This is a genomic window from Pseudomonas sp. GW101-3H06 (genome assembly GCF_059424605.1).
In genome coordinates this window covers 340,926-397,876 of record NZ_JBWKZO010000001.1, presented here as the reverse complement: position 1 = coordinate 397,876, position 56,951 = coordinate 340,926, and the positions used below count along the sequence as shown (strand labels likewise).

At 59.6% G+C, this 56,951-nt stretch carries 52 protein-coding genes (2 of these 52 cut by a window edge); 32 read left to right on the top strand and 20 right to left on the bottom strand.

The window, feature by feature from the left end; genetic code table 11:
* The 5 genes from AC07ZE_RS01865 to AC07ZE_RS01845 form a co-directional block, all read left to right on the top strand.
* On the top strand, nt 1–806 hold the 3' portion of the coding sequence (locus AC07ZE_RS01865) for a S8 family peptidase (protein WP_207267744.1). Its footprint begins 259 nt before the window's first position; the window shows 806 of its 1,065 coding nt (coding positions 260–1,065); its start codon lies beyond the left edge, outside the window; its stop codon occupies nt 804–806.
* Between the two features lie 323 nt (nt 807–1,129).
* Nucleotides 1,130–1,420: a hypothetical protein gene (locus AC07ZE_RS01860; protein ID WP_207260475.1), complete on the top strand. Its 291-nt coding sequence runs from the start codon at nt 1,130–1,132 to the stop codon at nt 1,418–1,420.
* A 408-nt stretch (nt 1,421–1,828) separates the two neighbouring features.
* On the top strand, nt 1,829–2,128 hold the full coding sequence (locus AC07ZE_RS01855) for a hypothetical protein (RefSeq protein ID WP_207260473.1): 300 nt from the start codon (nt 1,829–1,831) through the stop codon (nt 2,126–2,128).
* A 240-nt stretch (nt 2,129–2,368) separates the two neighbouring features.
* Nucleotides 2,369–2,722, top strand: coding sequence for a DUF1493 family protein (locus AC07ZE_RS01850; RefSeq protein ID WP_207260471.1), 354 nt, complete (start codon nt 2,369–2,371; stop codon nt 2,720–2,722).
* 43 nt (nt 2,723–2,765) lie between these two features.
* Nucleotides 2,766–3,620 (top strand): DMT family transporter, encoded by an 855-nt coding sequence (locus tag AC07ZE_RS01845; RefSeq protein WP_207267743.1) that lies wholly within the window; start codon nt 2,766–2,768, stop codon nt 3,618–3,620.
* A gap of 59 nt (nt 3,621–3,679) precedes the next feature.
* On the opposite strand, the gene AC07ZE_RS01840 is transcribed toward AC07ZE_RS01845, so the two are convergent.
* The 3 genes from AC07ZE_RS01840 to AC07ZE_RS01830 form a co-directional block, all read right to left on the bottom strand.
* Nucleotides 3,680–5,221 carry a phosphoenolpyruvate carboxykinase gene (locus AC07ZE_RS01840; protein ID WP_207260462.1) on the bottom strand — a complete coding sequence of 514 codons (1,542 nt, stop codon included), beginning with the start codon at nt 5,219–5,221 and terminating at the stop codon, nt 3,680–3,682.
* Between the two features lie 179 nt (nt 5,222–5,400).
* Nucleotides 5,401–6,303 carry an Hsp33 family molecular chaperone HslO gene (gene hslO / locus AC07ZE_RS01835; RefSeq protein ID WP_207260454.1) on the bottom strand — a complete coding sequence of 301 codons (903 nt, stop codon included), beginning with the start codon at nt 6,301–6,303 and terminating at the stop codon, nt 5,401–5,403.
* A gap of 227 nt (nt 6,304–6,530) precedes the next feature.
* Complete coding sequence (locus tag AC07ZE_RS01830; protein WP_207260439.1) at nt 6,531–6,935, bottom strand: RNA-binding S4 domain-containing protein; 405 nt, start codon at nt 6,933–6,935, stop codon at nt 6,531–6,533.
* Between the two features lie 215 nt (nt 6,936–7,150).
* On the opposite strand from AC07ZE_RS01830, the gene rimB reads away from it, so the two are divergent.
* Nucleotides 7,151–7,630 carry a retropepsin-like aspartic endopeptidase RimB gene (gene rimB / locus AC07ZE_RS01825; RefSeq protein ID WP_095192378.1) on the top strand — a complete coding sequence of 160 codons (480 nt, stop codon included), beginning with the start codon at nt 7,151–7,153 and terminating at the stop codon, nt 7,628–7,630.
* A complete protein-coding gene (rimK, locus tag AC07ZE_RS01820; RefSeq protein ID WP_007972871.1) occupies nt 7,627–8,532 on the top strand; it encodes a 30S ribosomal protein S6--L-glutamate ligase in 906 nt (301 codons plus the stop codon). Before rimB ends, rimK begins: the two co-directional genes overlap by 4 nt.
* 127 nt (nt 8,533–8,659) lie before the next feature.
* Here rimK and AC07ZE_RS01815 read toward each other — a convergent pair whose 3' ends face one another.
* The gene (locus AC07ZE_RS01815; RefSeq protein ID WP_095192379.1) at nt 8,660–9,973 is read right to left on the bottom strand and encodes an ATP-binding protein; all 1,314 of its coding nucleotides are present in this window, start codon (nt 9,971–9,973) and stop codon (nt 8,660–8,662) included.
* A gap of 114 nt (nt 9,974–10,087) precedes the next feature.
* The gene (ompR, locus tag AC07ZE_RS01810; RefSeq protein WP_020795794.1) at nt 10,088–10,828 is read right to left on the bottom strand and encodes an osmolarity response regulator transcription factor OmpR; all 741 of its coding nucleotides are present in this window, start codon (nt 10,826–10,828) and stop codon (nt 10,088–10,090) included.
* Nucleotides 10,829–11,190: 362 nt separating this feature from the next.
* Here ompR and AC07ZE_RS01805 point away from each other — a divergent pair, with 362 nt between their 5' ends.
* The 7 genes from AC07ZE_RS01805 to tauD all read left to right on the top strand — a co-directional run bounded on the left by AC07ZE_RS01805 (nt 11,191) and on the right by tauD (nt 19,486).
* Nucleotides 11,191–13,515: a Tex family protein gene (locus AC07ZE_RS01805; protein WP_137805919.1), complete on the top strand. Its 2,325-nt coding sequence runs from the start codon at nt 11,191–11,193 to the stop codon at nt 13,513–13,515.
* The gene (locus AC07ZE_RS01800; RefSeq protein WP_095192381.1) at nt 13,515–13,898 is read left to right on the top strand and encodes a PaaI family thioesterase; all 384 of its coding nucleotides are present in this window, start codon (nt 13,515–13,517) and stop codon (nt 13,896–13,898) included. Before AC07ZE_RS01805 ends, AC07ZE_RS01800 begins: the two co-directional genes overlap by 1 nt.
* A gap of 247 nt (nt 13,899–14,145) precedes the next feature.
* On the top strand, nt 14,146–15,729 hold the full coding sequence (gene gshA / locus AC07ZE_RS01795; protein ID WP_207260437.1) for a glutamate--cysteine ligase: 1,584 nt from the start codon (nt 14,146–14,148) through the stop codon (nt 15,727–15,729).
* Nucleotides 15,730–15,973: 244 nt separating this feature from the next.
* On the top strand, nt 15,974–16,951 hold the full coding sequence (gene tauA / locus AC07ZE_RS01790; protein ID WP_095192383.1) for a taurine ABC transporter substrate-binding protein: 978 nt from the start codon (nt 15,974–15,976) through the stop codon (nt 16,949–16,951).
* Between the two features lie 16 nt (nt 16,952–16,967).
* Nucleotides 16,968–17,762: a taurine ABC transporter ATP-binding subunit gene (gene tauB, locus AC07ZE_RS01785; RefSeq protein WP_207260430.1), complete on the top strand. Its 795-nt coding sequence runs from the start codon at nt 16,968–16,970 to the stop codon at nt 17,760–17,762.
* Nucleotides 17,759–18,592 carry a taurine ABC transporter permease TauC gene (gene tauC / locus AC07ZE_RS01780; protein ID WP_207260428.1) on the top strand — a complete coding sequence of 278 codons (834 nt, stop codon included), beginning with the start codon at nt 17,759–17,761 and terminating at the stop codon, nt 18,590–18,592. Before tauB ends, tauC begins: the two co-directional genes overlap by 4 nt.
* Before the next feature lie 51 nt (nt 18,593–18,643).
* Entirely contained in the window at nt 18,644–19,486 is an 843-nt protein-coding gene (gene tauD / locus AC07ZE_RS01775) for a taurine dioxygenase (RefSeq protein WP_207260427.1), read from the top strand.
* Between the two features lie 143 nt (nt 19,487–19,629).
* On the opposite strand, the gene mgrA is transcribed toward tauD, so the two are convergent.
* Both mgrA and AC07ZE_RS01765 read right to left on the bottom strand, forming a co-directional pair.
* Nucleotides 19,630–20,667: an L-glyceraldehyde 3-phosphate reductase gene (mgrA, locus tag AC07ZE_RS01770; protein ID WP_207260421.1), complete on the bottom strand. Its 1,038-nt coding sequence runs from the start codon at nt 20,665–20,667 to the stop codon at nt 19,630–19,632.
* Nucleotides 20,668–20,823: 156 nt separating this feature from the next.
* A complete protein-coding gene (locus AC07ZE_RS01765; protein ID WP_207260416.1) occupies nt 20,824–21,714 on the bottom strand; it encodes a LysR family transcriptional regulator in 891 nt (296 codons plus the stop codon).
* Between the two features lie 115 nt (nt 21,715–21,829).
* Between AC07ZE_RS01765 and AC07ZE_RS01760 the strand changes: the two genes are divergently transcribed.
* Nucleotides 21,830–22,570 carry an SDR family oxidoreductase gene (locus tag AC07ZE_RS01760; protein ID WP_207260413.1) on the top strand — a complete coding sequence of 247 codons (741 nt, stop codon included), beginning with the start codon at nt 21,830–21,832 and terminating at the stop codon, nt 22,568–22,570.
* Nucleotides 22,571–22,659: 89 nt separating this feature from the next.
* Nucleotides 22,660–22,920 carry a hypothetical protein gene (locus AC07ZE_RS01755; RefSeq protein ID WP_207260411.1) on the top strand — a complete coding sequence of 87 codons (261 nt, stop codon included), beginning with the start codon at nt 22,660–22,662 and terminating at the stop codon, nt 22,918–22,920.
* A gap of 8 nt (nt 22,921–22,928) precedes the next feature.
* Here the strand turns inward: AC07ZE_RS01755 and betT are convergent, their stop codons facing one another.
* Entirely contained in the window at nt 22,929–24,884 is a 1,956-nt protein-coding gene (gene betT, locus AC07ZE_RS01750) for a choline BCCT transporter BetT (protein ID WP_207267742.1), read from the bottom strand.
* A gap of 400 nt (nt 24,885–25,284) precedes the next feature.
* Entirely contained in the window at nt 25,285–26,211 is a 927-nt protein-coding gene (epsC, locus tag AC07ZE_RS01745; protein WP_095192392.1) for a serine O-acetyltransferase EpsC, read from the bottom strand.
* Between the two features lie 190 nt (nt 26,212–26,401).
* Here epsC and AC07ZE_RS01740 point away from each other — a divergent pair, with 190 nt between their 5' ends.
* The 13 genes from AC07ZE_RS01740 to AC07ZE_RS01680 all read left to right on the top strand — a co-directional run bounded on the left by AC07ZE_RS01740 (nt 26,402) and on the right by AC07ZE_RS01680 (nt 39,508).
* On the top strand, nt 26,402–27,394 hold the full coding sequence (locus tag AC07ZE_RS01740) for a D-cysteine desulfhydrase (protein ID WP_207260409.1): 993 nt from the start codon (nt 26,402–26,404) through the stop codon (nt 27,392–27,394).
* Between the two features lie 322 nt (nt 27,395–27,716).
* On the top strand, nt 27,717–28,511 hold the full coding sequence (gene tcyJ / locus AC07ZE_RS01735; RefSeq protein WP_137805931.1) for a cystine ABC transporter substrate-binding protein: 795 nt from the start codon (nt 27,717–27,719) through the stop codon (nt 28,509–28,511).
* The gene (tcyL, locus tag AC07ZE_RS01730) at nt 28,511–29,176 is read left to right on the top strand and encodes a cystine ABC transporter permease (protein WP_170948607.1); all 666 of its coding nucleotides are present in this window, start codon (nt 28,511–28,513) and stop codon (nt 29,174–29,176) included. The genes tcyJ and tcyL overlap by 1 nt, the downstream gene beginning before the upstream one ends.
* A 4-nt stretch (nt 29,177–29,180) precedes the next feature.
* Entirely contained in the window at nt 29,181–29,936 is a 756-nt protein-coding gene (gene tcyN / locus AC07ZE_RS01725) for an L-cystine ABC transporter ATP-binding protein TcyN (protein WP_207260406.1), read from the top strand.
* A 460-nt stretch (nt 29,937–30,396) separates the two neighbouring features.
* The gene (locus tag AC07ZE_RS01720) at nt 30,397–31,167 is read left to right on the top strand and encodes a hypothetical protein (protein ID WP_207260404.1); all 771 of its coding nucleotides are present in this window, start codon (nt 30,397–30,399) and stop codon (nt 31,165–31,167) included.
* Between the two features lie 365 nt (nt 31,168–31,532).
* Entirely contained in the window at nt 31,533–32,774 is a 1,242-nt protein-coding gene (locus AC07ZE_RS01715; RefSeq protein WP_207260402.1) for an SfnB family sulfur acquisition oxidoreductase, read from the top strand.
* A 37-nt stretch (nt 32,775–32,811) separates the two neighbouring features.
* On the top strand, nt 32,812–34,005 hold the full coding sequence (locus tag AC07ZE_RS01710) for an SfnB family sulfur acquisition oxidoreductase (RefSeq protein ID WP_207260395.1): 1,194 nt from the start codon (nt 32,812–32,814) through the stop codon (nt 34,003–34,005).
* Nucleotides 34,005–35,363 carry an LLM class flavin-dependent oxidoreductase gene (locus tag AC07ZE_RS01705; RefSeq protein WP_207260387.1) on the top strand — a complete coding sequence of 453 codons (1,359 nt, stop codon included), beginning with the start codon at nt 34,005–34,007 and terminating at the stop codon, nt 35,361–35,363. Before AC07ZE_RS01710 ends, AC07ZE_RS01705 begins: the two co-directional genes overlap by 1 nt.
* Before the next feature lie 57 nt (nt 35,364–35,420).
* Nucleotides 35,421–36,230: a MetQ/NlpA family ABC transporter substrate-binding protein gene (locus AC07ZE_RS01700; protein WP_207260385.1), complete on the top strand. Its 810-nt coding sequence runs from the start codon at nt 35,421–35,423 to the stop codon at nt 36,228–36,230.
* A gap of 2 nt (nt 36,231–36,232) precedes the next feature.
* Entirely contained in the window at nt 36,233–37,354 is a 1,122-nt protein-coding gene (locus tag AC07ZE_RS01695; RefSeq protein ID WP_207260382.1) for a methionine ABC transporter ATP-binding protein, read from the top strand.
* Complete coding sequence (locus tag AC07ZE_RS01690) at nt 37,344–37,988, top strand: methionine ABC transporter permease (RefSeq protein ID WP_207260374.1); 645 nt, start codon at nt 37,344–37,346, stop codon at nt 37,986–37,988. Before AC07ZE_RS01695 ends, AC07ZE_RS01690 begins: the two co-directional genes overlap by 11 nt.
* A 344-nt stretch (nt 37,989–38,332) precedes the next feature.
* Nucleotides 38,333–38,686, top strand: a complete 354-nt coding sequence (locus AC07ZE_RS01685) for a DUF6124 family protein (RefSeq protein WP_207260373.1) — start codon at nt 38,333–38,335, stop codon at nt 38,684–38,686.
* Between the two features lie 195 nt (nt 38,687–38,881).
* The gene (locus AC07ZE_RS01680) at nt 38,882–39,508 is read left to right on the top strand and encodes a class I SAM-dependent methyltransferase (protein WP_207260372.1); all 627 of its coding nucleotides are present in this window, start codon (nt 38,882–38,884) and stop codon (nt 39,506–39,508) included.
* Nucleotides 39,509–39,627: 119 nt separating this feature from the next.
* Here AC07ZE_RS01680 and AC07ZE_RS01675 read toward each other — a convergent pair whose 3' ends face one another.
* The 5 genes from AC07ZE_RS01675 to AC07ZE_RS01655 all read right to left on the bottom strand — a co-directional run bounded on the left by AC07ZE_RS01675 (nt 39,628) and on the right by AC07ZE_RS01655 (nt 48,448).
* On the bottom strand, nt 39,628–41,883 hold the full coding sequence (locus AC07ZE_RS01675) for a glycoside hydrolase (RefSeq protein ID WP_207260371.1): 2,256 nt from the start codon (nt 41,881–41,883) through the stop codon (nt 39,628–39,630).
* A gap of 131 nt (nt 41,884–42,014) precedes the next feature.
* Entirely contained in the window at nt 42,015–45,068 is a 3,054-nt protein-coding gene (locus AC07ZE_RS01670) for an efflux RND transporter permease subunit (protein WP_207260370.1), read from the bottom strand.
* Complete coding sequence (locus tag AC07ZE_RS01665) at nt 45,065–46,132, bottom strand: efflux RND transporter periplasmic adaptor subunit (RefSeq protein ID WP_207260369.1); 1,068 nt, start codon at nt 46,130–46,132, stop codon at nt 45,065–45,067. Before AC07ZE_RS01665 ends, AC07ZE_RS01670 begins: the two co-directional genes overlap by 4 nt.
* Entirely contained in the window at nt 46,129–47,232 is a 1,104-nt protein-coding gene (locus AC07ZE_RS01660; protein ID WP_207260367.1) for an efflux RND transporter periplasmic adaptor subunit, read from the bottom strand. Before AC07ZE_RS01660 ends, AC07ZE_RS01665 begins: the two co-directional genes overlap by 4 nt.
* Before the next feature lie 124 nt (nt 47,233–47,356).
* Nucleotides 47,357–48,448, bottom strand: a complete 1,092-nt coding sequence (locus tag AC07ZE_RS01655) for an RHS repeat-associated core domain-containing protein (protein WP_207260360.1) — start codon at nt 48,446–48,448, stop codon at nt 47,357–47,359.
* Nucleotides 48,449–48,624: 176 nt separating this feature from the next.
* Here AC07ZE_RS01655 and AC07ZE_RS01650 point away from each other — a divergent pair, with 176 nt between their 5' ends.
* Nucleotides 48,625–49,785 carry an AAA family ATPase gene (locus tag AC07ZE_RS01650; protein WP_207260357.1) on the top strand — a complete coding sequence of 387 codons (1,161 nt, stop codon included), beginning with the start codon at nt 48,625–48,627 and terminating at the stop codon, nt 49,783–49,785.
* 374 nt (nt 49,786–50,159) lie between these two features.
* Here AC07ZE_RS01650 and AC07ZE_RS01645 read toward each other — a convergent pair whose 3' ends face one another.
* The 4 genes from AC07ZE_RS01645 to AC07ZE_RS01630 all read right to left on the bottom strand — a co-directional run bounded on the left by AC07ZE_RS01645 (nt 50,160) and on the right by AC07ZE_RS01630 (nt 54,289).
* A complete protein-coding gene (locus tag AC07ZE_RS01645) occupies nt 50,160–50,942 on the bottom strand; it encodes a MetQ/NlpA family ABC transporter substrate-binding protein (protein WP_207260355.1) in 783 nt (260 codons plus the stop codon).
* Between the two features lie 212 nt (nt 50,943–51,154).
* Nucleotides 51,155–52,081 carry a sigma 54-interacting transcriptional regulator gene (locus AC07ZE_RS01640; protein WP_207260353.1) on the bottom strand — a complete coding sequence of 309 codons (927 nt, stop codon included), beginning with the start codon at nt 52,079–52,081 and terminating at the stop codon, nt 51,155–51,157.
* A gap of 56 nt (nt 52,082–52,137) precedes the next feature.
* On the bottom strand, nt 52,138–52,719 hold the full coding sequence (locus AC07ZE_RS01635) for an alpha/beta hydrolase (protein WP_207260351.1): 582 nt from the start codon (nt 52,717–52,719) through the stop codon (nt 52,138–52,140).
* A gap of 496 nt (nt 52,720–53,215) precedes the next feature.
* On the bottom strand, nt 53,216–54,289 hold the full coding sequence (locus AC07ZE_RS01630) for a fatty acid desaturase (protein ID WP_207260349.1): 1,074 nt from the start codon (nt 54,287–54,289) through the stop codon (nt 53,216–53,218).
* A gap of 100 nt (nt 54,290–54,389) precedes the next feature.
* On the opposite strand from AC07ZE_RS01630, the gene AC07ZE_RS01625 reads away from it, so the two are divergent.
* Nucleotides 54,390–55,394: an AraC family transcriptional regulator gene (locus AC07ZE_RS01625; RefSeq protein ID WP_207260347.1), complete on the top strand. Its 1,005-nt coding sequence runs from the start codon at nt 54,390–54,392 to the stop codon at nt 55,392–55,394.
* 63 nt (nt 55,395–55,457) lie between these two features.
* On the opposite strand, the gene AC07ZE_RS01620 is transcribed toward AC07ZE_RS01625, so the two are convergent.
* Entirely contained in the window at nt 55,458–56,144 is a 687-nt protein-coding gene (locus AC07ZE_RS01620) for a Crp/Fnr family transcriptional regulator (protein ID WP_207260345.1), read from the bottom strand.
* An 84-nt stretch (nt 56,145–56,228) separates the two neighbouring features.
* Here AC07ZE_RS01620 and AC07ZE_RS01615 point away from each other — a divergent pair, with 84 nt between their 5' ends.
* Nucleotides 56,229–56,750: an Mpo1 family 2-hydroxy fatty acid dioxygenase gene (locus tag AC07ZE_RS01615; RefSeq protein WP_207260343.1), complete on the top strand. Its 522-nt coding sequence runs from the start codon at nt 56,229–56,231 to the stop codon at nt 56,748–56,750.
* A 108-nt stretch (nt 56,751–56,858) separates the two neighbouring features.
* Here AC07ZE_RS01615 and AC07ZE_RS01610 read toward each other — a convergent pair whose 3' ends face one another.
* Nucleotides 56,859–56,951, bottom strand: partial view of a sulfate/molybdate ABC transporter ATP-binding protein gene (locus AC07ZE_RS01610; protein ID WP_207260341.1) — the final stretch only. Its footprint extends 897 nt past the window's final position; 93 of the gene's 990 nt are visible here — the last part of the coding sequence; its start codon lies beyond the right edge, outside the window; it ends in the stop codon at nt 56,859–56,861.

The following is a 56,951-nucleotide window of genomic DNA, read 5'->3' as shown; positions in this document are numbered from 1 at the left end:
ACCCCGGATTCGACCATGTCGAGAACCGCCCCGGCACCCATGATCGACTCGGTCACGGCACACAAATGGCCGGTATTCTCGCCGCCAACAAAGATGAACAGGGCATGCATGGCATCGCGTTCAATGCTCAGCTGATCCCTTACCGTTTCGGCGACGATAACGAACCGTTCTTTTTCGATGATGAAATCGCCCTGTCCTGGCAGGACGGATTCGATAAAGGCGCCCGCATCCTGAGTAACTCCTGGGCCAACTCCATTCCAGCTACCGAGATCACTGAAGCGCGCTACAACCAGGTCATGCCGAAATCATTGGTGACCGCCCGAAAACTGGTCAAGGACGGCGCCGTGATGGTCTTTCCAACCGGTAATGAACTCAAGCGCGAACCGCTGGCGGAGCCGGGCTTGCCTGTCGCCCTGCCTGAGCTGGAGAAAGGCTGGATCGCTGTCGTCGCACTGAAAAATGATGGCAGCGCCATCAACGCCAAATCCAATTATTGCGGCGTGGCGGCGGCGTGGTGCATTGCCGTTCCGGGCGGGGACTCGGGTGCTGGCCAAGGCCTTTTGACCACAGACAAGGATGGCAAGTATGTGCAAACCGCGGGCACATCACCTGCGACGGCATTGGTCAGCGGAGCACTGGCCGCCCTGCAAAGCCGCTTCCCTCACCTCAATGCACAACAGATTCGTGAGCATTTGTTGTCGACGACCAATCGCACTGGCATCTACGCCAATAGCGAAGCTTATGGCCGGGGGCTGATGGACCTGGATGCAGCATCGCGCACGCCCCCCAAAGTCCAGGTTTACTAAATATGATCGCCGAGCCCGTCCCGCCGTACGGGCTCAAGCTTCAGCCTTACGAAAAACCTCACAGAGTCTTAGGCATCTCCTGCCGAGATTGGCCATGCAATACCTGATAACGCCGTAGGCATTTTTACCAATAGCGGCTTCATAACCAAAAACCAGCTTCAGTGCGTAGGCTCCTTCCTCAATCGGCGATAAAAGCCCTACGAAAGCCGTCCCCTACCGCCGTCTTGTCCCTCACTGATCGCCCCTTCTATAGTTTCCAGCGCGGCAGAAAGCAGTGTCTCGGCCTGCCGGAACAGTTGCCGAATTCGCACAGGACCACTTCGATGAACAACACTGATCCAATGACCGACCGCTATCGTCCGCTCAAATCCAGCTACAGCGAAACCGCAGTGCTGGTCATCGACACCGACGCCGATTCCTTGGAAATCCTCGACGCCGCCCACCAACGCATCCGCGCCGCCAGCGACTTGCTCGAAACCTTGTACTGCCTGTGCTTCAAACAGGCCGACGCCAGCGACATCCCCAACATCGTCAGTGCGCTGTACCTGCTGATCCAGGACGGCAACGACCTGCTCGACATCGCCCGTCAGCGCTTGCCCAAAACCACCCGCTGACCACATTCCCCTTGTGGGAGCGAGCCTGCTCGCGAAGAACGATAACGCGGTCTATCTGAAGCCCATCGCGATGAAGGAAAGTCTGTAGGGATCGCCCTATCAAAGCTTCGGCACGGTCCTACAAAACAAGACAACTTGTCGCCTATCGCTGTCCCGAGGCTAATACCTATAGTCGTGACTGTCGCTATCAGCGACTCGGGCTTGGTCACCCGATGGAACACACAAACGCGTCCGTTGTATGCTGCCGGCATCTCAAGTGTCTGTACGCTTTATGGTGGCTGTGTTTGGGACGCCTTAGGGCGTGCCGGTCTTGTGTGTTCTACCGGTTGACCAACCCGAACACAGTCCGCCTCCATCGCTTGGTCACGATGAAAGCGGTTTCATCTGAAGCATTTGAGAATACATAAAATGAACAAATGGAACCCGTTCACCAACGAACGTTACCTGCCACTCCAAACCAACCTCACCGACACTTCGCCCCTGATCATCGACACAGCAGCCAACCCCCAAGACATCCCCGAAGCCGCCCTCCAGCGCATCCGAGCCTCCAGCGACCTCCTCCAAACCTTGCACTGCCAAAGCTTCAAGGACGGTGACGTCGAAGACATTCCCCACATCACCCACGCGCTTTACCTCCTGACCCAGGACGGCTACGACCTACTCAAGGTTGCACAGCAACGCATGCTCAACTGGAAAGCCCCTGCCTGACATTGATGGATGATCGTTCCCATTCTCGCTTGGGAACGATCAGGTAACGAGACCGGCCTCTGATAAACGCAACGTATCGAAAGCCTTTACCGAACACTGGAGATGATCATGAGCAAGTTTTTTGATGAGCTAATGGAAAGCGTGCAAGATGTGGATGAGATTTTACGAGGCGAACGCCGGCCTTCCACTCATGACCGACGACCAACAAGCTCCACGCAAATCTCCTCTGGATACCCCACCATGAACCTCGCCCCAAACTTCCCCGATGACGCCACCATGCACCTGCTCATCCAGCTACTCCACGAAGAAATCGGCCTCCTCGAACGCAAAACCATCCATCTCACCACCTCGATCAATTTCGACCTCGGCTGCAACGGCGCCGACGCACAACACTTGATCGAAACCCTGGAAGACCAATTCCACATCGATTTCGTGGATTACGACAGTTATCGCTATTTCCAGCCCGAAGGCTACGATGTGTTCCTCAAGCGCAAAGCCAAGGGTCGCGGCGACAAGGAACCATTGACCATCGGCATGCTCTACCGGGCTATCAAGGCCCAACGCTGGGACACTCGGGAGCTTGAAGGTCTGTAACGTCCCCGGCGCTTAACAATAAGGACATTGCGTGGACGTACTGATGGGGTTGTTGGCCGCCTTGCTTTGGGGCGGCACGGATTTTCTGGTGGGTTTGAACGCCCGCGCAGTCGGTGTCAAACGCGCGGTTTACTTCGGTCAGGCACTGGGCTTTACCATCATGAGCCTGCTGCTGATCGCCTTTCCCGTATTCATTCTGCGGTCCATGGCCGCGCCTCTCGAAACCTGGCTGTTCGGGGTTGTGGCTGCGGTGCTGACCGTATCTGGCGCCCTTGCCTTATCCAAGGCCTTTGCGCTCGGTAAAGCGTCCATTGTGGCGCCGCTGGTGACGTCCTACGGCGTTGTAACCACGCTGTTGTCCTGGGCTGGCGGAGAACAGATCAGCCTGCTCCAGTTGTTGTGTATCGCCCTGTGCGTGATCGGCGTGGTCCTCTCCAGCATTCACTCCGACCCGAAAGTGCCACACACCACTCAAGCGAGCAGTTCCATTGCCTACGCACTGCTGGCGGCAGCGTTCTACGGCACCAGTTTCTGGCTACAAGGCCGCTTCGTCCTGCCGATACTCGGGCCGGTGACGATGCTGTGGCTGGCCTACCTGGTGGGCCTGATTGTGCTGGTGGTGATCGTCCTCAGGATCGATGATGGCCTGAAGATCCCGCCGCTGAAAAACTGCCTGACATTGACCGGCGCGAGCCTGATGAATCTCGGTGGCTTCTCGTCTTTTGCTTGGGGAGCGGTGGCCGGCTCGGTTTCGGTGGTGACGGTGATCAGCACGCTCTCAGGTGGGATCGCGGCGATTCTGGGGTACGTGTTTTTCAAGGAACGGCTGGCGAAGATTCAGGTGTTGGGGATTGTCCTGGTGCTGGTTGGCGCGTTTGTCTTGCACCTGAAGACCTGAAAAACGCACACAAAAAAGCCGCCCCGAAGGGCGGCTTTTTCATTGCGTCAAACCAACACTTACAGCTTAGGACCAGCAGCCTTGATCGCGTCGCTCACTTCGAACTTCTTGAAGTTCTCGATGAACAGGCCGGCCAGTGCTTTGGCGGCCTCGTCGTAGGCGGCTTTGTCGGCCCACGTGTTGCGTGGGTTCAACAGGCCAGTTTCAACGCCCGGTACGGCCAACGGCACGTCGAGGTTGATGGTGTCCAGGTGCTCGGTTTCGGTACCGATCAGCGCGCCGCTCTGGATCGCTGCGATCACGGCACGGGTGGTCGGGATGTTGAAGCGTTTGCCGACGCCGTAGCCGCCGCCGGTCCAGCCGGTGTTGACCAGGTAAACCTTGGAGCCGAAGCCACGGATGCGCTTGATCAGCAGTTCTGCGTATTCGCCAGCCGGACGCGGGAAGAACGGTGCGCCGAAGCAGGTGGAGAAGGTCGACTTGATGCCGCTGCCCGAACCCATTTCAGTCGAGCCCACCAGAGCGGTGTAGCCGGACAGGAAGTGGTAGGCCGCCTGTTCTTCGTTCAGGATCGACACTGGCGGCAGTACGCCGGTCAGGTCGCAGGTCAGGAAGATCACGGCGTTCGGCTCGCCACCGAGGTTTTTCTCGGAACGCTTGGCAACGTGTTCCAGCGGATAGGCGGCACGGCTGTTCTGGGTCAGGCTGACATCAGCGTAGTCGGCGTGCTTGGCGTCATCGATGACGACGTTTTCCAGGACTGCGCCGTGCTTGATGGCTTTCCAGATGACCGGCTCGTTCTTCTCGGACAAGTCGATGCACTTGGCGTAGCAGCCGCCTTCGATGTTGAAGACAACGCCTTCGCCCCAGCCGTGTTCGTCGTCACCGATCAGGTAACGGCTTTCGTCGGCGGACAGGGTGGTTTTGCCGGTGCCGGACAGACCGAAGAACAGGGTCACGTCGCCTTCTTCGCCGATGTTGGCGGCGCAGTGCATTGGCAGTACGTCAGCGGCCGGCAGCAGGAAGTTCTGCACCGAGAACATGGCTTTTTTCATTTCACCGGCGTAACGCATGCCGGCGATCAGCACTTTCTTCTGGGCGAAGTTGATGATGACGCAACCGTCGGAGTTGGTGCCGTCACGCTCAGGCACGCACTCGAAGTTGGCAACGTTAAGGACCTGCCACTCTTCACGACCTGCCGGGTTGTACTGGGCCGGGTTGATGAACAAGCAACGACCGAACAGGTTCTGCCAGGCGGTCTGGGTGGTCATCTTCACAGCCAGGTAGTGCTCGGAAGCGGCACCTACGTGGACGTGGGAAACGAAATGCTCTTGCGCGTTGTTGAAGGCCTCGACGCGAGCCCACAGGGCATCGAACTTGTCGGCCGGGAACTTGCGGTTGATCGGGCCCCAGGCGATGGCGGCCTGGGTGGTCGGCTCATCAACGATGAAACGATCGACCGGCGAACGGCCGGTACGGTGACCGGTGCGAACAACCAGTGCGCCGGTATCGGCAAGCTCGCCTTCACCGCGGTTCAGGGCTTCTTTAACCAGATCATCAACACTCAGATCGGTGTACACGGCGTTATTGGCTTGCGTCATGAGGTTCCCCGTCGGCCAGTGGCCGAGTGCTCCAAACGTTTTGTAGTAGAAAGTCGTGCACTACTACCGCGAAAAAAGTGGGCCGGATTATGCCAGAAAAGCCCAAAAAGTGTAGGGTCCTCCCGTCGTAACGGCGTTATTCCGGCACTAACCAGTGAATTTACCTGCGCTGAACCGTTTTAGTGACGGGTATCTGACGGTGAATCGACACCCGCGCCGGCGAACAATTGAGTGACATCGGCGGCATCAAACAGGTATTGCTGGTTGCAGAACTGGCAGTCAATTTCGATATTGCCACCGTGTTCAACCACCAGTTTTTGCGCGTCTTCCATACCCAGACTGACCAGCGCATTGGCTGAACGTTCGCGCGAGCAGCTGCAGCGGAAGCGCAGTTTTTGCACATCGAACAGACGCACTTGCTCTTCGTGATAGAGACGATGAAGCACGGTTTCGTTGTCCAGGCCCAACAGCTCATCGGCGGTCAAGGTGGTGGCCAGAGCGGTGAGGTGCTGCCAGCTGGCGGCACGCTCTTCTTCGTCTTTCAAGCGATCGGCGGGCAGCTGCTGCAGCAATAGGCCACGGGCGCGACGGCCATCGGCGCAGAGTTTGATGCGCGTACCGATCTGCTGCGACATGACGAAATAGTTGGTGAAACAGTCAGACAACGTTTCACCGTCCAGATCGACCACGCCCTGATAACGCTGGCCCTGTGTAGGGTCGATGGTCAATGTCAACGAGCCATCCGGCATCAAGTCGGCCAGAGTAGCATCGGGGGCGATCCGGTCCGCCTCGTAACGGGCCAGGCCACGGATGTCGCGCTCGCTGGAACACTCGATCATCAGCAACGGGATCGGGCCTTCGGAACGGGCCTGAAGGATCAGCAACCCGTCGAACTTCAAGGTGCCGACCAGCAACGCCGCCGCTGCCATCAGCTCGCCGAGCAGTTGTGCGACCGGCTCCGGATAGGCGTGTTTGGCGAGGACTTCAGCATAGCTGAGCTCCAGCGAAACCATCTCGCCACGGGTGTCGCTGTCATCGAAGATGAAGCGTTGGGTGAAGTCGTTATCCGGTAGGTCGGTCATAAGTCTGGGTATCTGAAGTGGAGACAAAAGTGGTTACAGAATTGGAATTTACGCCTGGCCATCGCGCCCTGCTGCCTGGTTATGGCTTACAGGTCGGCAGCTGCGTGCGCTTTACGACGAATGGCGCTGCCAATGGCTCATGTAGGGTAGGCGAATTACCCCATATGGCTACGCGCAAGCACAATTACAAGTGTTCGCCTGTTTGACTGATCGACGGACCCGATCATTCATTCGTTGCTGCTGCCATGAAACTTGAACAGATCCCGCCGTTGCTTTTTGCTCGGCTTGCCATCGGTGCTCACACCCAGAGCACCTGCCTTGCGCTGGGCCGCGGCATTCTCGCGCTTGGCGATGCTGGCTTCGGTTTCGGCGTACAGCGTCTGCGCTTCCGGGGCGCCACGGCGCACGATCGACAGCGCCTGAACCACCACCGTGCGCTCATCGAAGCCGGTGCGAATCACGAACTCATCGCCGATGCGTGGCTCCTTGCCCGGCTTGCAGCGCTCGCCACGGCAGTGCACCTTACCGCTTTCGATCGCCGCCTTGGCCAACGCGCGGGTTTTGTAAAAACGTGCGGCCCACAACCATTTATCGAGACGGACTTTGTCGTCCTCTTCGTTTTTTTGTGCCATGGGATTTCCTCGTTCTGAAATATTGGTGAACTGTACTACCGTTCTCTCGTACCAAGAATTACGTCGTCCCGGATTACAATGCTGACATTCCATAACCTCATTGCGAAGCTGGAAATCCCGGCCGTCGATATCTGTCGCCTTTTAACCATTATTCTGCGTGAATACCGCGAATTCGGCCGCCTGCGGCCACTGCGGTTTCTACCGGTTGAGCAATCTTGAAGACATTTGACCATTTGACCGTTGTCGGTCTGCGCGAGTGGGTGGCACTTCCTGATCTGGGAGTTGCCGGCCTTCGGGCAAAAATCGACACCGGCGCGAGTACCTCCAGCCTGCATGCTACCGACATCGAGACATTCGACCGCGACGGCGAGCAATGGGTGCGTTTCACGGCGCATCTGGGCACGGTGGTGCAGTTGCGTCACCGGCGCTGTGAAGCACCGCTGGTGACGATGAAAACCATTAAAAGCTCCAACGGTCACGCGCAGGTGCGGTACGTGATCAGCACCACCCTGGCCCTCGGTGATCGGGTCTGGCGGGTCCAGTTCACGCTGGCCTGCCGCAAGTCCATGCGTTATCGCCTGCTACTCGGTTCCAAAGCCCTGATCGACGGCCAGTTGGTCGTCAATCCGGGCATCAAGTATGTACAAGACAAGCCGGTGTTCCCGGTATCTACCCTCTCCACAGGTGTTGCATGAAGATCGCTGTGCTGTCGCGGAACCCGCGTCTGTATTCCACCCGTCGCCTGGTCGAAGCCGGTACCGAACGCGGCCATGAAATGGTGGTGGTCGATACCCTGCGCGCCTACATGAACATCGCCAGCCACAAGCCGCAGATCCATTACCGTGGCAAACCGCTGGAAGGTTTTGACGCCGTGATCCCGCGAATCGGTGCATCGGTCACGTTTTATGGCTGTGCGGTGTTGCGCCAGTTCGAAATGATGGGGGTTTTTCCACTCAACGAATCGGTGGCCATCGCCCGCTCCCGGGACAAACTGCGCTCGTTGCAACTGCTGTCACGCCGCGGAATCGGTTTGCCAGTCACCGGTTTTGCCCATTCGCCGGACGACATTCCTGACCTGATCGAAATGGTCAACGGCGCACCACTGGTGATCAAGGTGCTGGAAGGCACCCAAGGCATCGGCGTGGTCCTGTGCGAGACCGCCACGGCGGCAGAGTCGGTGATCGAGGCGTTCATGGGCCTCAAGCAAAACATCATGGTTCAGGAATACATCAAGGAGGCTGGCGGTGCCGACATTCGCTGCTTCGTGGTGGGCGACAAGGTGATTGCGGCGATGAAGCGCCAGGCCAAACCCGGTGAGTTTCGCTCCAACCTGCATCGCGGCGGTAGCGCAAGCCTGATCAAGATCACGCCGGAGGAGCGCATGACGGCATTGCGCGCGGCGAAGGTCATGGGCCTGGCGGTCGCGGGTGTGGATATCCTGCGTTCCAATCACGGGCCGCTGGTGATGGAGGTGAACTCGTCACCAGGACTGGAAGGAATCGAGACCACCACTGGGAAGAACGTGGCGGGGATCATCATTGAACATCTGGAAAAGAATGGCGGGCCGAATATGACCCGGACCAAGGGCAAGGGATAACCCAAGCCTTTGCGGTGGCAAGGAGGCCGCTTTCGCGAGCAAGCTCGCTCCCACAATAGATACATTTCAACTGTGGGAGCGAGCCTGCTCGCGAAGAGGCCACTAGCCCCCCTGAAGATTTCCGCCTTTAGACCGCATCCCGCGGCAACAACAACCCCAACGGCAAGCGCACCCGCGCTTCCAGCCCACCGCCGGTGCGGTTGCGCAGTTCAACATTGCCGCCGTGCATCGAAGCTATCCGCTTCACGATCGCCAACCCCAACCCGGTGCCCTTCCCGCCCCGGGCCCGATCACCCCGTGTGAACGGGTTGAAGATCGCTTCCAGCTCCGATGGATCGATCCCGGCACCACGGTCCATGACGCTCAGCACCACGTACGGCGCACTGGTATCCCCCGACACATACGCCGCCACTTCGACCCCGCTGCCCGCGTGATGCAAGGCATTGCCGATCAGGTTGTTCAATAGACGTTTCATTGACACCCTGCGCAATGGAAACGGCTGGATCGGCTCCAGGCGCAAGCGCACTTTCTCTTCGTTCTGGTTGTACGGTGCGGCGACTTCGCGAACCAGATCGCTCAGGTCCACCTCCTCCACCGATTCGTCGCGACCGTCGCGGATGAACGCGAGAAACTGGTCGAGAATCGCGTCCATGTCTTCGATGTCGCGGACCATGTCATCCGTGAGGTCGCTTCGGTCGCCCATCAGCTCCAGGGACAACCGCAAGCGGGTCAGCGGTGTGCGCAGGTCATGGGACACCCCGGCCAGCATCAGCTCACGCTCGCGACCGGCCTGCTCGACGTCTTCGGCCATCTGGTTGAAGGCGCGATAAACCTCGGTCATTTCACTCGGCGTATCGCTGATTGGAAGTCGCACGCTGCGACCCTGGCCGAGTTGGCGCGCAGCGTAGACCAGACGTTTCAGGGGTTGGTTGAGCTGACTGACGAAAATCCAAGCCGATGCAGTGGACAGCAAGCCAATGGCCAGGAACCATCCGAGTACATTCCAGATTTTCTGACCGCGCAACGGATGCGGATACAGCGGCACTTTCAGCCAGCCGTCGCCCAGGCTTGGCGCTCGAACCCATAATGCCGGTGGCGAGTGCATGCGCAATCGCACCTCGGTATCGGCACCCAGTTCAGCCTGCATCTGCCGCTGATAGATTTCGCTGTAAGGCCAGTGTTGCTCGCCTTCCGGCACGCCGGCACCCACCACCCGGATCAGGGTCGCGGCTTCGGCTATCTTGTCACGGTTGTTTTCATCGGCCGCCCAGTAGGCACGCAACGTCAGCGCGACACCGTGGCTGTATTGGCGGTCCACCAGCACGTCTTCGTTCATCAACAGATAGACCAGGGTCAGTGCCTTGGAAAACAGAACGACGATCAGCACCAGCCAAAGGGTGCGGGAAAAGAAACTCTGGGGGAACCAAACCGGGGTTTTCATAGTTAAGCGCTACACACTTGCAGGAACGAGCGATGCTCGCATATTGCGGGTCGCAAGTCTGCGGGCAAGGTCAGCCGACCGTTGCCCGCACGACCCGCTACTGCAAATCGCCGATCACTTGGTGGCGGCGCCATCCGGAACGAACACGTAACCCACGCCCCAGACAGTCTGGATGTAGCGCGGCTTGGACGGATCGGGCTCGATCATCCGGCGCAGACGGGAAATCTGTACGTCGATGGAACGCTCCAGCGCATCCCATTCGCGGCCACGGGCCAGGTTCATCAGCTTGTCGCGGGTCAGAGGCTGACGAGCGTTCATCACCAGGGCCTTGAGTACGGCGAACTCACCGGTGGTGAGCATGTGCACTTCTTCACCGCGCTTGAGTTCGCGGGTGGCCAGGGACAACTCGTAGTCACCGAAGGTCACGCTTTCGTCTTCGCTGCCTGGCGCGCCCGGCACCGGTGCAGACTGACGACGCAGGACGGCCTTGACGCGCGCCATCAGTTCGTCCGGGTTGAACGGCTTGGCCAGGTAATCGTCGGCGCCCAGTTCAAGGCCCTTGATGCGGCTCAGCTCGTCGCCCTTGGCGGTCAGCATGATGATTGGAATCTGATTGTTCGCGCCGCGCAGGCGGCGGCAGGCGGTCAGGCCGTCTTCGCCGGGCAGCATCAGGTCGAGAACGACCAGGTTGAACACTTCGCGTGCCAGCAGGCGGTCCATTTGCTCGGTGTTCGGTACGGCGCGGGCGCGATAGCCCTTGCTGACGAAAAAACGCTCCAGCAGGCTGCTGAGCCCCGGATCGTCGTCAACAATAAGAATTTTTTCGCCTTCAGCAATGTTTGCAGTGCTGCTCATTGGATGCTCCTTTGATCTCGGCGCGCATTATGGCGTAGCTGCCGTTATACGCACCGTGTGCATTGTTAGCAGATTTTTCCTTCCCCGCCAGGAATCCAGGCATTTTGCCTACAGCCTGCGATACCCCCCGAAGGGCAGAACGCTGGTTATAATGCGCGGCCTTTTGTGTCAGGCAACGTCTGATCGTTACGCCGGGCGGCCGCTTTTTATTTTTATGGCGCCGGCAGTAATTGTTCGATTTCACGGGTCAACGGGATACCTTTTGATCCAGGTAGCGGCGCAGGCCAGGCCGCTCAACCAGACTCGCCAGGCCGTTATCCCTGCGCCTGCGAGCCTGCTTTCACAATTTGTCAGGTGGTTTTATGGACAGCATCAACAGCCGCATTGCCGAAGAACTCGGCGTACGCCCACAACAGGTCGAAGCGGCCGTCGCGCTACTCGATGAAGGCTCTACCGTTCCCTTCATCGCCCGTTACCGGAAAGAAGTGACCGGCAGCCTCGATGACACCCAGCTACGTCATCTGGAAGAGCGTCTGCGCTACCTGCGAGAACTCGACGAACGGCGCATCAGCATCCTGGCCAGCATCCAGGAGCAAGGCAAGCTGACCCCGCAACTCGAACGCGACATCAAGCTCGCCGACACCAAGACCCGCCTCGAGGACTTGTACCTGCCGTACAAGCAGAAGCGCCGCACCAAGGGCCAGATCGCCCTGGAAGCCGGCCTCGGCGACTTGGCTGACGGTCTGTTCAACGACCCGAGTCTGACACCGGAGGTCGAAGCCGCACGTTTCGTCGACACTGAAAAAGGCGTGGCCGATGTGAAGGCCGCCCTCGAAGGGGCCAAGTACATCCTGATGGAGCGTTTTGCTGAAGACGCGGGCCTGCTGGACAAGCTGCGCAACTATCTCAAGCAGGAAGCCACTCTCAGTGCCCGCGTGATCGCCGGCAAGGAAGAGGAAGGCGCCAAGTTCCGCGATTACTTCGAACACGACGAACCGCTCAAAAGCATGCCATCGCACCGAGCCCTGGCAATTTTCCGTGGTCGCAACGAAGGCATTCTCAGTTCCGCATTGAAAGTGGGTGATGAGCTTCCAGGCACCATGCACCCGTGCGAAGGCATGATCGGCCAGCAATTCGGTATCCAGAACCAGAACCGTCCGGCCGATAAATGGCTGGGCGAAGTAGTGCGCTGGACCTGGAAGGTCAAGCTCTACACCCACCTGGAAACCGACCTGCTGGGCGAGCTGCGCGACGGCGCGGAGACCGAAGCGATCAACGTTTTTGCCCACAACCTGCACGACTTGCTGCTGTCGGCCCCGGCCGGCCCGCGCGCCACCCTGGGCCTCGACCCGGGCCTGCGCACCGGCTGCAAGGTGGCCGTGGTCGATTCCACCGGCAAATTACTGGATCACGCCACGGTTTACCCGCACGTACCGCACAACAAATGGGACCAGACCATCGCTATTCTCGCGGCCCTGTGCGCCAAGCACTCGGTGGACCTGATCGCCATCGGCAACGGCACCGCCAGCCGCGAAACCGACAAGCTGGCCGCCGAACTGATCAAAAAATACCCAGCCATGAAGATGACCAAGGTCATGGTTTCCGAAGCCGGTGCATCGGTTTATTCGGCGTCGGAACTGGCCTCGAAGGAATTCCCGGACCTCGACGTGTCGATCCGCGGCGCCGTGTCCATTGCCCGTCGCCTGCAGGACCCACTGGCCGAGCTGGTAAAAATCGATCCGAAATCCATCGGTGTCGGCCAGTACCAGCACGACGTGTCGCAGTTGAAACTGGCGCGCGGCCTGGATGCCGTGGTCGAAGACTGTGTGAACGCCGTCGGCGTGGACGTGAACACCGCATCCGTGGCGCTGCTGGCACGGATTTCCGGCCTCAACGCGACCCTTGCGCAGAACATCGTCAGCCACCGCGACGAGCATGGCGCGTTCAAAACCCGCGCAGCGTTGAAGAAAGTGGCGCGGCTGGGCGAGAAAACCTTCGAACAGGCGGCTGGCTTCCTGCGCGTCATGAACGGCGAAAACCCGCTGGATTCGTCCGCCGTGCACCCGGAAGCCTACCCGCTGGTGCAGCGCATCGCCGCAGAAACCGACCGCGACATCCGCTCGCTGATCGGCGATGCCGCGTTCCTCAAGCGCCTGGACCCGAAAAAATACACCGACGAGACCTTCGGCCTGCCGACCGTCACCGACATCCTGCAAGAACTGGAAAAACCAGGGCGCGATCCGCGTCCGGAGTTCAAGACTGCCGAGTTCCAGGAAGGCGTCGAAGATCTCAAGGATCTGGAACTGGGCATGATCCTCGAAGGCGTGGTGACCAACGTGACCAACTTCGGCGCATTTGTCGACATCGGCGTGCATCAGGACGGTTTGGTGCACATCTCTGCACTTTCGGAGAAGTTCATCAAGGATCCGCGTGAAGCGGTCAAGGCCGGCGACGTGGTGAAAGTGAAGGTCATGGAAGTCGACATCCCGCGTAAGCGCGTGGGCCTGTCGATGCGCATGAGCGACACCCCGGGCGAGAAAATCGACGGTGCCCGTGGCGCACGTCCAGGCTCGGCGCCACGCCAATCCCAGAACAGCGCACCACGCAAGGAAACCCCGGCGGCGGCCCCGGCCAACAACGCCATGGCTTCGCTGTTCGCCAACGCCAAGCAGTTGAAGAAACGCTGATGGACATCCCGGCCGGGCTGACCGAAAGCGCGTTTTTCAGGCTCCTGGGCTGTCGTCTGCACAGCCTGGAAACCGGGGTGGCGCAAGTCGCCCTGGGGCTTGAACCGCAGTTGCGCAATCGTGGCGGCAAGCTGCACGGTGGGGCCCTGTTCAGTCTGGTGGACATTGCCATGGGGCTGGCCTGTTCCAGCACCCACGGCTTTGACCAGCAGAGCGCGACCATCGAGTGCAAGATCAACTACATCCGCGCCGTCGCCGACGGCGAGGTGATGTGTACGGCGCGGGTGATCCACCCGGGCCGCCGCACGCTGGTGGTCGAAGCCGACGTGATGCAAGGCGACAAACTGGTCGCAAAAGCGCAAGGCACGTTCGCTGTCCTGTAGCTAGCCGTCATCGATTTGAGGTAATTTCGACGCATTGAATCCTGTGGGAGCGAGCCTGCTCGCGAAGGCGGTAGGTCAGACGACAACCTGGTCGGCTGACAGTCCCTCTTCGCGAGCAGGCTCGCTCCCATGGGGGATTGTGCTGATCAGTCCAAAAACCAGGCGAAAACGCCAGTTTCAACTTCACCCTTGTAGACCGTCTTACCCACCCCCATATTGGGGCGACTGACGCGTGAAGGAATCCAACTTGAGCGAACTTCTCAACCGCCGCCTGGCCCTGCTCGGCGAGCGCGCTAACCTCTCTCTGCTCGAACAGTGCCTTCACGGCATCGAACGTGAATGCCTGCGCGTGACCGGCGAAGGTCGCCTGGCGCAAACGCCGCACCCGGAAGCCTTGGGTTCCGCGCTGACCAATGAACAGATCACCACCGACTACTCCGAGTCGCTGCTGGAGTTCATCACCCCGGCCCTGCCCGATCCTGCCGATACGCTGGCGAGCCTGGACAGCATTCACCGTTTTGCCTACAGCAAGCTCGGCAACGAGTACCTGTGGAGTCCATCGATGCCGTGCCCGTTGCCGGCCGAGGAAGATATCCCGATCGCCTATTACGGCACCTCCAACATCGGTCAGCTCAAGTACGTGTACCGCAAGGGCCTGGCCCTGCGCTACGGCAAGACCATGCAGTGCATCGCGGGGATCCATTACAACTTTTCCCTGCCGGAAAAACTCTGGCCGCTGCTCAAGGCGGCTGAGGGTGTTGTCGGCACCGACCGCGACTTCCAGTCGTCGTCCTACATCGCCCTGATCCGCAACTTCCGCCGCTACAGCTGGCTGCTGATGTACCTGTTCGGTGCGTCGCCGGCCCTGGACGCCGGTTTCCTGCGTGGTCGTTCGCACCAGTTGGAACAGCTGGATCCGGATACCCTGTATCTGCCGTACGCCACCAGCCTGCGCATGAGCGACCTGGGTTACCAGAGCAACGCCCAGGCTGGCCTGACCCCATGCTACAACGACCTGGTCAGCTACACCGACAGCCTGCGCAAAGCGGTGGCCACGCCGTATGCACCGTATGTCGAGGTCGGCACGCACAAGGACGGTGAGTGGGTTCAGCTCAACACCAACATCCTGCAGATCGAAAACGAGTACTACTCCAACATCCGTCCGAAACGCGTGACCTATTCCGGTGAGCGTCCGATCCAGGCACTGATGGCCCGCGGCATCCAGTACGTCGAAGTACGTTGCCTGGACATCAACCCGTTCCTGCCGATGGGCATCGACATCACCGAATCACGTTTCCTCGACGCCTTCCTGCTGTACTGCGCCCTGAACGATAGCCCGCTGCTGACCAGCACCAGCTGTGGCAACGCGACGTCGAATTTCCTCAGCGTGGTCAAGGAAGGCCGGCGTCCGGGCCTGCAACTGCAACGCGACGGCCACCCGGTGGACCTGAAAGAGTGGGCTGGCGAACTGCTGGAAAACATCGCACCGCTGGCCGCGCTGCTCGACCAGAGCCATGGCGGCGATGCCCACAGCAAGGCGCTGGATGCCCAGTTGGCCAAGGTCCAGGACCCGTCCCTGACGCCATCGGCCCAGGTGCTGGCGGCGATGGCCGAGCACAAGGAAAGCTTTGCCCAGTTCTCGTTGCGCCAAAGCCAGGCTCATGCGGAGTATTTCCGTAGCGAACCACTGTCCAGCGAAGACCAGGCGAAGTTTGAAGAGCGCGCACGTTCATCGCTCGCTGAGCAAGTTGAGCTGGAGCAGAACGAGGTGGGCGATTTCGATGTGTTTGTCGGGTCGTATCAGGCGAGCATTCTGGCGATCAGCAACTAACCTGAAAACGCGCCCCCCCTGTGGGAGCGGGCTTGCTCGGGAAGACGGTGCACCAGTCAACATTGATGTCGGCTGACAGTCCCTCTTCGCGAGCAAGCCCGCTCCCACAGGGATAGCGATTTACACTCCTGCTTAGAATTTTCCGCTCATAAGCTCATTCGAAAAAGTTATTTATTTTCGAATTCTTATATCATTTAGTCTCCTTTTCACACCGACTCTCGGTCGCCTGACAAGGAGCTTTCCCATGAAACTGACTTTCCCTCTTCGCTTGCTGGCGGCCGCATCTTTGGCTGCGGCGAGTTTGTTTGCCCAGGCGGCTGACGTCACCGTCGCCTACCAGACCACCGTTGACCCGGCGAAAGTCGCACAGGCTGACGGTGCTTACGAAAAAGCCACCAAGGCCGACATCAGCTGGCGAAAATTCGATAACGGTGCCGACATCATCGCCGCCATCGCCTCCGGCGACGTGCAGATCGGCTACCTCGGTTCCAGCCCGCTGACCGCGGCCATCACCCGCAAAGTCCCGGTGGAAACCTTCCTCATCGCCACCCAGATCGGCGCCGCCGAAGCCCTGGTGGCCCGCGACGGTTCCGGGATCAAGACTCCACAAGACCTGATCGGCAAGAAAATCGCCGTACCATTCGTTTCCACCGGTCACTACAGCCTGCTGGCCGCGTTGAAGCACTGGAACATCGACCCGTCGAAAGTCACCGTCCTCAACCTTGCCCCGCCGGCCATCATCGCGGCATGGAAACGCGGCGATATCGACGCCACCTACGTGTGGGATCCGGCACTCGGCGTAGCGAAAGAAAACGGCAAAGTGCTGATCACCTCCGGTGAACTGGCCAAGTTCGGCGCGCCAACCTTCGATGCCTGGATCGTGCGCAAGGACTTCGCCGAGAAGCACCCGGAAATCGTCACTGCTTTCGCCAAAGTGACCCTGGATGCCTACGCCGATTACCGCAAGGACCCGCAAGCCTGGCTCGCCAACCAAAGCAACGTCGACAAGCTGGTGAAACTCTCCGGCGCCAAGGCCAGCGACATTCCTCTGCTGCTGCAAGGCAACGTCTACCCACTGGCGGCCGATCAAGTGACCAGCCTCGGCGCACCGACCACTAAAGCCATTACCGATACGGCCGTGTTCCTCAAGGAGCAGGGCAAGGTTGAGGCGGTACTGCCGGACTACGCGCCATACGTCAGCGCCAAGTTCATCACCAACTGATCGGGAGTTAACCGCGATGGCCTTGCTACAGCTGGAGCGCATCAGCGCACAGTACCCAGGCAGCCCTACACCTGTGCTGGCGGATATTTCCCTGACCCTGGGGCCCCAGCAGTTGCTGGTCGCCCTCGGCCCGTCCGGCAGTGGCAAGACATCGCTGTTGAATCTGATTGCCGGTTTTGTCGAACCCAGCGCCGGACGTATCACCCTCGATGGCGTGCCAGTCAACGGTCCGAGCGCCGAACGCGGCGTGGTGTTTCAGGATGATGCCCTGCTGCCCTGGCAGGACGTGCTGGCCAATGTGGGTTTCGGCCTGGAACTGGCTGGCATCGCTCGGGACAAACGCGAAATCCGAGCCCGGGAAATGCTCGCGTTGGTGGACCTTTCCGGTTTTGAAAACCGCCGCATATGGCAGCTTTCAGGCGGCCAGAAACAACGCGTCGGCCTGGCCCGCGCGCTCGCCGCCGACCCGCGTGTGCTGCTGATGGACGAGCCTTTCGGCGCCCTCGACGCCTTTACCCGCGAACAGATGCAGGAACTGCTGTTGCAAGTCTGGCGCCGCACTGCAAAACCGGTCTTCCTGATTACCCACGACATTGAAGAAGCAGTGTTCCTCGCCACCGACCTGATTTTGCTGGCACCCAATCCCGGGCAAGTCGTTGAGCGTCTTAGCCTGGATTTCGGTCAGCGTTACGCCGCCGGTGAATCGGCCCGCTCGATCAAATCCGACCCGCGCTTTATCGAAACCCGCGAACACGTACTCGCCAAAGTGTTCTCCCAACGCAGTGCCATCCAGCGTCAGGAGCACGCATGAGCAGCTACGAAATCCCTGCCGCCGCGGTAAAAAACGGCACCACCGTGATTGCGCCCCGTCGCAGCTTAAGCACTCGCTGGATCAGCCTGCTGACGCTGGTGGTGCTCATTGTCATCTGGTGGGGCGTAACGGCGAGCGGTTTGATCGAACCGCTGTTCCTGCCGCCACCTTCCGCCGTGCTGCAAAAAGGCTGGCTACTGGTGACCAGCGGTTACATGGATTCGACCCTGTGGCAGCACTTGGGCGCGAGCCTCGGCCGAATTGGGCTGGGCCTTGGCTTTGCGGTACTCACTGCCGTGCCGGTCGGGATTGCCATCGGTGCCAACCGTATCGCCCGTGGCGTACTGGATCCGCTGATCGAGTTCTACCGCCCTATTCCGCCGTTGGCTTATCTGCCGTTGATCGTGATCTGGTGCGGCATCGGTGAACTGTCGAAAGTCCTGCTGATTTACCTGGCGATTTTCGCGCCGATCGCCATCGCGACCGCTACGGGCGTACGTACCGTCGACCCGGCCAAATTGCGCGCCGCGCAGTCGCTGGGCGCAACACGGTCGCAGTTGATTCGCCATGTGATTCTGCCGAGTGCGCTACCGGACATTTTGACCGGGGTGCGAATCGGCCTGGGCGTGGGCTGGTCGACGCTGGTCGCCGCCGAGCTGATCGCTGCCACCAGCGGTTTGGGCTTCATGGTGCAATCCGCCGCGCAGTTCCTGGTCACCGATGTGGTGGTGTTGGGGATTTTGGTGATCGCGCTGATCGCCTTCGCCATGGAAATGGGTTTGCGCGCCCTGCAACGCAAACTCGTGCCGTGGCATGGCCAGGCCCACTGATTTTCTTTCCTGCTCCCACAAAAGCTCGATACCTGATTTGAAGAGAAGACTATGAGTAATCTGACCATCGTCCCCTTAAGCTTCGCCCTCGGCGCGCAAATCAGCGGCGTCGATATCAGCCAGCCGCTGAACCTGGAGCAGCGCGACGCCATCGAGCAAGCGCTGCTCAAGCATCAGGTTCTGTTCTTCCGCGACCAGCCCATCACGCCGCAGCAACAGGCACGTTTCGCCGCCCATTTCGGCGACCTGCACATTCACCCGATCTACCCGAACGTCCCGGAGCAACCGGAGGTGCTGATCCTCGATACCGCTGTGACCGACGTGCGCGACAATGCGATCTGGCACACCGACGTGACCTTCCTGCCGACCCCGGCCATGGGCGCGGTACTCAGCGCCAAGCTGCTGCCGGCGTTTGGCGGCGATACCCTCTGGGCCAGTGGTATAGCTGCCTACGAAGCCTTGTCCGCACCGATGAAAACCCTGCTCGCAGGGTTGACCGCCACCCACGATTTTACCCGTTCGTTCCCGCTGGAACGCTACGGCAACACGCCTGAGGCACTGGCCCAATGGGAAGAAACACGACGCAAGAATCCGCCGCTGTCGCACCCGGTGATCCGCACGCACCCGGTGAGCGGGCGCCGTTCGCTGTTCGTCAATGAAGGCTTCACCTCAAAGATCAACGAATTGTCGGAGACCGAAAGCGAAGCGATTCTGAAGTTCCTGTTCGCCCACGCCACCCGACCGGAATTCACCATTCGCTGGCGCTGGCAGCAAGACGACATCGCGTTCTGGGACAACCGCGTGACCCAGCATTACGCGGTGGATGATTACCGGCCGGCACGGCGGGTGATGCAGCGGGCGACGGTGTTGGGGGATGTTCCGTTCTTTCGCTGAACCCTGAAGTGCTTTAGTGGCCTTGAAGGCCCTTCGCGAGCAGGCTCGCTCCCACAGGGTTTGTGTCAACACAGATCCACAGTGGGAGCGAGCCTGCTCGCGAATAGGCCGGAACAGGCACCGCAAAATCCGGCGCCCAACACTTACTCAGCCGTCGAAGGCTTCTCCCAAAGATTGATCCCACCCTCCTGGGCAAACCGATCAATCTCTGCCAACTCCTCTGCGCTAAAGCTCAAATTCTTCAACGCCCCGACGTTCTCGATGATCTGCTCCGGCCGGCTCGCGCCGATCAGCGCCGAGGTCACACGCGGATCACGCAGGGTCCAGGCCAGCGCCAGTTGCGCCAGGCTCTGACCACGACGCTTGGCAATTTCGTTCAACGCCCGCACATGAGCAATGTTGGCTTCGGACAGATGAGCAGCCTGCAACGAACCACCCCCCGGACGATTCACCCGCGCATCCGCCGGCACGCCGTTGAGGTACTTGTCCGTCAGCAATCCCTGCGCCAACGGCGTGAAGGCAATCACACCGGTGCCGAGTTCATCAGTGGTGTCCAACAGGTCTTTTTCCACCCAGCGATTGAGCAGGTTGTACGCTGGCTGATGGATCAGCAACGGCACTTTCCATTCTTTGAGCAACGCGGCCATTTCCCGGGTTTTCACCCCGGAATACGACGAAATGCCGATGTACAGCGCCTTGCCCTGTTGCACCGCAGCGGCCAGTGCGCTGGCGGTTTCTTCCAGCGGAGTATCTGGATCGAAACGGTGGGAGTAGAAGATGTCGACATAATCCAGACCCAAGCGTTGCAGGCTCTGGTCGAGGCTGGCAAGCACGTACTTGCGCGAACCGCCGCCCTGACCGTAAGGGCCGGGCCACATGTCCCAACCGGCCTTGCTGGAGATGATCAGCTCATCGCGATACTGCTTGAAGTCTTCACGCAGCAGCCGGCCAAAGTTGATTTCGGCGCTGCCGTACGGCGGGCCGTAGTTGTTGGCCAGGTCGAAATGGTTGATGCCCAGGTCGAACGCCGTACGCAACAGCGCACGCTGGGTGTCGATCGGCGTGCTGTCGCCAAAGTTGTGCCACAGGCCAAGGGACAATGCGGGCAGCACCAGCCCGCTGCGGCCCACGCGGCGGTAAGGGATGGAGTCATAACGGTTTTCGGCAGCGGTGTAAGTCATCGAATCCTCTCTTGTCGGTCTTGAATCTGGTCTCGACTGCTTCGCCAGTCGCCCAGCATACGCCCAGATAAACGCTAAAAAACCGTGGACTCGACTAATTGCTGAAACGTTTCACAGATTTCATCTTCGACGCATGACAAACGCAAAAAAAAACCTTTATCTCGCCCCCGCAAACACCTCCCCCAACCAATCCACAAACACCCGGACCCGAGGCGACATATGTCGGTTGTGCGGATAGAGCACCGAGACCGGCATCGGTGGCGGTGGTGTGTCGATGAGGATTTCCTTGATCAGCCCTTGGGCGATTTGCGTTTCCATACGGTAGTGCGGGCATTGGATCAGGCCGAGGCCGGCGATGGCCGAAGCGGCGTAGATTTCTGCGCCAGACACCGACACCGCGCCTTCGATAGTCACTTCCCTGAGCTGGCCATCGACCATGAATTCGAAGGGGAACTGCTTGGCGGTGGTGCGGGAAACGTAGTTGACGGCGCGGTGATTTTTCAGGTCGTCGAGGCTTTTCGGTTCGCCATACTTACGCAGGTAGGCGGGACTGGCGCAGGTGATCTGGCGCAAGCTGGCAACACGTTTGCCGATCAGGGCGGAGTCGCTCAGAGTGCCGGCTCGCAGCACGCAGTCGACGCCTTCGCCGATCAGATCAACCAGGCGGTCGGCTTCGCTGATGGACAGTTCGATGTCCGGGTAACGCGCCATGAATTGCGGCAAGGCCGGGATCACGAAATGCCTGGCCAAGGTGCCATGCAAATCCACGCGCAATCGTCCCTTTGGTGCCACGCTGCGAAATGCCAGTTCGGCCTCTTCCAGCTCAGCCAGCAATTGCACACAACGCCGGTAGTACGCCTCACCATCCAGCGTTGGGCGCACCTTGCGCGTGCTGCGCTCCAGTAGACGTGTACCGAGCCAGGCTTCGAACTGGTTCAGGGTGTGGGTCAGCGTCGCGCGCGGCAGATCCAGGTCATTCGCGGCCAGGGTAAAGCTGCTGCGCTCATAGATCCGGACGAACACTTTCATCGCTTTGACCTGATCCACAGCGGGCTCCTCGATTGTTGGCGATTTTTGAACAGTCAAGGCAACTCTGGTGCATTTATCGGCCTGAGTAAACATGTGAAATTGGCTTCACACCCCATCAACAGGAACACCGCCCATGACCTCTCAAACTTCGAAAGTGGCTATCGTCACCGGTGCCTCTCGCGGCATCGGCGCAGTCATCGCCAAGCAACTGGCCAGCGAAGGTTTCGCTGTCGCCATTAACTACGCCAGCAGCGCCAGCGAAGCGTCCAGATTGGTGGTGGAATTGCGTCAGGCCGGCCATCGAGCCATAGCGATCATGGCTGACGTAGCCAAGGCTGACGACGTGCGCCGGATGTTCGACGAGACCGAAACACAGTTGGGCAAGGTCGATGTGTTGGTGAACAACGCCGGCATTCTCAAGGTCATGCCGTTGGCGCAACACAGCGACGAGTTGTTTGAGCAAACCTTCGACATTCACGCCCGCGGTACTTTCAACACCCTGCGTGAGGCCGCTACGCGTCTGAACAGCGGTGGCCGGATCATCAACTTCTCCAGCAGCACCGTCGGTCTGAACCTGCCGGGCTATGCCGTGTACATCGCCAGCAAAGCGGCTGTGGAGTCCCTGACCCAGGTGTTTGCCAAGGAAATGCGCGGGCGCAACATCACCGTCAATGCGGTAGCGCCCGGGCCGGTTGCGACTGATCTGTTTTTGCATGGCAAGAGTGAGGAGCAGATCCAGAATTTCGCCAACATGGCACCGCTGGAGCGTTTGGGGCAGCCGGAAGATATCGCCCGCGTCGTGTCCTTTTTGGCCGGGCCGGAGTCGGCGTGGGTCAACGGGCAGATTCTGCGGGTCAATGGTGGGTTGGTTTAACTATGCTCAAGCTGATACCGAGGTGAACCGCGAACCCTGCTCGCGAAGGCAGCCTCAAGGGCAATCACATCTGCAGGACAAAACCCAACATGCACACCACCATCATCATCACCTTCGGCCTGATCCTCCTCGCCCTGATGCTCTACATCGGCGAAAAAATCGGCTTCACCCGCTCAGTCCTGGCTTACAGCTTTATCGTGCTGTGGCTGGCGCTGACGTTGATCAATGGCGCGGTCGGCATGGTTCACGCCGGCCAGCCATTAAGTACAGAGCTGGTGGTCGGCAGCGCCGTGTTCGGTGTCCCGGTGGCGGCGCTGGTGTTGTTCATGGTGCTGACCACCGAGACGTGAAAACCCGATCAACGCACCAGGTGCAAGAACTGCATGTGCCGCTCGTACTGATCAAGGATGTCGTTGATCACCTGCTCGCGGGTATAACCCACCAGATCGTAATCTTGACTGCCCTCGCTCAAATGCACCTCGGCCCGATAGTAACGACGGTTGTTGAGCTCTTTGGAGCCCATGCCGCCACGGGCGAACGACGGCGTGAAATAGCCGCGCATCTGCACCTGGTAGATAAACGGATGCTGATCGCCATGGCCGATCTCCAGACTGACACTGTCATTGACCGGTTCGGGATGAGTAACGACGCTAAGCCCTTTTTCGATGAACACCGCCGACACCTCTTCGATGGCCGGCCGTACTGTCGAATCGAGGAAGCGATACACCTCGTCCCGCGATGGAAAATGCACCGCCTGACTCAGGCGCTGGCGCCAACCACCACGCCGCGAACCGGACACCGGCGCCAGGGAATGCATTTGCGCGATTTGCTTTTGCGATTCCAGATAAAACGCTTTGTGCAGCCCCCACATCATCAATAGCAAGATCAGCGAGAACGGCAGCGAGGTCAGCACCACCGCCGACTTCAGCGCATCAATGCTGCCGGAGAACAGCAGCGCACTGGTCACCAACGCGGTCATCGCGCCCCAGAACACCCGTAGCCATTTCGGCCCGTCTTCATCCGGGCCACCCCCCTTGGCGGACAGCGTCGACAGCACCACGGTGCCGGAGTCAGCGGAAGTGACGAAGAACACGAAACTGATGAACACCGTGACTGCAATCACGGTTTTGCTCCACGGGTAGGTTTCCAGCAACAGGTAAAGGGTCATCGACGGGTTGTCGAGGGCCGACATCCCCAGCGCTGACATGCCGTGATTGAGCACCTGATCGATCGCGCTGTTGCCGAAAATCGACATCCACGCCAGGGTAAAACCCAGCGGAATCAACAGCACGCCGAAGACGAATTCGCGGATGGTCCGGCCACGGGAAATCCGCGCGATGAACAGGCCCACGAACGGCGACCAGGCAATCCACCAGGCCCAATAGAACACTGTCCAGCCACCCAACCAGTCGCTGGGCTTGTCGTAGGCATACAGGTCGAAACTCTTCATCGGCAAGGCGCCGAGGTAATCACCGAGGTTCTGGATCAAGGTGTTGAGCAGGTGCTGCGTGGGGCCGGCGAACAACACGAACAGCAGCAGCGCGCAGGCCAGCAGCATGTTGATGTCGGACATCACCCGCACGCCTTTATCGACGCCCGACACCGCCACAATGATCGCCGCGCCCATCATCAGCGTGATCAGTCCGACTTGAATCCACTGGGTATGGGCGATGCCGAACAGGTAGTCCAGACCCGAGTTAAGGTGCAACACACCAAAGCCCATGTCGGCGCCGAGGCCGAACACCGTGGCGATGATGCCGAAGCCGTCCACCGCGTAACCGATGGGGCCATTGATGCGCTTGCCGATCAGCGGATACAGCGCCGAGCGCAGGGCCAGCGGCAGGTTATGGCGGTAAGCGAAGTAGGCCAGCGCCATGCCGACAAAAGCGAACACCCCCCAACCATGCAGCCCCCAGTGCAGAAACAGAACCTGCATTGCCTGGCGCGCCGCATCCGCCGTGCCCGCCTCGCCTTGCGGCGGCTGCAGCATGTGGGTCAAGGGTTCGGACACGCAGAAGAAAAACAAGGTGATGCTGATCCCGGCGGCGAACAGCATGCCCGCCCAGGACAGGTAACTGAATTCGGGCTCGTCGTGGTCGGCACCGAGTTTGATCTTGCCGTAGCCCGATAACGCGGTGACCACCACGAAGACCAGATACAGGGTCATCGCCAGCAGGTAGTACCAGCCAACCGTGTTGGCCGCCCAGTTTTGCGCCGCCAGAAGCCAGGCACCGGCCTGCTCGGGCATGGCCATGACCACAACGCCGAACAACAGAATGAAGCTCGCCGCGAACCAGAACACCGGCGGGTTCATGCGGACCTGGCCGCTTGAAGGAATTGATGATGCACTCATGAACGGTGCACCTCGAAGGGGTAAATCGTGGCTGTAGAAATCGGACTCAGCAAAGGCAAGCCTCCTGTTGTGAGCGGGCAGCGAACCACCGGTTTAACTTGAATGAACGTTCAAGTTAAACATGGATAGGGTGCTAAGGACTAATCGCAGGGCTGGGCGGTCGTGTTTGAACACTAGCTCAAGCAGGGGTTTGAGGCGGGGTTTGGGGGATTCGCTCAGTGGAGAATTGGCCGAATGCCATTGTCTCTATACAGCTTGAAATCATTCGCGAGCAGGCTCGCTCCCACAATAGGAATGCATTTCCCTGTGGGAGCGAGCCTGTTCGCCAAGAGGCCGGTTCAGTCACCGAAGCTTCAAGACCTTACTTCTGCGTCCCATCATCATGCTGCAGATTCGCCTGGGTCAGGTTACTGCCCGCCGGCACGCTGCGGGTCAGCCAGACGTTACCGCCGATGGTCGAACCCTTGCCGATGGTAATCCGCCCCAGAATCGTCGCCCCGGCGTAGATCACCACATCATCCTCGACAATCGGATGCCGCGGCTGGCCCTTCTGCAACTGACCGTCTTCATCCGCCGGGAAGCGCTTGGCGCCCAAGGTCACGGCCTGATAAATCCGCACCCGCTCGCCAATGATCGCGGTCTCGCCGATCACCACGCCGGTCCCGTGATCAATGAAGAAACTGCGGCCGATCTGCGCGCCGGGGTGAATGTCGATGCCAGTGGCCGAGTGGGCGATTTCCGCGCTGATCCGCGCCAGCAACGGCAGCCCGGCGCGATACAAATGGTGGGCCAGGCGATGGTGAATCACCGCCAGAATGCCCGGATAGCACAACAGCACCTCATCGACGCTGCGCGCCGCCGGATCGCCGTGATACGCCGCCAGCACGTCGGTGTCCAGCAGGCTGCGCAGCCCCGGCAGAGCGAGGGCGAAATCCTGAATGATCTGGATGGTTTTGGCCTCGACCTCGTTCTCGGCCTGGGCACTGTGGCGCGCGGCATAGCGCAATTCGAGTCGCGCCTGGGCCAACAGCGCATTCAACGCGACATCAAGGGTGTGGCCGACGTAGAAGTCTTCACTTTCTTCGCGCAGGTCCACCGGGCCCAGACGCATCGGGAACAGCGCACCACACAAGGCTTCGAGAATCTCCGCCATGGCCGCCCGGGACGGCAACTCGCGACCACCCTGCTCGGTGCTGGCGCGGCCGTTTTGCGCACGCCACTGGTCACGCGCGGTGCGCAGCTGGCTGACGATGGTCTGCAATTGCCAATGGCTGGAACGCTCACTCACGGTAAAAACTCCTCACGGGCGGCCGGACTGTCTGGCCGCACTGACGGCGATTACTTTACGGCAAGGTCCGCGAGCCAAATTAAGAACCAATTGTGCTGTGGTAAGCACCATTGGCTATAAGCGATTGAAGGTTGCCCAGTCTTTTGGGCGTGCCTATAGTCCTTTGATCATTCACGGCCAGTACGGACTCATGATCAAACAACAGCTTGCCCGCTTTAACCGTCTCGACCTGCTCGGTCAGCCCACCGCCCTGGAAAAACTCGAACGTCTGTCGACCTGGCTGGGCCGCGATCTGTACGTCAAACGCGATGACCTGACACCACTGGCCATGGGTGGCAACAAGCTGCGCAAACTCGAATACCTCGCCGCCGACGCCTTGGCCCAGGGTGCCGACACCTTGATCACCGCTGGCGCCCTGCAATCGAACCACGTACGCCAGACTGCCGCGATTGCCGCCAAGCTAGGCCTCGGCTGCGTCGCCCTGCTGGAAAATCCCCTCGGCACCGACGACGCCAACTATGTCGGCAACGGCAATCGGCTGTTGCTGGACCTGTTCGATGCCAAGGTCGAGCAGGTGGAAAACCTCGACAATGCCGACGACCAATTGCACGCCCTGGCTTCTCGTCTGCGCAGCAATGGCAAGAAACCATATCTGGTACCGATTGGTGGCTCCAACGCACTGGGCGCCCTGGGTTACGTGCGTGCCGGGCTGGAACTGGCCGAGCAGATCAAGGACACAGGGCTGAATTTTGCCGCCGTCGTCCTGGCCTCGGGCAGCGCCGGAACACACAGCGGCCTGGCGCTGGCACTGAGCGAAGCGCTGCCGGATTTGCCGGTGATCGGCGTCACGGTTTCGCGCAGCGAAGAAGATCAGTTCCCGAAAGTGCAAAGCCTGGCGGAGCGCACCGCCGAGTTGCTGGGTGTGAACCTGCCGGAGCGTTTCAAGGTCGAGTTGTGGGACGAATATTTCGGGCCGCGCTATGGTGAGCCGAACGCCGGGACATTGGCGGCGGTGAAGCTGGTGGCAAGTCAGGAAGGCCTGCTGCTCGACCCGGTCTACACCGGCAAGGCCATGGCCGGATTGCTCGATGGCATCGGGCGTCAGCGTTTCGATGAAGGGCCGATCATCTTCCTGCACACCGGCGGGGCGCCAGCGTTGTTTGCCTACAAGGATTTTCTGTGACCCTGCAGGAGCAGCCGGTCGACGCTCGAATACTCGCGATGAACGACAGGGCACCCTGGGGTGCCAGGTTGACAGCGTTATCGTTGACGACCATCGCGAGCAAGTTCGCTCCCACAGGAAAAACCCTAAGTATTCAAAATTGGAATAACAAATAGAAAAATCATTATTTTCTATTCTAAAAACGCCATCATATAGTCATGCTATACGCGAATTTCCCGAGAGACGCGTTCGCTGCTTTAAGGCAGGATAGCGCTGTCGTCCAATTCCCGATTTCGCCAACCTTTTTAAAAGCGTCTTCCATAAGAAAACACAGGGGCTTGTCATGAATTTTTCCGCATTACGTCGAAATCTGCTGGTGGGTTCGCTGGGCCTGGCACTGAGCGCTGGCCTGATTGGCCAGGCGGTTGCCGGTGAACAGCTGCAACAGATCAAGGACAAAGGCGTTATCAACGTCGGCCTGGAAGGCACTTACCCGCCATTCAGTTTCGTCGACGCCGACGGCAAACTGGCCGGCTTCGAAGTCGAATTCTCCGAGGCCCTGGCCAAAGAGCTGGGCGTGAAGGTCAAACTGCAACCGACCAAATGGGACGGCATCCTCGCGGCGCTGGAATCCAAGCGTCTGGACGCCGTGATCAACCAGGTGACCATTTCCGAAGAGCGCAAGAAGAAGTATGACTTCTCCGAGCCGTACACCGTTTCCGGGATTCAGGCGCTGACCCTGACCAAGAACAAAGACACCATCAAGACCGCTGCCGACCTGAGTGGCAAGAAAGTCGGCGTAGGCCTGGGCACCAACTACGAGCAGTGGGTCAAAGCCAATGTGCCGGGCGCTGACGTGCGCACCTACGAAGATGATCCGACCAAGTTCCAGGACCTGCGTGTCGGCCGCATCGATGCCATCCTGATCGACCGTCTGGCCGCGCTGGAATACGCCAGGAAGGCCAAGGACACCGCGGCTGCCGGTGAAGCGTTCTCCCGCCAGGAAGCCGGCATTGCCCTGCGCAAAGGCGAGCCTGAGCTGCTGGCAGCTGTGAACAAAGCCATCGACAAGCTGCGTGCCGACGGTACGCTGAAAAAGCTTTCGGAAAAATATTTCAGCGCTGACGTCACTCAATAATGGAAGAGGCTTTTCAACTCGCACTGGACTCCGCGCCCTTCTTGCTGAAGGGCGCGTACTACACAGTGATCTTGAGCCTGGGCGGGATGTTTTTCGGCCTGGTGATGGGGTTCGGCCTGGCGCTTATGCGCCTGTCGCGCTTCAAGCTGGTGAGCTGGATCGCCCGCATCTACGTGTCGTTCTTTCGCGGCACGCCGTTGCTGGTGCAACTGTTCGTGATCTATTACGGCCTGCCGCAATTGGGTCTGGAACTCGATCCGCTGCCGGCGGCCCTGATCGGCTTTTCGCTGAACATGGCTGCCTACGCCTGTGAAATCCTGCGGGCCGCGATCAGCTCCATCGAGCGCGGCCAGTGGGAAGCCGCTGCCAGTATCGGCATGACCCGCGCGCAAACCCTGCGCCGGGCCATCTTGCCGCAGGCGATGCGCACTGCATTGCCGCCGCTGGGCAACAGCTTCATTTCGCTGGTCAAGGACACCGCGCTGGCAGCCACCATCCAGGTGCCGGAGTTGTTCCGTCAGGCACAACTGATCACCGCCCGTACCTTCGAAATTTTCACCATGTACCTTGCCGCCGCGCTGATCTACTGGGTCCTGGCCACGGTGCTGTCGCACCTGCAGAACCAGTTGGAAGCCCGGGTCAATCGGCACGATCTGGAGTCCTGACCCAATGATTGTCGTGGAAAAACTGACAAAGCAGTTCAAGGGTCAAGTCGTGCTCAACGGCATCGATCTGCAAGTGAAGGAAGGTGAGGTCGTGGCTATCATCGGGCCCAGCGGCTCGGGCAAGACCACGTTCCTGCGTTGCCTGAACTTCCTGGAAGAACCCACCAGCGGCCGGATCAAGGTCGGCGACATCGAAATCGATGGCAGCCGTCCATTGAACCAGCAGCAGGGCCTGGTGCGCCGTTTGCGCCAGCACGTGGGCTTCGTGTTCCAGAACTTCAACCTGTTCCCCCATCGCACTGCCCTGGAAAACGTCATCGAAGGCCCTATTGTTGTAAAGAAGGTCCCGCGTGACGATGCCATTGCCCTGGCTAAAAAGCTGTTGGCCAAGGTAGGACTGGCGGGCAAGGAAGACGCGTATCCGCGCCGTCTCTCGGGGGGCCAGCAACAACGCGTGGCGATTGCCCGTGCGCTGGCGATGGAACCGGAAGTGATCCTGTTCGACGAACCGACCTCAGCCCTCGACCCGGAGCTGGTCGGCGAAGTGCTGGCGACTATCCGCGGCCTGGCCGAGGAGAATCGCACCATGGTCATCGTGACCCACGAAATGGCCTTCGCCCGTGATGTGGCTAATCGTGTGGTGTTTTTCGACAAGGGCGTGATCGTCGAACAAGGTGAAGCCAAGGCGCTGTTTGCCAACCCGAAAGAAGAACGCACCAAGCAGTTTCTCAGCAAGTTCCTGAACAACTCACACAGCTGAAAACTTCCTGAAAAAAGTTGTCAACTTCCACGGACGGAAGTTACTACCCTCTCGCAACACCCTACAATTACCGAAGTTGAACAACAGACTTTTTGTCAGCTTGCGCTGTACATATTTATATTTTTCCTGCCTGCACGCCCAGCAATGGCGAACCGCCAAAAGCCTATGACACAGGCACTTCATCCATAACCCCCCCATCACTTATAGTCAACTTCGACGCAACCATAGCGTTTATTAACTTGCCGGCGTAGGAACTTTCTGAATAACACGCGTTTTTGTATCCGGCCAACTCACTCCATTGACACCCCTTCATGCTCGCTCTTATCTAGTCTCCAACCGGCGCCCTTCATTGCGCCCGCTCATTATTTCAACTCAAAGTAATGAACGGCTTTGCTACTGAAACTTCATATCTTCTTTTTTCAGACATGAACTTCGCTGCAAGTCTTCAAGGAGACGTTCCATGACAAGCATTTCGAACCAAGCCAGGCTTGCGGCCCCGACCCTGGCGCAATCTCACAAGACCGACATCAACATCGCCTGCGCCGCGCACTTGCTGATCGACATTGCGCCCTACCCCACAATGGACAAGGGAGACCTGATCGAACTGTTCTGGGACAGCTGCTACGTCGCTTCCCGGGTGCTGACAGCCACTGACGTCGGCCAGCCGGTTCAGCTGCGGGTACCCGAAAGTTTCATCACCAACGGTACCGCACGCATCCACTACCGGATCATGCAGGTGGGCCGAGGCCAGGCGGTGTCAGCCGCCCGGCGCGTGCAGGTCAAACTGGACTGTCCAGGTGGCCAGCCATCAGCCTTGTGCGGCGACGAAAACCAAGGCCTGGCGCCGGTGAGCATTCCCGCAACGATTCGCCGTCAGGGCGTGAATCCGAACCAGATCAAGCGCGGCGTACCGCTGACCATCGAGCCTTATCGGAACATGGCGGTCGACGACGAAATCACCCTGCGCTGGGGCGATGTGCGCATGGATCTGCCAAGGCTCAAGGCGGGCGATGTCGGCAAACCCATCCAGGTCTGGGTGCCGCCGGCGATCATTGTCGAGGCTGGTGAAGATCTGCGGCTGGAGGTGACTTACTGCATTCTCGACCGGGTGGGTAACAACTCGCGCTGGGCGCCGGCGCGGACGTTGAGGATTGGTTTTGCCAACCCATCCCTCAAATTGCCGCCGAAGAAAACGCATAAAGCCCCGAGAAAAACCTGCAACTCACTGTAGGGGCGAAGCTTGCTCGCGATGGACTCCATGCGCCGCGTTCAGCCAGAAAAGACGCGAAATCGTTAACGACCGTCGCGAGCAGCTCCCTCCCAAAGAAGCCGAATCAAACACTGAACTGTTGCTCTGGAAACAAGTGTTTATCTGCATACAGTTCGTGGTGACACACTTCTATATATATTCCCAAAAGTTAGTTCATAAGTTTTTTATAAACGCTTAGGGTATATACACCGGACCACCGGACATTCTTGTTTTCGTTCGCCGCACCGCGGTGCTTCCATAAGATGTGAGGTAGGTATGGTCCGGAACACAATCACCCCAGTGCAGATCGCCAGGGCATTGCGTGTAGCAGCCAAGGAGTGGCGCTGATGTCCAGTCTGGCAGATGCAATCGTCCAGAGTGATCTGGATGTCGCCCCTTTGTTGTTGCCCGCACAAGTGCTGCGCAACGACGCACAAGCCATCAAGGCCGCCCATGAGCTGGCGCAAACCGCCCGCCTGCAAGCGTCCAAACGGGACCAACAGCGCAAGCTGCCATGGTCGGAAATCGAACAGTTCACCCGCAGCGGCCTGGGCAGCATTGCCATCCCGCGCGAGTACGGTGGCCCACAGGTTTCGTTCGTCACCCTCGCGCAGGTTTTCGCGATTATCTCTGCTGCGGATCCGGCCCTCGGGCAGATCCCGCAGAATCAGTTCGGCATCCTGAATCTGGTACTTGGCAGCGCCACCGAGGCGCAGAAAAAACAGCTGTTCAAAAGCGTTCTCGAAGGCTGGCGCATCGGTAATGCCGGGCCTGAGCGCGGAACAAAAAACACCCTTGAGCTCAAGGCGCGCATTACGGCCGACGGCGACGGTTTTGTCCTCAGCGGGCAGAAGTTCTATTCCACCGGTGCGCTGTTCGCGCATTGGGTCGCGGTCAAGGCGCTCAATGACGACGGCAAGCAGGTGTTGGCCTTCGTGCGTCGCGGAACGCCGGGACTGAGGATCGTCGACGACTGGTCCGGCTTCGGTCAGCGCACCACCGCCAGCGGCACGATCTTGCTCAACAACGTGCGGGTCGACGCCGAATTGGTGGTGGATAACTGGAAGATCAACGACAAGCCGAATACCCAAGGCGCCGTCTCGCAACTGATTCAGGCCGCCATCGACGCCGGTATCGCCCGGGGAGCTATCGACGATGCCATTGAATTCGTGAAAACCCGCGCGCGGCCATGGATCGATGCCAACGTTGAGCGGGCCAGCGATGACCTGTACGTGATCGCCGACATCGGCAAACTGAAAATCGAACTGCACGCCGCTGAAGCCTTGCTGCGCAAGGCCGGGCACGTACTCGATCAGGTACATGCCGCGCCGCTCACCGCCGAGTCCGCCGCCCGCGCTTCGATCGCTGTCGCCGAAGCCAAAGTGCTGACCACCGAGATCTCGCTGCTGGCCAGCGAAAAGCTTTTCGAACTGGCTGGCAGCCGCGCCACCCTCGCTGAATTCAACCTCGACCGCCACTGGCGCAACGCACGGGTGCACACCCTGCACGACCCGGTGCGCTGGAAGTACCACGCGGTCGGCGCCTATCACCTGAACGGCACGTTGCCGGCTCGCCATTCCTGGATCTGACGACCAGAACACTTTTGACCAGATCTCTGGAGAACACATGACTCATTCTCAACACGTCGCGGTCATCACCAGCGATGAGCAAGCCCTGATCGTCGCCAACGACCTGGCCGAAGACTTCAAACGCGACAGCGCCCTGCGCGACCGCGAACGCCGGCTGCCACACCCGGAGCTGGAAGTGTTTTCCCGTTCCGGCCTGTGGGGCATCAGCGTGCCCAGGGAGTACGGCGGTGCCGGTGTTTCCAACGTCACGCTGGCCAAGGTCATTGCGCTGATTGCCCGGGCTGACGGTTCGCTCGGCCAGATTCCGCAGAACCATTTCTATGCCCTGGAAGTGCTGCAGGTGAACGGCAGCGAAGAGCAGAAAAAACGCCTGTATGCCGAAGTACTGGCCGGTCAGCGTTTCGGCAACGCCCTGGCCGAACTCGGCACCAAAACCGCCCACGACCGCGTAACCAGCCTCACCCGCGACGGTGACGGCTATCGCATCAACGGTCGCAAGTTCTACGCCACCGGCGCGATTTACGCCCAGCGCATCCCCACCTCGGTAATCGATGAAAACGGTGTGCAGCAACTGGCATTCGTGCCGAGCCACAGCAAGGGCCTGACGGTGATCGACGACTGGAGCGGCTTCGGCCAGCGCACCACCGGCAGCGGTTCGGTGGTGTTCGAAGATGTGTTTGTGGCCGCAGAAGATGTGATCCCGTTCCAGAGCGCCTTCGAGCGCCCGACCCCGGTCGGCCCGCTGGCGCAGATTCTCCATGCCGCCATCGACACCGGCATCGCCCGCGCCGCCTACGAAGATGCGCTGCACTTTGTGCGCACCAAGACCCGGGCATGGATCGACGCTACTCACGAAAAAGCCACTGAAGATCCTTTGACGGTAAAGAGCTTCGGTCACTTGAGCATTCGCCTGCACGCCACCGAGGCCCTGCTGGAGCGCGCCGGTGAATTTCTCGACAGGGCCCAGGCCGACACCACTGCCGAGACTGTCGCCGCGGCCTCGATTGCGGTCGCCGAAGCCCGGGCCATCAGCACCGAAATCTCCCTCGCCGCCGGCACCACACTGTTCGAACTGGCCGGCAGCCAGGCAACCCTGAGCGAACATGGTCTGGATCGGCACTGGCGCAATGCCCGGGTGCACACACTGCATGACCCGGTGCGCTGGAAGTACCACGCCGTGGGCAATTACTACCTCAACGATGAAAACCCGCCATTGCGGGGGACCCTCTGATGGCTGCCGCTAAAAAAAAGATCCGGCTCAACGCGTTCAACATGAACTGCATCGGGCACATCAACCATGGCCTGTGGACACACCCACGGGACACCTCGACTCAGTACAAGACGATCGAATACTGGACCGAACTGGCGCAATTGCTCGAGCGCGGGCTGTTTGACGGCCTGTTCATCGCCGACATCGTCGGCGTCTATGACGTGTACCAGAACTCGGTGGACGTGCCGCTCAAAGAGTCGATCCAGCTGCCGGTCAACGACCCGCTGCTGCTGGTGTCGGCCATGGCGGTTGTGACCAAAAACCTCGGCTTCGGCCTCACCGCCAACCTCACCTACGAGCCGCCGTACCTGTTCGCCCGGCGCATGTCGACGCTGGATCATCTGAGCCGCGGGCGCGTGGGCTGGAACATTGTCACCGGTTACCTCGACAGCGCCGCCAAGGCCATGGGCCTGAGTGAACAGGTCGAGCACGACCGCCGCTACGACCAGGCCGACGAATACCTGGAGGTGCTCTACAAACTCTGGGAAGGCAGCTGGGAAAACGGCGCGGTGCTCAACGACCCGCAGCAGCGTATCTATGCGCAACCGGAGAAGGTGCACAAGGTCGAGCACAAAGGTGAGTTCTATCAGGTCGACGGGTATCACCTGTGCGAGCCGTCGCCGCAACGCACGCCGGTGCTGTTCCAGGCCGGCAGTTCCGATCGCGGCTTGCTGTTCGCCGGACGGCATGCCGAGTGCGTGTTCATCAGCGGCCAGAACAAGCCATCGACCAAGGTGCAGGTGGACAAGGTTCGCGCCAGCGCCGTCGAGGCCGGTCGCAACCCCGAAGACATCAAGGTGTTCATGGGGCTGAACGTGATTGTCGGCGCCACCGAAGAGCTGGCCTGGAAGAAGCACGCCGAGTACCTGAGCTACGCCAGTGCCGAAGCCGGTGTGGCGCATTTCTCGGCGTCCACCGGCATCGATTTCTCCGAGTACGGTATCGACGAGCCGATCCAGTACGTGAAGAGCAACGCCATCCAGTCCGCCACCAAAAACCTGCAAAACAACGACTGGACCCGGCGCAAATTGCTCGAACAACACGCCCTCGGCGGGCGCTACATCACCGTGGTCGGCTCGCCCGAACAAGTCGCGGACGAACTGGAATCGTGGATCGCCGAAACCGGCCTCGACGGCTTCAACCTGACGCGCATTGTCACGCCGGAAAGCTATGTCGATTTCATTGAATGGGTGATTCCGGAGTTGCAGCGTCGGGGGTCGTACAAGACCGCCTATGACGATGGCAGCTTGAGGGAAAAGCTGTTCAACGAAGGGGCGCATTTGCCTGAGCAACACACGGGGTCCGCGTTTCGCCGCTAAAAGCTTCGCGAGCAAGCCCAGACACCACACATTTATGCACTGACTGGAAAACTCATCATGAAAAAGAACGCCTTCTCTCACCCAGTCAAAGCACTGGCCCTGACCCTCGGTCTTTTCAGCGGCATCACTTTCGCCGCCGACGCGCCGCTGAAAATCGGCACCACCGCCGCGTTCGCCATCCCGCTGGAAGCGGCGGTCGAAGAAGCCGGCAAACAAGGCCTGAGCGTCGAACTGGTGGAGTTCACCGACTGGATCGCGCCGAACGTCAGCCTCGCCTCGGGTGACATCGACGTGAACTACTTCCAGCACATCCCGTTCCTGGAAAACGCCAAAGCCGCTTCCGGCTTTGACCTGGTGCCGTTCGCGCCAGGGATCATCAACAACGTCGGCCTGTACTCGAAAAAGTACAAGAGCTTCGATGAACTGCCCGAAGGCGCCAGCGTGGCCATCGCCAACGATCCGATCAACAGCGGTCGCGGTTTGCAGCTGCTGGCCAAGGCCGGTCTGATCACTCTCAAGCCGGGCGTGGGTTACAAGGCCACTGAAGAAGACATCATCGCCAACCCGAAGCAGATCAAGATTCTGCAGGTTGAAGCGGTACAACTGGTGCGCGCCTACGACGACGCCGATCTGGTGCAGGGCTACCCGGCCTATATCCGCCTGGCGAAGACTTTCGATGCTGGCTCGGCGCTGCTGTTCGACGGCCTCGATCACAAGGAATACGTGATTCAGTTCGTGATCCAGCCAAAAAGCAAAACCGACCCGCGCCTGATCAAGTTCGTCGACATCTACCAGCATTCGCCCGCTGTTCGCGCCGCCTTGGATAAAGCCCATGGCAAGCTCTATCAAGCCGGTTGGGAGAGCTGAACATGACGGCTGCGACCCAGCTGCGACTGGACATTCCAGCGCCCCACATTGCAGAACAAACCGAACTGCGCCCCGAGCTCAATCGTGCCCATGTCCGCTTCATCGGCCTGGGTAAAACCTACGACGGCCAGCAAGGCCCGGTGGCAGCCCTGCACGGCATCGACCTGGCGATCCAGCGCGGTGAAGTGTTCGGCATCATCGGCCGCAGCGGCGCCGGCAAGTCGTCGCTGATTCGTACCATCAACCGCCTCGAACAACCGAGCAGCGGCCGGGTGTTGATCGATCAGGTGGACATCGGCGAGTTCGATGAGGACCGACTGGTGAAACTGCGTCGGCGCATCGGCATGATCTTCCAGCACTTCAATCTCATGTCGGCCAAGACCGTTTGGCAGAACGTCGAATTGCCGCTGAAAGTCGCTGGCGTACCCAAGGAACAGCGCGACCGAAAGGTCCGTGAGCTGCTGGAACTGGTGGGCCTGGAAGCGAAACACAAGGCCTACCCGGCACAGCTCTCCGGTGGCCAGAAACAGCGTGTCGGCATCGCCCGCGCGCTGGTTCATGATCCGGCGATTCTGCTCTGCGATGAGGCCACTTCGGCGCTGGATCCAGAGACCACACAATCGATCCTCGGCCTGCTGCGCGAGATCAACCGGCGCCTGGGCCTGACCATCATTTTGATCACCCATGAGATGGCCGTGATCCGCGAGATCTGTGATCGCGTCGTCGTCCTCGAACGCGGGCGTGTGGTGGAACAGGGACCGGTCTGGGAAGTCTTCGGCAACCCGCAGCACGAGGTCAGCAAGACGCTGCTCGCCCCGTTGCAGCATGCCCTGCCGTCGGAGCTGCAAAGCCGCTTGCAGGCGCAACAGCAGTCCTCGGATAACGCCATCGTACTGCGCCTGCAATTCACGGGTTCGGCGCAGGACGAGCCGGACATTGCCGCCCTGTTCAGCGCCCTCGGTGGCCGCGTGCGCTTGCTGCAAGGTGGCGTGGAACGGATTCAGGGCCATGCACTGGGGCAACTGCTGCTGGCGGTGACCGGTTCGCCTCTCGCTGCTGAACAGTTGCGTCAGCGTGCCGGTCAATGGGCGCAGCAAGTGGAGGTGTTGGGCTATGTGGTTTGATCGCTTGCTGCTGGGCTTCGTCGATACGTTTCTGATGGTCGGCGTGTCATCGCTGATCGCGCTGCTGGCGGGCATTCCGTTGGCGGTGATTCTGGTCACCAGTTCCAAGGGTGGCATCTACGAGGCGCCGACGGTGAATCGTGTGCTGGGTGCGTTCGTGAACCTGTTCCGCTCGATTCCGTTTTTGATTTTGATGGTGGCGCTGATTCCGTTCACCCGGTTGATCGTCGGTACCACCTACGGAGTGTGGGCAGCTGTAGTGCCACTGACCATCGCCGCCACACCGTTCTTCGCGCGAATTGCCGAAGTCAGTTTGCGCGAGGTGGATCATGGCTTGATCGAAGCGGCACAGGCCATGGGCTGCCGACGTGGGCACATTGTTTGGCATGTGTTGTTGCCCGAGGCGCTGCCAGGGATTGTCGGCGGTTTCACCATCACCCTGGTGACCATGATCAATTCCTCAGCCATGGCCGGGGCGATTGGCGCCGGCGGGCTGGGCGACATTGCCTATCGGTACGGGTATCAACGCTTTGACAGCCAGATCATGTTGACCGTGATTGTGTTGCTGGTGGCGTTGGTGGCGGTGATTCAGCTGGGTGGGGATCGGTTGGCGCGCGGGCTCAACAAGCGTTGAGCGGTGATATTTCGCACAGAAAAATCAGTGTTTCCGAAGGCCAGATCCCTTTCCTTTGCAGGACATTTCCTAGATTATTCCGCTCGCTTGCGCCTGCCAGATCCGGTGGCTAGTCTCGGTCCGTCACTGCTCATCAGTGATCGGGTTTAGTAGCCCCGGACAATAGGTGCATAGCAAGTCCATGCTCGGCAATTCTTGCCGCATGCAAAATGGTAGCTGTGCGTGGGGCATCTTCGGATGCACCGGTTTTCCTATTGACCGGCCTACTACCCGCGCACAGCCACCACCCAATCGTTTAGTAGGCGGTAAGTGATGGCTCCCATGCAGCAATAGGAGCAACACTCATGGAAAAATCCGTTCCCGATCCACCAGAAAACCCCTCCAACGAAGCCGTCACCGACGACCTGCTCAGAGACCGCTCCGCCCTCTACCGCGCCATCGACTTTTACCTCACTGGCGATCAACCCTCCCCCCCCGATGAACTGCGGTTCTACAACGTCAGCAAGGACGTGAGCTTCGAAGACACTCAACTCTACATCGCGGATCTGCTGCGCTGTGCCTCGGTGACGGCGTACCAGTGTGGTGACCATCTCAAGGGTGCCGACCGGGCCATGGTGTTTTCGGTGTGGCATTTGCTGGAGATCGCCAAAGCGATGGTTGATCGGTCCATTGAGTGTTTGGGGATGAAGCAAGGCTGAGTATGGCTTGAGCCATTCGTTTGTCAGCACCACTGCCATCGCGGGCAAGCCCGCTCCCACAGTGATCTTCAGTGAACACAAAACTTGTGTACCGCCCAGAACCCTGTGGGAGCGAGCCTGCTCGCGATGGGCTGCTCAGCAGCCCCGAACCTGATGGCGTATATTCGGCAGATATCAATCGCCTGTGCAGCCACCATGAAACAGACCCCCACCGACCTCCAACAGATCACCGCCACCACCTTGGCCCATTACAACTCGGTAGCCGAGGGGTTTCGTGAAGGGACCCGTGATCACGATGTCAGCCAGAACATCGATGCGTTGTTGCGGCATATTCAAGGCGAGGCGCCGTTCGATATTCTCGATTTCGGCTGTGGGCCGGGGCGTGATTTGCAGACCTTCACCCGCATGGGCCACAAGGCTGTAGGTCTCGACGGTTCGGAAAAGCTCGCGCAGATGGCCCGTGAGGACAGTGGGTGCGAGGTCTGGCAGCAGGACTTTTTGAAACTCGATCTACCGGCCGAACGCTTCGATGGGATCTTTGCCAATGCGGTGTTGTTTCACGTCCCGCGTCAGGAGTTGCCGAGGGTGTTGAAGCAGCTACGAGCGGCGTTGAAGCCCGGTGGCGTGTTGTTCAGTTCCAATCCCCGTGGCGAAAATCAGGAAGGCTGGAATGGGGCGCGTTATGGGGCCTATCACGATCTGGCGGCGTGGCAACAGTTGCTGACCGAGGCGGGGTTTGTGGAGCTGGAACATTACTACCGGCCGGCGGGGTTGCCGCGCGAGCAGCAGCCTTGGTTGGCGAGTGTCTGGCGTAAGGTATAGAGAACTGAAATTAGCGTTGTCTGTACTGACGCTTTCGCGAGCAAGCCCGCTCCCACCTTTGATCGAGTTATCCAGACGAACGCGGTCAAATGTGGGAGCGAGCCTGCTCGCGAAGCTCTTCAGGGCATGGACGATGCCTGATACTTCAATACGGCTCCATCTGCCACAAATGCAGTGATGCCCTGCCCCGCCAGCCGCTGACCTTCAACCTCACGTTCACGCGCGTCAAAATTGGCCACCAGCCGCGTGCCATCGGCAAAAGTGGTCTGCTGCACCAGGCGATCCTCACTCAACCACCGAAAGTCGATCATCGCTTGGGTCGCCAGGCGCTCGTGCAGGGGCCGAAAGAAGGCATCCTGGCGCGCCATCAGCGGCAGCCGTTGCTTGAGCGTTTCGGCGCTGAGGTGAAACAGCGGCGGTACGTTGTAGAGCAACTGAGCCAGTTCGTTTTCGACCCGCACATTGCTCAGCTTCAGACTGTCGAACAACCAGTGATGGGAAGTGATGACCGAGCCGTGGAACACCGCCTGATAGAGCGGCAATCGCGTCTGCGGCGCAAAGTGCACCGTGCGGTAAGGTTCCTTGAGCGGCACGTTTTTGAAGAAAACCTGCGGTTGTTCATTGGGAAACCAGCGGCCCAGGAAATAGGGCGAATTCGGATGCTTGCTCATGTCCGGATCACCCCAGCCGATCACCGGTGTCTGCATGCCGTGAGCAAACACTACGCCTTGGGCCGTTGTGGCGTTGCCATCCTCGGAGCCTGTTGGCAGCTTCAAGGTTTCATTGACCCAGCGCGACGCGTCGATATTACCCTCGGCATTTTGAGCCTGGGTCAAGGGGGCCCCAGGTCGATAGCTGTCGAACAGCATGCCGGTGGCATAGGCATCGAGAAACCAGCTGTTGAAATTCGCGCGCGCCTGTACGGCCTTGATACGGGCCTCAAGCAATGGTCGTACACAACGCGGATCGGTGTAATGCCCCGATTGCTGAAAACCGCTTTTGAACCGCCCACCGCTCAAGACAATCGCACATTCCCGGTTGGCCCGAGAACCCAGGTGCGCCGTGGTCCAGTCCGGATTTTCACGGGCACTGAGCGCGGTTTCATAGGCATCGTACGGCGCCAGCAAATACCCTTGCGCGACAGCCTCGCGCACTGCCTCGGGATGCCAGAGACCGCCCTCCCAGCCCTCGCCGAGGCCTATCCAGAGCCGCGATAGCCCTGCCGCTTGCAGCTGTTCAAACGTGCGCCTCGACAAACTGCTGCCCCAACGTTCAGGGCCGTCGGTGAGTGCTTCGGCGAACTCACTGGCCAACTCCCTGCGCAACTGGCCGTAACCCTCGGCGAGTTTCTGCATGTCCGGCTCGACGACAGCCTGCCAGCCCTTTCGCACCAAGGTGTTGAGCGCGCCGTTAAGGCCGCGCAGCACTGTCGTTTGTTGATAACGGTTCAGCGGCGCTTGCACGACGCCGAGCATCTTGCGGCTTTCAATATCTAAGCTGCCTCGCAATTTGCCGGCCAGCGCCCCGTCGCCTCGCAACAGGGTCAACAACGCCGACCAGCTGCGCACGTCGTTCGGTCCGAGCAGGTCGTTGCCCCACAAATAAACATGAGTGGCGCCCAGCAGCTTGTTGGCTTCGGGTGTCTTCAGCAGTTTGTCGCTCAAGGTTTCGTATTGCCCGTTGTCGACCAACCATTGCCGATAACGCTTGGCCCCGGCCAACAGATCGGCATCCCCCAATGACAGCTTGAACGTCAGCGGAGCATCAGGCTCAAGTGAGGTGAATTGGTGATGGGTCGCCAGGACAAGAGCATTGTTTTCGGCGCTGAACGTCAGGCGATTGTTGTAGGGGTTGGTCATCAGCCAATTCAACGTGAACCCGCCGTGATCGACGCCCCAAAGGGGCAGGCTCAGATCCTGGGTGGTGTTGACTTCACCTTGATCAAGAAGGAACTTCTGCCAGCGCGCGTCACCCGCCGGTACGTAGCGCCCCTCGGCCAATGGCCAGATCAAGCCTTTGCCCATGGCATGGCCCGGTTGTTCGAGAAATTTCAGTTCTCCGGGATCGCGGGCCGTGATGGACAGCGACAGGTCTCGCTGATCGAGGACGGCACTGAGGGTCCAGGCCGCGTCGTCCCATTGCCAGTCCAGGCGATGAGCACTTTGTTTGAGTTCGCCGACCTTGTGCCTGACACCCCCCGTCGAAGCTTGCACGGGCAGGTGTTGCGCGGGAGTGACGCGGATGGCCAGCGTGGCGGGGTCCAGCTCGACGCGCCACAACGGGTTTTCCAGCACGTTGGCGGCCAGTGTCGAGGATGAAAACAGGAGAACGCCTAACAACAGCCCCCAACACAAACGACGGGTAATCCGTGACATCGAAATCCCTCCTCCTTTTGGAAAAGAGACCGTACCGAAACGCTCTGGCGCTGTAAGTAGGACCGTTCCCAAAATTTTTTTCGGGAACCATCGGCACAGCGTTGCCAGCGATGAGCACGCAGCGCTCGCCTTTAAGCCACTTCTTTCTTCGGCTCGCGAATCTTGTACCAGGCCACGTACAGCGCCGGCAGAAACAGCAGCGTCAGCAAGGTGGCGATGATAATGCCGCCAATCATCGCGTAAGCCATCGGCCCCCAGAACACTTCCCGGGCAATCGGGATCATGCCCAGGCTCGCCGCCGCCGCGGTCAGCAGGATCGGGCGACGGCGGTGTTCCGTCGCCTCCATCACCGCATCCCACTGCGAATACCCTTCGCTGACGAACGCATCGATCTGGGTTACCAGAATCACCGAGTTGCGGATGATGATGCCGATCAGCGCCAGGATCCCCAGAATCGCCACAAAGCCCATCGGCGTTCCCGTCGGTACCAACGCCAGCACCACACCGATCAACCCCAGCGGCGCGACGCTAGCCACCAGGAACAGCTTCTGCACACTGTGCAATTGGATCATCAGGAAAGTCGCCATCAAAAACAGCATCAACGGTACCACCTTGGCGATCGGCCCCTGGGCCTTGTTGCTTTCCTCCACGGTACCGCCGGTGGCAACCGTGTAGCCCACCGGTAGACTCGCGGCGAATTTGTCGATGTCAGGTTTGAGCTGCGTCACCAAGTCGGTTGGCTGAATGTCACCAAGCAGCGTGGCCTTGATGGTTATGGTGGGTTTGCGATCACGGCGCCACACCAACGGCTGCTCGAGTTCGTAGCGCACGGTGGCAAACGCCAGCAGCGGAATCGACGTGCCGCCAGGTGTGACGATCTGCAGGTTCTGCAAGGTTTCCGGCGAGCCCCGCTCGGCGTCCACCGCACGACCGACCACGTTGATCAGGTAGATGTCATCGTCGACCTGGGTCACCGTCGAGCCGCTGACAATGCTGTTCATCAGGTTCGCCACGTCCTCGGACGACAGGCCGAGCTGGCGTGCCTTGTCCTGGGCGATGTCGATGCGCAAGACCTTGCCCGGCTCGTTCCAGTCAAAAATGATCTCGCCGATGTGCGGGCTCTTGTCCAGTTCGCTGGCCAGGTCGATGGCGTGTTTGCGCACCTGGTCGATGTCTTTTCCACTGACACGGTACTGGATTGGCCGCCCGACCGGCGGCCCCATTTCCAGCGCCTGCACGTAGCTGCCGATGCCGACGAAATCCTTGCGCAGGCGCTCGCGCAGGCGGTCGCTGAGGGCTTTGCGTGCCTCGAAGTCTTTGCTGACGATCACCAGTTGCGCGTAGTACGGATTCTGCAATTGCTGATCCAGAGGCAGGTAGAAACGAATCGCGCCCTGACCGATGTAGGTGCTCCAGCGCACGATGTCCGGGTCGCCCTTGAGCGTCGCTTCGAGCTTGTCCACGGCTTTGCGGGTTTCATCGATGGAGGCGTTTTGCGGCAGGTTCAGGTCCAGCAGGATTTCCGGGCGATCCGAGGACGGGAAAAACTGGTTCTGCACAAAACGCATGCCCACCACTGACAGCAAGAACAGCAGCACGGTGATGCCGATGGCCCACCATCGATTGCGCATGCTCCACAGCAATCCGCTGTTGAAAGCCCGCCCGAGACGCCCTGGCTCAGCCGAGTGCGGCTTCACATTGGCGCTCAGAATGTGCACGCCGATCACCGGGGCGAACAGCACCGCGACAATCCATGAGACGAGCATCGCCACGGCAATCACCGCAAACAGGGTAAAGGTGTATTCGCCGGCAGAGCTGGCGTTGAGGCCAATGGGCACGAAGCCGGCCACGGTCACCAGGGTACCGGTGAGCATCGGAAATGCCGTGGAGGTATAGGCGAAGGTTGCCGCCTGCTCCTTGGTATCGCCCAGCTCCAGGCGCGAGACCATCATTTCGACGGTGATCATCGCATCGTCCACCAACAGACCCAAAGCAATGATCAACGCCCCGAGGGAAATCCGCTGCATGGTGATGCCGCTGTATTCCATGAACACGAACACCATCGCCAGTACCAGCGGGATCGAACACGCCACCACTAACCCGGCGCGCATACCCAGGCTGACGAAGCTGACCACCAGCACGATCACCACCGCCTCGAACAATGCGCTGGTGAAGCCGCCGACGGCCTCTTCCACCACTTGGGCCTGGTCGGAAACGGTGTGCACTCCGACGCCGACGGGCAAGTCGACGGTCAGGTCGATCATGCGCTGGTGCAGCGCCTTGCCGAAGACTTGAATGTTGCCGCCCTTCTGCATGGCAATGGCTAGGCCGATGGCCTGCTGGCCGTTGTAGCGAAACTCCGGGCTCATCGGATCAACGTAGCCACGGCGGATGTCAGCGACGTCGGCCAGTCGGTAGAACCGGTCATTGAGCCGCAGGTTGACGTTGGCCAGGTCTTTTTCGGACGCGAACTGCCCGGACGTGCGCACGGAAATCCGCTCGGGTCCCGCCTCGATTACCCCGGCCGGGGTCACGGTGTTCTGGGCTTGCAGGCTCTGCAATACCTGGCGTTCATCAATGCCCAGCGCCGCCAGTTTGCGCGTGGAAAAATTCAGGTAAAGGACCTCGTCCTGCTGACCGACCATCTCGATCTTGCCCAGCCCCGGCACGTCACGGATTTCGGCGCGGGCCTGCTCGACATAGTCACGCAACTGGCGCATCGACAAACCGTCGGCCGTGAAGGCGTAGACCGAGCCGAATACGTCACCGAATTCGTCGTTGAACGACGGCCCCTGAATACCCTGGGGAAACTGGCCTTTGATGTCGCCGATTTTCTTGCGCACCTGGTACCAGATTTCCGGAATGTCCTTGGCCTTGGTGGTGTCGCGCAAGTTCACGTAGACCGTGGATTCGCCCGGGCGGGTGTAGCTTTTCACGTAGTCGAGGGAGTCGAGCTCTTCGAGTTTTTTCTCGATACGGTCGGTGATTTGCTTGAGGGTTTCTTCCTGGGTCGCACCGGGCCAGCGGCTCTGGATCACCATGGTTTTGATGGTGAACGAAGGATCCTCCTCGCGGCCCAGGTTCATGTAGGAGAACACGCCCATCAGCAGGCCGACGAACATCAGGTACCAGACGAACGACTGATGCTTGAGCGCCCATTCGGATAAGTTGAAACTCCCTTTCATTGCGGGCTGTCCTCATCGACTTTCACTTTTTGCCCCGGTTTGAGGCTGTTCACACCGGCTGTGACCACACGTTCGCCGGACTTCACACCGTTGGCCAGCACCACGCTGCTGTCGGTGCGACGGATGAGGATGACATCTCGAGGGAACACGGTTTGCGCATTGGGATCGATTACCCAGATCCGGTGTTTGCCTTCGACCTCCTGCAATGCGCTCACAGGCACTTCGATGCGGGGTTTGACCGCTGAGCTCAGGGTCACGCTGATCGCCGTGCCCAGGCGGAACGCGGTCGGTGTCTCGGCCAGGGTCAGGCGTGCGCGTCGGGTGCGGGTGGTGCTTTCGGCCTGGGGTTCGATTTCCCGCACGATGGCCGTGGTATTGATCTGTGGGTTCAGTTGCGAGGCAACTTGAAACACCACGCCTGCGGGCAACTGGTCGACCAGGGTGTCCGGCAGATCGATCACCGCTTCCTTGATGTCCGGTTGTGCGAGGGTCACCACTTGCTGGCCAGCGGTGACGGTTTGCCCGGCCTCGGCATTCCATGCGGTGACCACAGCCTTGTGGTCGGCGCGCAGCTCAACGTAGTTGAGCTGATCCCTGGCCTGATTGACCGCAGCCCGGGCCTGATCGAGGGACGCCTGGGTGGTTTTCAGATCGGTCTGTGCGGCATCGAGCTGCGCCTGTGAGCCGACACCACGATCGAACAATTCCTGTTGCCGCCGGGCATTGGCCTGGGCATTGATGAATTGCGCCTGAACGCTCGCCAGATTGCCCTCGGCCGAACGCAACTGGTTCTGTTGATCGGTGGGATCAAGGGAGGCGAGCAAGGCGCCCTTTTCGACTTCCGCACCGACATCGACGCTGCGGCTGGCAATGCGCCCCGGCACCCGGAAGCCGACATTGCTTTCGTAACGAGCCTGGATGTTGCCGGCAAAACGCCCGAGGTTTTCCTCACCCAGGGTCCGGACTTCGACCGATAGCACCGGCCGCACTGTTTGCGCCGGCGGTTCCTCTTTCGAACAGCCCACCAACAACACACCGGTAAAAACCCATAACAGAGACTTCATGGTTGAGTCTCCGTGGCCAGGTCCTTGTAGGTGTTCTCGGCAATCTCCACCGTCACGCCGGGGTGCAATAACTGACCACCGGCGACGACCACTTTTTCGCCACCGTTCAGACCGGCGCTGATGATGACTTTACCGGTCAGATAGCGGCCGACGGTGACCGGGTGCAATTGCGCCTTACCCTCCCCGTCCACCAACCACACGGCGGGATCGCTGACTTTTTTGGTCAGCGCCGACCACGGCAACTGCACGGCGGCTTTGCCGCCAGTCGTGCCGGTTGCACTCACCACCGAGCCCAATTGCATGCCTGGGGGCAAGCTGTCCAGGGTGACTTTGACCTGCACGGTACCTGTCTGCTCGGAGACTGCCGGGGTGATTTCGCGCACGTTGCCGGTGGTTTTGATCGCCGGGTTATCGAGCAGGCTGACCACCACCGATCGGTCCGTCGGCGGTTCGATCAGCAGCGACTCGTAGACATTGAACACCGCGTCGCGCTCACCGTCCTGGGCCAGACTGAAAATCGGCACCGTGGCCTGTACCACCTGGCCGACCTCGGCCTGACGCGCGGTGATCACACCCGGTGCATCGGATATCAACGCGGTATAGCTCAGTTGTTCACGGGCATTGGCCAACTGCGCCTGGGCCGCCGCCAGCGAACTCTGGCTGCTGCGCAACGCCGCTTGTGCCGAGTCATATTCGCTTTGGCTTGTGTAGCCCTTGGGCAGCAGTTTTTGCTGACGCACGAAAGACGCAGCGTTCTGTTTGACCTTGGCCTGCTCGGCGACGACCTGGGCCATCGCCGAGTCAACGTTGGTTTGCAGGTCTTTGGGATCGAGCCGGGCGAGTACCTGTTTGGCGGAAACCCGGTCCCCCACATCGACCGTCCGCTGGATAATCTTGCCGCCAACGCGGAATGACAGCTCGGTCTGCACCCGCGCCTGAACATCACCGGTCAAGGTGACGCTGGCGGCGTAATCAGCCGGCGTCACCTCCTGCACGAACACCCGTGGCCGGTCCTTTTCGACGGGTTTCTCCTCACTGCAAGCGCTCAGCAAGGCCAACAGGCTCAGGCCAAACGCCATTTTCAATCCGGGACCAGCCATGCAGACTCCTTTGCGTTTTACGGGCGCGATTCGTCTGTCAGCTTAGAACAGGGTTTCAGGGGCGCACCCGATGCGGGTCAAAAAAGTCCGGGGTTAACGGTTTCTTGGTCGTCTGGCTCCGGCATTACACAGATCGCCTGCGAATATCCCTGGCCGTCGTTCCTACGCTGTCGCGGGGATTTTGCGGAAAGAGAAATTTTGGAGCATCCGTCGGACTGGCTGTCAGGGGAGGAGCTGTTGCTCCCGCAAATGGGTCTGGGGTCTGAGGCGGTGCGGTAGGTCTAGGCGAAGATGGCGTTTGGGCGTTCACTGCACGCCCTTTGTTCTCTACAAAACCCTTCAATGCAGGAATGGTTTTCGGATCACGCGCAGCCCATGCAGATCCCACTCTGCCCACCACAGCACCGGCCATGAAGGCCGCCGATATGATAGATAGAGGTCGCAGCAGCGCAGACTCACTGTCGACGGCGGCGATGATCGCGCTTGCTAAACCCGTTACGCCAAACCCTAGGCCAATGACTCCGGCAATTGCGGAAGATGCCGCGCCAAATGCAGGCTTGGCAGCCAATTGAAATACGCCACCGTTTGCTAACGCACTGTTGGCTAGCTTGAAAGGGATGACCGGTTTCAATGCGATGACTGAACTGGCGAAGGTACTGCTGCTTACAAAAAGCCTCAGGATGCTGTCGAGGGCAAACTGTCCCGTCGGATCACAGAAATTCACCGGATCCCCCTGACAATACGCATACGCATTCCACCCGCCTCGCCCGAACGAACTCAACCGGTCCGGACTGTTGAACCGCATCAGCACCGGGTTGAACGCCCGATGCCCATTGCCCAGCAAATAATGCCTGGTGACCCGATCGACCGCCTCGCCGTTGAAGCCCAGCAAACTGCCAAACCCGCTCTCGGCCCGTCGATGACCGTAGGCTGTATAAACCTGACGCGTCGCTCCACCCGGCCCGGTGACCTGCAATACGGAACGCTGCTGATCAGTGGTCAGCAGCTGACTATCAAGCACACCACCCTCGCATGATTGCAGCGCCAGCAGTTGCTTGTCGTACTGGAACACGTTCCGGCTGACCTGGCCTTGCAGTTCGGTCGTAAGATGTTCGTGGCGGTAAAATCGTTGCAGTTCTTGCTGTCCTGCAAGTTCACACCCGATCAGTTGGTCCAGAGCGTTATAGCGATAGCGGCACAATTCTGTTTTCAGCATCAGGAGTACCTCCCTCCGATGCAGCTTGCACTGTCCGAAAGTGAAGGGCACCTATCAGAACTGCTAGTCATGCATGGAAAATTGTTTCGCCAACTCGCCATGCCAGCGCAAGAAAGCTATTTTCCCTGCACTGCAAAAACCGTTGGATGCGGTAGAACAAGCCTAAGGAAGCACCCATGCTCAAGACCCTCGCGGTGGCCAATTACCGCTCGATCAACAAACTGGTGATCCCGCTGGGTCAGTTGAATCTGATTACCGGCCCCAACGGCAGCGGCAAATCCAATCTCTACCGGGCACTGCGCCTGCTGGCGGAAACCGCTCAGGGCGGAGTGGTCAATGCACTGGCCCGCGAGGGCGGACTGGATTCAACCTTTTGGGCCGGTCCGCAAACCCTCTCGCGACGCATGCGCAATGGTGAAGTGCCGATTGAGTCGACCGTACGACACGGTCCCAAACGCCTGCGCCTGGGGTTCGCCAGCGATGATTTCAGCTACTCGATTGCCCTCGGATTGCCCGAGCCGAGCCGGTCAGCATTCTCCCTGGACCCGGAAATAAAAAAGGAATGCATCTGGTCCGGACCGTTTTACCGCCCAGCCAGTCTGCTGGTAGATCGCGACGGCCCGATGATCCGCGCCCGGGCCAATCGTAGCTGGGACGTGCTGGCTCAACACACGCCGAATTTCGATAGCCTGTTCGACCAGATTGGCAGTCTGCGTAGCTCGCCGGAAGTCCTGCAAATGCGCGAGTTCATCCGTCGCTGGCGCTTCTACGATCACTTTCGCAGCGACGCCGACGCCCTAGTGCGCCAGCCACAACTGGGCACTCGCACCCCTGTGCTGCACCACGATGGAAGAGACTTGGCGGCGGCATTGCAGACCATCATCGAGATCGGCGACCCCGAAGCACTTCAGAGTGCAATCAGCGACGCGTTTCCCGGTGCACGACTGCATATCCAGCCGCTGGCCGGCGGACGCTTTGCCATTGAGTTTTATCAGGAAGGCTTGCTGCGGCCGTTGTCGGCGGCTGAGCTGTCGGACGGGACGTTGCGTTACTTATTACTGGTGGCGGCGCTGTTGACGCCGCGGCCACCGACTTTGATGGTGCTGAACGAACCGGAAACCAGCCTGCATCCGGACCTGCTGCCAGCGCTGGCGAGGCTGATTATCCGCACGTCGGAGCAGTGTCAGGTGTGGGTGGTGTCCCATGCCCGACGGTTGATTTCGGCGCTGCAAGAGGACCCGGAATGCAATTGCATCGTGCTGGAAAAAAACTTGGGGCAAACCGGAATGGTCGGGCAGCGAATGCTGGATGAACCGGCGTGGTACTGGCCCGACTGAGGGGCGCCTGGCAAAGCTTCGCAAAGACTACTGTCTTTCGGCATTTGCCGAGGCGACGTAAGACGGCTATTTTCCCTTGCGCCGTAGGACGGATCTTTATTTCAGACTCCCCCTCCAAGGACGGACCACTTTTGGCCAGACTCCCCGGCCGAACCATCACAAGGAAGAGAACATGGCAGACGTGAAAGTGCCCCAACCGATGAATTCGCAAGACATCGTCAAATGGCTGGTTGCGTTGCGCAGGGCGTTGAAGGCCGGGATGGCTTGACCTGTTTCGTGAAATCGCTCCCACATGAATTTTGCAGGCAATAAAAAACGCCGACGCTCATACCAGCCGTCGGCGTTGGAAACCTTTAAGGGGTTTACCTCGCGAATCAGAACGCTGGCAATACCGCGCCGTTGTACTTCTTCTCGATGAAAGCTTTCACTTCCGGGCTGGTCAGGGCTTTGGCCAGTTTCTGGATGGCAACGCTGTCCTTGTTGTCTGGACGAGCCACCAGGAAGTTCACGTAAGGCGAATCCGCGCCTTCGATCACCAGCGCATCTTTAGCCGGGTTCAGGCCTGCCTCCAGCGCGTAGTTGGTGTTGATCATGTCCAGGTCGACCTGGTCCAGCACACGCGGCAGCATGGCGGACTCAAGCTCCTTGAATTTGAAGTTGTGCGGGTTCTTGGCGATGTCTTTCGGGGTCGCCAGGGCGTTTTTCGGGTCTTTCAACTCGATCAGGCCAGCCTTCTGCAGCAGGATCAGGGCACGGCCGCTGTTGCTGCCTTCGTTAGGGATGGCAATGGTCGCGCCGTCTTTGAGCTCGGCCAGGGTTTTGACTTTCTTCGAGTAGCCACCGAAGGGTTCAACGTGAACACCGATCACGGTTTCCAGGTGAGTGCCTTTGCCTTCGTTGAAGCTTTTCAGGTACGGCAGGGTCTGGAAGTAGTTGGCGTCCAGACGCTTCTGGTCGACCTGCACGTTCGGTTGAACGTAGTCGGTGAAGACTTTGATTTCCAGATCCACGCCTTCTTTGGCGAGGGTTGGCTTGATCAGTTCCAGAATTTCGGCGTGTGGAATCGGGGTTGCCGCAACCACCAGTTTCTCGCCAGCCTGGGCCAGGCCCGCGGTCAGGGCAGCCGCCAGTGCGGTGAACAACAGAACCTTTTTCATGCAGTGTCCTTATCGAAAATCACAGTCGCTTGTGGCGACGGCTTTAAATACAAGTGCCATTCATATGCTATCGCTGGCGTGATGCGGACAATACCGGGATTTTTTATTCCCGAACAATATCTTTTATTCACTTTCATATTCCATTTTGTTCATAAAGCAGCCGACCGCTCTAGCCCGTGGGTTCGACGATATAGACGGGAACAACGCTTGCTCTACAGAAAGCGGGCGACGTCCTTAAGTATTTGTTTCAAGACTTCTTTTTCGGCATCCGAGGCATTGCCAAGAATCTGTTCGAGCTGCTGTTCAATCCGTCCCAGCCCCTCATCCGGCAAATTCAGATGCTCCGGCAAAATTTCATCGCCCGTACTCACCAGCAACGCAAAGTGAATGACGTTTTCCAGCTCGCGGGTATTGCCCGGCCAGCTGTGTCGTTCCAGCACGCGTTGCGCGGCTTCGCTGATCAGCGGCACCGGCAGGTCCAGGCGTTGGCTGTAGATGCCGAGAAAGTACTCGGCCAACGACAGGATATCGCCGACCCGGTCGCGCAATGCCGGCAGCTCGAGCTGACCTTCGCTGAGGTAGTGATAAAGCCGCTCATGGAATTTGCCGGCGGCGACAGCCTGGGCCAGGTCAATGCTGGTGGCGGCGACCAGACGCACATCCACCGGGCTCGGCTGGTGCGCACCGACACGGGTGACTTCGTGATTTTCCAGGGCGGCAAGCAATTTGATCTGAATGGGCAACGGCAAATCGCCGATCTCGTCCAGGTACAAGGTGCCGCCGTTGGCCGAACCGAACCAGCCGGCACGGCTGCTGGCCGATCCGTTGAAGCTGCCGGCGGCATAACCGAACAATTCGGCGTCGGCGTAGGTCGGGCTGATCGCGCCGCAGTTGACCGAGACAAATAGCCCGCCGCGATCACTGGCACGATGGATATGCCGCGCCAGCAACTCCTTGCCGGTGCCGGTTTCCCCCCGGATCAGCACCGAGATCGAACGCGGTGCCAGTTGTTCCAGCTCCTGGCGCAATTGCCGCGAGCGCGGGTCGACGAACACCAGCGCCTTGGCGCGGATGCTCAGGGGACTTTTTTCGGCGTCGGGAAAGGTCAGCAGCGGCTGACCGAAGGTTTCAAAACTCATGGCAGACTCCCGCCCCAAACCGCCGGGGGACGGGGGCGTTTAAAAAGTTGAAAGTTTCAAGCGCGGCGCAGAGCGTGGTGTTCCATGCGGTTTTGCAGGCGATAGAGGTAGGCAAAGCCCTGCTCCCAACGCTGGTGACCGGACTTCACATTGATATGCCCGGCACCCGACAGAATCCCCGCTTCCGCCCCCCAGTTACGCGCCAGCTCCAGCGCCCGCGGCGCACTGACGGCGGCGTCGTTGTCGGAGCTGATGACCTGGCTCGGGAACGGCAACAGGTCGGCAGGAATCGGCGCAAAGTTGCGCAGTGCCGGCGCGCAGGTCGGGCGCTCGACGTCTGCAGGCGCGACCAGCAAGGCGCCGCGAACCTGACGCAAAAACTGCAACGGTGCCGTCGCTGCCCAGTGCGCAACGGTGATGCAGCCCAGGCTATGGGCAATCAGGATCACCGGGGTACTGTCGGCGGCAATCGCCTCGGCAAGCGCCGCGACCCAGTCTTCACGTCGCGGTGTCAGCCAGTCGGCCTGCTCCACCCGTGCGCTGTTCGGCAGACTGTTCTGCCAATGGCTTTGCCAATGATCTTCTGGCGATCCTTGCCAGCCCGGCACAATCAGGTAGCGAATGGATTCGTTGCGCATGGGGAAGCTCTCCTGCTGCGTGTCTGTTCCCGGTCGAGTATAGGGAGGAGAGTTATATTCGTTAAGGAATAAGAAGCTATTTATTAAGACCTGTATCGAATATAAAACATGACCATTGTGGGAGCGAGCCTGCTCGCGAAGGGGCCGTGTCAGTCAACATGGAAGATAACTGACAGGCCGCTTTCGCGAGCAGGCTCGCTCCCACAGGGGTTCGGTGTGGTTTTTCAGATGGAATAAAAAAGGGACCGCACCCTGCCAAGGAGACGGCCCCGGAAAACTCAAATTCTGTCAGCGCTGATCAACAACCTTGGCGTAGATGATTAGCGAAATCGCTTATCCAATAAAGGAATATTTAATTACTTTAATAGACCTTAATTACATAAGACAAATCACCCCCACGGCAACCACCAATCATCGTTGCTTGCGTCACACCGTAGCGCCCCTTTGGGTCAAATTGATGACGACGTTTACGCATCTGAGTTTCCGGGAACAACGATCACACCTGAGCGGCACGCACCTGCCGCGGCTCTGTCGATTCCTCGCGCACAAACCGGTTCGCCCGCCCGAACGTGCCAAAATCATTGAAACGCACACCCATCTCGCGCATCACCTTGTGCGCCACCGAAGCGGTCATCTGGCGAATGTAGAACGGCTCCTTCACTACGAAGTGATGAATTCCGTGGGTGCTGCCGAAGTTGAAGCAGAACACCTGCAAGGGCCACAGCCACCAGGGATTCAAAACCTGTGTCTGTTGCATCACGTTGCCCGGTTCCACATCGCCGTAGTAGTGCATGTTCGAACTGATGAAATGCAGACAAAAAGTGCGTAATACGTTCGGGCCGATGATCACCACCGCCGCGATGTCGATGACCTGCATGACCGACAGCGTGGTCGCCGACCATTCAATCGGCGCCCCCAGCCAATGGGCGATGCCATTGGCCGCGTGGAAACCGAGGAACACGTACCACGCGCCCCAATGCATCAGCGCCAACGGTGCGTAGACCGTCAACGTGCGCTTGATGATGCTGAATTTATGCGCCCGGGTTTTCGCCCGCAGCATGCGGATGAAGACCGACATCATGTTGTCGCCGACCATCAAAAAGCGCGCGATGCCCCAGGGTTCGCCATTGGTGATCGCCCGTTCCTCCATGTCGGCTTCCGTGCCGGAGACCTTGTGATGGTTGAGATGCAGATGACGGCGAATCCAAGGGTTGATGGTGCTCGGGCGCGCCAGCCAGACCAGTCCCATCATCAGATTGTGTGGCACCCGCTGCTTGCGAAAGTACATGCTGTGAATCAGGTCGTGCTCCAGTTCGTGGGTCAGCGAAGCAAAAAAACCGTTGAGCAACAGGCACGCCCACCACGCCAAATGACCCGTCATGTAGAGCGCCGCCGAACCGATCATCCCGGCCAGCGCGAAGGCCAGAATGCCTGCACCCAGGGCATCCTGGTGCTTGAGAATCGGGTAGTGCTCGCGCAATTGGACCCCCTTGGCCAGCACCACTTCACGAATATGCGCCGAGCGTTGAGCAACATTCAGTCGCTGGGGACTTGCAGAAGTACCGTGCATGCTTCCATCCTCTGGTTATTGATGTTCGCATCCTGCCCGCTGCGCCCTCTCGTAGCGGTAGCCGTGAACGCCAACCTGTTGACCGGAAGCGCCAATCAGCATGACTGAACCGACCTCCCTCGCCAGCTGGACCCGCGCATTGCGCAAGCAGCTCGACGCCCTGGGCCTCGACAGCATCGCGCTGTGCCAGCAAGCCGGGCTCGACCCACAACTGATGGACGACCCGAACGCGCGCTACCCGTTGTCCGGCACCACACGCCTGTGGGAACTCGCAGTGCAGGTCAGCGGCGACCCGGCGATTGGCTTGCGCGTCTCACGCTTCGTCAGCCCCACCACGTTTCACGCCCTGGGTTATGCGCTAGTGGCCAGCGGCAGTTTGCGCGAGGTGTTCGAGCGCATCGTGCGTTATCACCAGGTGGTCAGCGATGCGCTGGAGCTGGAACTGACCCGCGCTGAAGACCGCTACCACTTCCGCCTGAAAATCCCGCCGGGCAATCCCGCTCCGGCCTACGAAGCCATCGATGCCTTCACTGCGATTTACGTACGCACTTGCCGCAATCGCCTGGGCCGCGACTATGCCCCGCTGGCGGTGTACCTGCGTCGCCCGGAACCGGCAGACGCGCACCAATGGCACAAGGTGTTCCGCTCACCGGTTTATTTTTCCACCGATGAAGACCGGTTGGAGTTCGCACTGGCTGATTTCGACAGCCATCTGGACGACGCCAACCCGGAACTGGCCGAACACAACGAAACCGTACTCAAGCGTACCCTGGCGCAGCTCAAGCCGTTGACCTGGGAGCGCAAGGTACGCGATGCCATCGAAGAGCAATTGCCGGAAGGTGAACCCAGCGCCGAGCACATTGCCAAGGCCTTGCATCTGAGCCTGCGCAGCTTGCAACGGCACTTGGCTGACGAGGGTTGTCGGTTCGATACGCTACTTAACGAAAGCCGCGAAAACCTGGCGCTGTTGCACCTGCGCGATCCTCAGGTGTCGTTGAGCGAGATCAGTTATCTGTTGGGGTTTGCCGATACCAGCAGTTTCAGCCGCGCGTTCAAACGCTGGACGGGGATGACGCCGGGACAGTTTCGGGATGGATTAAGCTGAGGGGTCAGGAATTTGGGTTGCCTGGGCTGGCCTCTTCGCGAGCAGGCTCGCGAAGAGGCCCTGTCAGAGTGTCGCCAACGCCCGCAACCGTGCGGCATCGAGTATCTCGATCTCGCCATACCCCAGATTCAAAATCCCCTGCCCCTGCAAATCCTTGAGGATTTGATTGGTGGTCTGGCGCGACAGCGACAACATTGAAGCCAGCTGCTCCTGCGGCAATTGCAGGACGCGGCGTGGTTCGTCGATCTGGCCGTATCCTTCAGCGATCATCAGCAAGCGGTGCGCCAGCCGTGCCTGGGCGGGCATCAGGCTCAGCTGTTCGAGATTGATGAAGGTCAGGCGCAGTTTCTGGCTCATCAGCAACGCCAATTGACGCCAGTGCGCGGGTTGTTCGTCCAGCAAGGCGAGCAATGTGGTTTGCGGGATGTGCAACAGCATGCACTGACCTACGCCAAACGCATCATGGGTACGTGGCTGACCATCGAACAGGCAGATTTCACCGAACCAATGCGGTGGCTCCACCAGGCTCAGCAATGCTTCTTTACCCTGTTCGTTCACGGCGCCGATACGCACCGCGCCTTCAAGCACCGCGTACAGGCCACACGGTGGATCACCGCGCTGGAACAAGCGCTGACCCGCCGCCAAATGCCGCACCCGCGCGGCAGTCAGCAGACTATCCTGTAAGGAAACAGGCAAATGGCTGAACCATTGACCACGCATCAGGCGCGGGCGCCAGACCTGCATATCCATGAAAACTCCTAGAGATTGTCGCCTGGCTGACAGAGCAAAAAACGGCCCCGAGGCAAGATCAGTCACCCTACAGGAGGAATAACAATGAAAAAAAGCCTCGTTGACCATCTCAGTCAATACGCCGCCTATCACCGTGACCCGCGCAACATCGCCACCCACTTCGTCGGCATTCCACTGATTGTCGTGGCGGTGGCTGTGTTGCTATCCCGCCCACAATGGGCCGGAGGCTGGCTTTCGCCAGCGGTACTGGTGTCGCTGGCTTCGGCGTGGTTCTACCTGCGTCTGGAGCTGCGCCTCGGTGTTCTGATGACAGTGTTGCTGGGGCTGTGCGTCTGGGCCGGTCATGTACTGGCGCAGCAAAGCACGCTGGTCTGGCTGGCAAGCGGCGTCGGGATGTTTGTGGCGGGGTGGGCGATCCAGTTTGTCGGGCATCACTATGAAGGACGCAAACCGGCGTTTGTCGATGATGTGACGGGGCTGATTGTCGGGCCGTTGTTTGTGGTGGCTGAGTTGGCGTTTTTACTGGGATTGCGCCATGAATTGAAAGATCAGATCGAGGCACGGGTTGGGGGTGTGCGGGTCAATCCGAATCGGGCAGCGATTTAGATCGCTTTCGCGAGCAGGCTCGCTCCCACAAGGGTTTTCGGTCGGTCACATGATATGTGTACAACACCGGTCCCCTGTGGGAGCGAGCCTGCTCGCGAAGCTTTTGCTTTAGATGTTGGCGACTTTCTGCCAGACCTTCGGTTTGAAGAACAGCGTCTCGCCCTTGGCCAGGCCGATCAGGCTGTCGTGATCCTTCACCAC

What these genes read in the sequence shown, in the direction of transcription:
- AC07ZE_RS01860 (WP_207260475.1), top strand. Translation starts at nt 1,130, where the DNA reads ATGAACAACACTGATCCAATGACCGACCGCTATCGTCCGCTCAAATCC.
- AC07ZE_RS01855 (WP_207260473.1), top strand. Translation starts at nt 1,829, where the DNA reads ATGAACAAATGGAACCCGTTCACCAACGAACGTTACCTGCCACTCCAA.
- AC07ZE_RS01850 (WP_207260471.1), top strand. Translation starts at nt 2,369, where the DNA reads ATGAACCTCGCCCCAAACTTCCCCGATGACGCCACCATGCACCTGCTC.
- AC07ZE_RS01845 (WP_207267743.1), top strand. Translation starts at nt 2,766, where the DNA reads ATGGGGTTGTTGGCCGCCTTGCTTTGGGGCGGCACGGATTTTCTGGTG.
- AC07ZE_RS01840 (WP_207260462.1), bottom strand. Translation starts at nt 5,221, where the DNA reads ATGACGCAAGCCAATAACGCCGTGTACACCGATCTGAGTGTTGATGAT.
- hslO (WP_207260454.1), bottom strand. Translation starts at nt 6,303, where the DNA reads ATGACCGACCTACCGGATAACGACTTCACCCAACGCTTCATCTTCGAT.
- AC07ZE_RS01830 (WP_207260439.1), bottom strand. Translation starts at nt 6,935, where the DNA reads ATGGCACAAAAAAACGAAGAGGACGACAAAGTCCGTCTCGATAAATGG.
- rimK (WP_007972871.1), top strand. Translation starts at nt 7,627, where the DNA reads ATGAAGATCGCTGTGCTGTCGCGGAACCCGCGTCTGTATTCCACCCGT.
- AC07ZE_RS01815 (WP_095192379.1), bottom strand. Translation starts at nt 9,973, where the DNA reads ATGAAAACCCCGGTTTGGTTCCCCCAGAGTTTCTTTTCCCGCACCCTT.
- ompR (WP_020795794.1), bottom strand. Translation starts at nt 10,828, where the DNA reads ATGAGCAGCACTGCAAACATTGCTGAAGGCGAAAAAATTCTTATTGTT.
- AC07ZE_RS01805 (WP_137805919.1), top strand. Translation starts at nt 11,191, where the DNA reads ATGGACAGCATCAACAGCCGCATTGCCGAAGAACTCGGCGTACGCCCA.
- AC07ZE_RS01800 (WP_095192381.1), top strand. Translation starts at nt 13,515, where the DNA reads ATGGACATCCCGGCCGGGCTGACCGAAAGCGCGTTTTTCAGGCTCCTG.
- tauA (WP_095192383.1), top strand. Translation starts at nt 15,974, where the DNA reads ATGAAACTGACTTTCCCTCTTCGCTTGCTGGCGGCCGCATCTTTGGCT.
- tauB (WP_207260430.1), top strand. Translation starts at nt 16,968, where the DNA reads ATGGCCTTGCTACAGCTGGAGCGCATCAGCGCACAGTACCCAGGCAGC.
- tauC (WP_207260428.1), top strand. Translation starts at nt 17,759, where the DNA reads ATGAGCAGCTACGAAATCCCTGCCGCCGCGGTAAAAAACGGCACCACC.
- tauD (WP_207260427.1), top strand. Translation starts at nt 18,644, where the DNA reads ATGAGTAATCTGACCATCGTCCCCTTAAGCTTCGCCCTCGGCGCGCAA.
- mgrA (WP_207260421.1), bottom strand. Translation starts at nt 20,667, where the DNA reads ATGACTTACACCGCTGCCGAAAACCGTTATGACTCCATCCCTTACCGC.
- AC07ZE_RS01760 (WP_207260413.1), top strand. Translation starts at nt 21,830, where the DNA reads ATGACCTCTCAAACTTCGAAAGTGGCTATCGTCACCGGTGCCTCTCGC.
- AC07ZE_RS01755 (WP_207260411.1), top strand. Translation starts at nt 22,660, where the DNA reads ATGCACACCACCATCATCATCACCTTCGGCCTGATCCTCCTCGCCCTG.
- betT (WP_207267742.1), bottom strand. Translation starts at nt 24,884, where the DNA reads ATGAACCCGCCGGTGTTCTGGTTCGCGGCGAGCTTCATTCTGTTGTTC.
- AC07ZE_RS01740 (WP_207260409.1), top strand. Translation starts at nt 26,402, where the DNA reads ATGATCAAACAACAGCTTGCCCGCTTTAACCGTCTCGACCTGCTCGGT.
- tcyJ (WP_137805931.1), top strand. Translation starts at nt 27,717, where the DNA reads ATGAATTTTTCCGCATTACGTCGAAATCTGCTGGTGGGTTCGCTGGGC.
- tcyL (WP_170948607.1), top strand. Translation starts at nt 28,511, where the DNA reads ATGGAAGAGGCTTTTCAACTCGCACTGGACTCCGCGCCCTTCTTGCTG.
- tcyN (WP_207260406.1), top strand. Translation starts at nt 29,181, where the DNA reads ATGATTGTCGTGGAAAAACTGACAAAGCAGTTCAAGGGTCAAGTCGTG.
- AC07ZE_RS01720 (WP_207260404.1), top strand. Translation starts at nt 30,397, where the DNA reads ATGACAAGCATTTCGAACCAAGCCAGGCTTGCGGCCCCGACCCTGGCG.
- AC07ZE_RS01715 (WP_207260402.1), top strand. Translation starts at nt 31,533, where the DNA reads ATGTCCAGTCTGGCAGATGCAATCGTCCAGAGTGATCTGGATGTCGCC.
- AC07ZE_RS01710 (WP_207260395.1), top strand. Translation starts at nt 32,812, where the DNA reads ATGACTCATTCTCAACACGTCGCGGTCATCACCAGCGATGAGCAAGCC.
- AC07ZE_RS01705 (WP_207260387.1), top strand. Translation starts at nt 34,005, where the DNA reads ATGGCTGCCGCTAAAAAAAAGATCCGGCTCAACGCGTTCAACATGAAC.
- AC07ZE_RS01700 (WP_207260385.1), top strand. Translation starts at nt 35,421, where the DNA reads ATGAAAAAGAACGCCTTCTCTCACCCAGTCAAAGCACTGGCCCTGACC.
- AC07ZE_RS01695 (WP_207260382.1), top strand. Translation starts at nt 36,233, where the DNA reads ATGACGGCTGCGACCCAGCTGCGACTGGACATTCCAGCGCCCCACATT.
- AC07ZE_RS01690 (WP_207260374.1), top strand. Translation starts at nt 37,344, where the DNA reads ATGTGGTTTGATCGCTTGCTGCTGGGCTTCGTCGATACGTTTCTGATG.
- AC07ZE_RS01685 (WP_207260373.1), top strand. Translation starts at nt 38,333, where the DNA reads ATGGAAAAATCCGTTCCCGATCCACCAGAAAACCCCTCCAACGAAGCC.
- AC07ZE_RS01680 (WP_207260372.1), top strand. Translation starts at nt 38,882, where the DNA reads ATGAAACAGACCCCCACCGACCTCCAACAGATCACCGCCACCACCTTG.
- AC07ZE_RS01675 (WP_207260371.1), bottom strand. Translation starts at nt 41,883, where the DNA reads ATGTCACGGATTACCCGTCGTTTGTGTTGGGGGCTGTTGTTAGGCGTT.
- AC07ZE_RS01670 (WP_207260370.1), bottom strand. Translation starts at nt 45,068, where the DNA reads ATGAAAGGGAGTTTCAACTTATCCGAATGGGCGCTCAAGCATCAGTCG.
- AC07ZE_RS01665 (WP_207260369.1), bottom strand. Translation starts at nt 46,132, where the DNA reads ATGAAGTCTCTGTTATGGGTTTTTACCGGTGTGTTGTTGGTGGGCTGT.
- AC07ZE_RS01660 (WP_207260367.1), bottom strand. Translation starts at nt 47,232, where the DNA reads ATGGCTGGTCCCGGATTGAAAATGGCGTTTGGCCTGAGCCTGTTGGCC.
- AC07ZE_RS01655 (WP_207260360.1), bottom strand. Translation starts at nt 48,448, where the DNA reads ATGCTGAAAACAGAATTGTGCCGCTATCGCTATAACGCTCTGGACCAA.
- AC07ZE_RS01650 (WP_207260357.1), top strand. Translation starts at nt 48,625, where the DNA reads ATGCTCAAGACCCTCGCGGTGGCCAATTACCGCTCGATCAACAAACTG.
- AC07ZE_RS01645 (WP_207260355.1), bottom strand. Translation starts at nt 50,942, where the DNA reads ATGAAAAAGGTTCTGTTGTTCACCGCACTGGCGGCTGCCCTGACCGCG.
- AC07ZE_RS01640 (WP_207260353.1), bottom strand. Translation starts at nt 52,081, where the DNA reads ATGAGTTTTGAAACCTTCGGTCAGCCGCTGCTGACCTTTCCCGACGCC.
- AC07ZE_RS01635 (WP_207260351.1), bottom strand. Translation starts at nt 52,719, where the DNA reads ATGCGCAACGAATCCATTCGCTACCTGATTGTGCCGGGCTGGCAAGGA.
- AC07ZE_RS01630 (WP_207260349.1), bottom strand. Translation starts at nt 54,289, where the DNA reads ATGCACGGTACTTCTGCAAGTCCCCAGCGACTGAATGTTGCTCAACGC.
- AC07ZE_RS01625 (WP_207260347.1), top strand. Translation starts at nt 54,390, where the DNA reads ATGACTGAACCGACCTCCCTCGCCAGCTGGACCCGCGCATTGCGCAAG.
- AC07ZE_RS01620 (WP_207260345.1), bottom strand. Translation starts at nt 56,144, where the DNA reads ATGGATATGCAGGTCTGGCGCCCGCGCCTGATGCGTGGTCAATGGTTC.
- AC07ZE_RS01615 (WP_207260343.1), top strand. Translation starts at nt 56,229, where the DNA reads ATGAAAAAAAGCCTCGTTGACCATCTCAGTCAATACGCCGCCTATCAC.